We start from the raw sequence: 57195 nt of genomic DNA on the forward strand, positions 1-57195 counted from the left end.
ATCAGCGTCGAGAATGGTTGGAGCTCTTCCCGTTCCTACTGACACGCAGACCCGACACGTACGGCCGCCTCACCGAGCCGGTGAACGCCGACGCACCGTACGGTGACGGACACGCCGCGACGCCGGTGATCAAATGAACACCGCCGCAACGACGTTCACGATGCCGTCGGAGACCGCGCCGCAGGACAAGGTGTGGATGGCGTTCCCCTGCGAGGGATACTCACTCGGCCACGATCCGGAGGCCAAGCACGAGGCCCGCTCCACATGGGCTGCCGTCGCCCACGCTGTTGCCGAATTCGAGCCGGTGACCGTCGTCGTCGATCCGGCCGAACGCGCTGTCGCATCGACGTACCTCTCGCGTGATATCGACATCGTCGAAGCACCGTTGAACGACGCCTGGATGCGCGATATCGGTCCGACATTCGTTCATGCACAGGACGGTTCGGTGGCCGCCGTCGACTGGGTCTTCAACGGCTGGGGTGCACAGGACTGGGCGCAGTGGGACAAGGACAGCCGTATCGGCGAGTTCGTGGCGAATCAGGCTGCAGTACAGCGAATCACGTCGCCGATGGTCAACGAGGGCGGCGGCATCGCGGTCGACGGCGTTGGCACGGTGCTGGTGACCGAAACCGTGCAACTCGATCCGGGCCGCAACCCCGGACTTTCGAAAGCCGACGTCGAAGCGGAACTCGCACGAACCATCGGAGCGCGGCACGTCATCTGGCTGCCGCGCGGACTGACGCGCGATTCCATGCGTTTCGGTACTCGCGGGCATGTCGACATCGTCGCGGCCGTCCCGTCGCCGGGAACGGTGCTGGTGCATCGGCAACACGACAGGGCTCACCCCGACTACGAGGTCAGTTCACTGATCGTCGACGCTTTGCGTGCCACCCACGACGGCTCGGGTGAGGATTGGAACATCGTGGAGGTGCCTGCTCCGCGGACGCTGCGAGATGCCGACGGCTTCGTCGACTACAGCTACATCAATCATCTGGTGGTCAACGGCGGCGTGATCGCCTGCAGTTACGACGACCCGTCCGACGCCGACGCGGCAGCGATCCTGCGCGAGGCGTACCCGGGCCGGGACGTGGTGACCGTGGACGCGAGGCCACTGTTCGAGCGAGGCGGTGGGATCCACTGCATCACCCAGCACCAGCCTTCGGCGAGGAATCTCGGCTGACAGTCGGGTCCTACGAGCTGCGACGAACCTCGAGCTGCTCGCCGACGGTGACGGTGTGCGCTTCGGTCACGCAATCCAGGCGTCCGTCGAGACGCAGGGAGACGTTGTATTCACCCTGCTTGAGGTTGAACGTGGTGATGGTGATGCCGGTGGCGTTCTCGCCCACGATCACGCGCTGACTCAGCGACAGCATCCCGTTGTGAAGAACTTCGCACATCTGACCCGGCAGAACGTTCTCGACGTGAACGGTGATGGCCTTCGGTCCGCCGACAACCTCGATGGTGGGCTCCGGCGTGCTCGATCCGACGAGTCTGAGGTAACTCTTGTCTCTGCGCACGGCCTCGACTTCCCTGTTTGTGTACTCCACCCTGAGGTGAACGCCCGACGTGGTCTCAACGGTAGTTCGTGGCGCGGTTGAAGACGGATTGGTTTCACACGCCGTCATCGGCCTCGCCCCGAGCCTCTCTTTACATCGAGGGCCGAACCGTCCGCGTTACGAACCCGCCTCCGACCAGCCCACCCACAGCCGCGCACATCCAGGGAATCTCGATGTCACCGGTCAGAACATACCCCCCGGACCGCGGATCTGCGAGCGGACTGATCGAACCGATATCTTTACGTATCTTTGCACCCTGTAATCCGCGTACGCGCCGTCCGGCTAGTGAGGTCTGTCCGTTTCCTCGAAGCCGAGCAGTTCGGCCTTCTCGGCGGCGAGCTCGGCGTTGTGCTTCCGACGCTGGTGCCCTTTGACACCGAGCGCAGCGGCCGTTGCTCCCAGAGCCGCTCCGGCGGCCACGCCGATCCAGGTCGACACACCGACGTCACCGCCCTGAACGAGCAATCGCACCAGCACACCACCGAAGCCCAAGAGATACAGAACGCCGACGATCGCCATCCGCGGCCGCCGAAGCTTCTGCACCGTGTACATGTCGACCCCCCGAGCCCGGGCATACCCGATGACCACGAAGGCGACAGTGAGGAGCGCGACGATGATCCCGATCGCAATCCACGCCCCGGTGACTCCCGCCGCGTAGGGCAGGATCGCCGCGGCGATAAGTCCGATCCACAGCAGCGATTGGAATCCGACGGCCGAGGCTTCGTTCCAGGCGTCGCGTTGGAGTTCGTCGGTGTAGAACTCGTCATCGAGGTCGCCGACGAATCGAGCGGCTCTGACGAATGCGCTCATGATTCTTCCTCTCCTTCGTCTCCGAACAGTGTCTCCACTGTCGTATCGAGTGCGCGGGCCAATCGCAGCGCCAGGTAGACGCTCGGCGCATAGTCGCCGCCTTCGACGGAGACGATGCTCTGACGGCTCACGCCGCAGATGCTGCCGAGTTCGGCTTGGGTGATGCGTGCCTGTTTGCGATGTGCGCGAACGTTGTTCGTTCCGGACATACGTGAAAGTCAACTCTGCTTGTCATTTTTTGTCAAGCCTGCTTGTCATTTGAAGGCATTTACGTCTGCGTAACGCGGGAAACAGACTCGTCACCGCAGAAAATACCAACGCAATACGCGGCCTTTACTGTTCGCAATCGCGAATACAACTCCGTATACAAAACTTCCGAAAGGGCCGTAGATGCCTGCTGTCTCGAAGCGCATGTCCGTCAAGCGCGTCATGGTCGTTCCCGCAGCGCTGGCTGCATTGAGCCTGGTCGCCACCGCATGCGGAAGCAAGGCCAGCGACACCACCTCTGCCGACGGCGGCGGCGGTTCTGCCACCTCGTGTGTCGACACCTCCGGTGACACCATCAAGGTCGGCTCGCTCAACTCCCTGTCCGGCACCATGGCGATCAGCGAAGTGACTGTTCGCGATTCGATCGCACTGGCCGTCGAACAGATCAACGCGGCGGGCGGAGTCAACGGCAAGCAGATCGAGATCGTCGCCGAGGACGGCGCATCCGAGCCGACCGTGTTCGCCGAGAAGGCCGAGAAGCTGATCAGCAGCGACTGTGTCGCAGCGGTATTCGGCGGCTGGACCTCGTCGAGCCGCAAGGCCATGCTGCCCGTGTTCGAGGACAACGACGCTCTCCTCTACTACCCCGTGCAGTACGAGGGCCTCGAGGCGTCGAAGAACATCTTCTACACCGGAGCCACTACCAACCAGCAGATCATCCCGGCGCTGGACTACCTGAAGGAGAAGGGCGTCAAGTCCCTCTACCTGGTGGGCAGCGACTACGTGTTCCCGCAGACCGCCAACCGCGAGATCAAGGCCTACGCAGCCGCCAACGGTATCGAGATCAAGGGCGAGGACTACACCCCGCTCGGTTCGACGGATTTCTCCACCATCGTCAACAAGGTTCGCTCGGCCGACGCGGACGCGGTGTTCAACACTCTCAACGGTGATTCCAACGTCGCGTTCTTCCGCGAGTACACCAACGCCGGCCTCAAAGCTGCTGACATGCCGGTCATCTCGGTCTCCATCGCCGAGGAGGAGGTCGCCGGCATCGGTGCGGCCAACATCGAGGGCCAGCTGACCGCCTGGAACTACTACCAGACGGTCGACAGCCCCGAGAACACCAAGTTCGTCGCCGACTACAAGGCGAAGTACGGTGCCGACAAGCCGACCTCGGACCCCATGGAAGCCGCGTACACCTCGGTCTACCTGTGGAAGAACACCGTCGAGAAGGCCGATTCCTTTGCCGTGGCCGACATTCAGGCTGCGGCCGACGGCGTCAGCTTCGCCGCTCCCGAGGGCGAGGTCGTCATCGACGGGGACAACCACCACATCTCCAAGACCGCCCGCATCGGTGAGATCCGCCCCGACGGACTGATCTACACGGTGTGGGAATCCCCCGAAGCGATCGCACCCGACCCGTTCCTGGAGACCTACGACTGGGCCGCCGACCTCAACTGACCACCACCCATGTGAGTGGAACTTCGTAGCCTGCTACGAAGTTCCACTCACATGCTCCGAAGGAGCTCCCCTATGGACGTCGTGATCGGACAGTTGTTCACCGGCCTGTCGATCGGATCCATTCTTCTCCTCGCCGCCCTCGGGCTGTCACTGACATTCGGTCAGATGGGCGTCATCAACATGGCGCACGGCGAGTTCATCATGGCCGGTTCGTACACGGCCTACGTGGTGCAGCAGATCGTCTCCACCGGCGGCGCATCACTGTTCATCTCTCTGATCGTCGGCTTCCTCGTCGGCGGTGCGATGGGAGTGTTGTTGGAGGTCACGCTGATTCAGCGCATGTACCACCGACCACTCGACACCCTGCTCGTCACGTTCGGCGTCGGGCTCATCCTGCAGCAGCTCGCTCGCGACATCTTCGGAGCACCCGCGGTCAACGTCGTCTCCCCGGGATGGCTCAGCGGCGGCGTCGACATTTTCGGTGCCGTGGTTCCCAAGACCAGAATCTTCATCCTCGTGCTCGCGATCGTCGCCGTTCTCGCACTGTCGGTGGCACTGAAGAAGACCGCAATGGGTCGACGCATCCGTGCGGTGGTGCAGAACCGTGATCTCGCGGAGACCTCGGGTATCTCGAGCCGTAGGACGGATATCTCGACGTTCTTCCTCGGTTCTGGTCTCGCCGGTGTCGCGGGCGTCGCGCTCACCCTGATCGGTTCCACCAGTTCCACTGTGGGACAGAGCTATCTGATCGACGCCTTCCTGGTGGTAGTGGTCGGCGGACTCGGCCAGATCAAGGGTGCGGTCATCGCGGCCTTCGCCCTCGGGATTCTCAACTCGTTCATCGAGTACAGCACCACGGCCTCGATCGCCAAGGTCATCGTGTTCGTGCTCATCGTGATCTTCCTGCAGGCCCGCCCGCAAGGCTTGTTCGCCGTCAAGACAAGGAGCCTGGTATGAGCGAGTTCATCGCCAAGCGCGGTGCCCTACTGGGATTCGCGCTCGCCGCGATCCTGCTGTTCGCCGTCGCTCCGGCCGTTCTCAGCGACTTCCGGCTGAACCTGCTGGGCAAGTTCATCTGTTACGCGATCGTGGCCGTCGGTATCGGATTGGCCTGGGGCCGAGGCGGAATGCTCACTCTCGGTCAGGGCGTCTTCTTCGGCATCGGGGCCTACATCATGGCCATGCATCTGAAGATCTCGGACGCCGATCTCCGCGGCGACGACGTACCGGACTTCATGTCGATTGCAGGCATCCGTGAACTGCCGTCGTACTGGGTGCCGTTCACCTCACCGATCACCACGATCCTGGGCATCCTGTTCCTGCCGGCCCTGGTGGCACTGGTACTCGGTCTCGGCGTGTTCAAGCGTCGGGTCAAGGGCGCGTACTTCGCGATCCTCAGCCAGGCACTCGCCGCCGCGTTCGCGATCTTGCTCATCGGTCAGCAGACCACGGGCGGCTCCAACGGCCTCAACAGGTTCCGCACGTTCTTCGGGTTCAATCTCAACGACCCCGCGAACAAGCAGATGCTGTTCTTCATCGCCGCAGGCGTGCTGCTCGTGGTCGTCGCCATCACCCGCCAGCTCATGTACTCGCGCTACGGCGAACTACTGGTCGCGGTGCGGGATCAGGAGGAGCGCGTGCGGTTCCTCGGATACGACCCCGCCAACGTCAAGATCGTGGCCTATGTGGCCGCGGCGTTCTTCGCGGGTCTCGCAGGCGCACTGTTCGTTCCGATCGTCGGCATCATCTCCCCCAACGACGTCGGCATCGTCCCGTCCATCGCGTTCCTCATCGGTGTGGCGATCGGCGGTCGCACCACCCTGCTCGGCCCGGTCCTCGGCGCGCTCGGCGTCGCCTGGGCTCAGACCACACTGTCCGAGCAGTTCCCGTCCGGCTGGACGTACGCGCAGGGTCTGCTGTTCGTGGTGGTCGTCGGGTTCTTCCCCGCCGGTATCGCGGGACTGTTCGCGCTGCGCAAACGAAAGCAGGAATCCGAAACGGTTCCCGAACCGAGCGAAGAGCCAGAGAAGGAACTGACGCGATGATTCATGTCGAAGGTCCGCAACCCACGTTCGGCGGCAACGCCGGCATGTCGAGTCAGTATCTCGAAGTACGAGATCTGACAGTCAGTTTCGACGGTTTCAAAGCCAACACCAACGTCGATCTGACGCTGATGCAGGGCGATCTGCGCTTCCTCATCGGGCCCAACGGTGCAGGCAAGACCACCCTGATCGATGCCATCACCGGCCTCGTCCCGGCCACCGGCTCGGTCACCAAGTCCGGGGTCGAACTGCTCGGCAAGAAGGTGCATCAGATCGCCCGCCTCGGCATCGGCCGAACCTTCCAGACCGCCAGCATCTTCGAGAATCTGACGGTATTGCAGAACCTGGATATCGCCGCGGGTTCCGGTCGGTCCGTGCTGACGATGCTGCGTCGTCGAGGATCGGTACTCCCCCAGATCGAGGAGGCCCTCGAGACCACCGGCCTGACGGCCGAGCGCGACAAGCCAGCGGGAATTCTCGCGCACGGGCAGAAGCAGTGGCTTGAGATCGGAATGCTGTTGGTGCAGAACGCAGACGTGCTCCTGCTCGACGAGCCGGTCGCAGGCATGAGCCACGAGGAGCGCGAGGAAACCGGCCAACTGCTGCAGCGCATCGGTGGTGAGCGGACCGTCGTCGTCGTCGAGCACGACATGGACTTCATGCGTATGTTCGCCACCTCGGTCACAGTGTTGGCTGCCGGACGTGTTCTGGCCGAGGGCACGGTGGCCGAGGTACAGGCAGATCCGAAAGTCCAAGAGGTCTATCTCGGCACCGCAGCGGCGGGCGAGGAACTCGACCAGATCGCAGAGGAAGGAGCCGACCATGCTTGAACTGGTCGATGTGCGTACCGGCTACGGACGCAGCGAAGTGATTCACGGTGCGTCGCTGACGGTTCCGGCCGACGGTGTCGCCGCGGTCATGGGACACAACGGCGCGGGCAAGACCACTCTGCTGCGGGCTGCGGTGGGGTTGCTCAAGGTCAACTCCGGCAAGGTCATGTTCGACGGCGAGGACGTGAGCGCGTTGCGTCCCAGCGCCCGCGTCGCCCGCGGACTCGCGTATGTGCCGCAGGGTCAGCAGTCGTTCGGCCAGTTGACGACGGCCGAGAATCTGCAGGTCGTCGCCGACGGTCGCAAGCGTGGCAAGGCACTCGTCGACGAGGCACTCGATCTGTTTCCGGCGTTGAAGGAGTTGCTCGGTCGCAGAGCGGGATTGCTCTCGGGTGGTCAGCGCCAACAGCTCGCGATCGCACGAGCACTGATCACCGAACCGCGGATGTTGATTCTGGACGAGCCGACCGAGGGCATCCAGCCGTCGGTCGTCGCCGAGATCGAACGAACCGTCATCGAACTCACTCGACGCGGAGGATTGGGAGTGTTGCTGGTGGAGCAGCACATCGGCTTCGCCCTCGAGTCGGCGCAGAACTACTACATCCTCGAGGCCGGCCGCATCACGTCCACCGGCGTGGGCGGGAGCGAGTCCGAAGCGGACGTCCGCGCAGCCATGGCGATCTGACCGGACCCATCGTGCCGCGCAAGGACCTTCGCGAGAAGGTCTATTCGTCACTGCGCCGGGATCTGATCTCCGGCGCCATCAGCTCCACCGAACGGCTCGGCGAGGAGCGTCTCGCCGAGCTGTACGGTGTCTCACGCACACCGGTGCGCGAGGCGCTGGCGCGGCTGCAGGCCGACGGACTCGTCACCCGCGACGAAGCCGGCCTGCACGCCTATCGCCCCCGGATCGGCGATCTCCCCGATCTCTACGAGCTCCGCTCGACTCTCGAAGCCCGGGGCATCACCCGATCGATGTCGCACCCGGTCGATCGGTCGTCGTTGTCACACCTGTTGGACACCTGGATCGGTTTGCGGGCCGACCCACCCGACACCACCGACGATCTGGTCTCGCTCGACGAGAGCTTCCACGTCACCTTGTTGGCTGCCTCGGGCAACCCTGCTCTGACCGAGGCACTGTGCACCGTGAATGCCAAGGTGCGTCCGGTTCGGATACTCGGCGGACTCACCGCCGCAGCCGTCGTCTCGGCCATCGATCAACACATCGACATCGTCGAACGTGTTCTCGCCGGAACCTTGGACTCGGCACTGGAACTGCTACTGGCACATATCGATTCCTCACGCGACCTGGTGGTCGAGCGGGCCGAGCAAGCTGCAGCGCTGGCGGGCGCGGTCCGGATGTGACTCGGATCAATTCACCGAGAGAATCCGATCGATGTCGTCGAGCACGGTCTGTCCGCCCTTGGGTCCGACGCCGGTGATCCAGTACGACAGGTCCACCGCGTGTGGATTCGGCAGTACGGCCGCGTTGGCGGTGATCGACTCCGGTATCGCTGCGGGGTCCGACGGGTCCGAGGCGGTGACGACGATCAGATCCGCGGCCGCCTGAGCTGCCAGCTCGGGCGAGAGGTCGACCGAGATCTCGTCGGCCCATTCCGGCCTCGGCGGGGTGGTGAAGCCGGCGCACTCGAGCGTGCTCCCGGCGAACGACGTCGGCCCGTAGAGGGTCAGTTCGCCCGCGCGGGGGCGGATCAACTGTGCCGTTTTCCCAGCGGTGTCGTGTTTCTCGGCGATCTCGGCACACCGATCGTCGTACGCGGTGAGCAGTTGCTCCGCAGTGTCCTCCTTGCCGAGAGTGCGTCCGACGAACCGGACGTTGTCGCGCCACGGATCGGATTGGGAGGCCATGAACACCGTCGGCGCGATGGCGGCGAGTTGGTCGTGGTACTCGGCGTGCCGAGTCTCCGTGCCCAGGATGAGATCCGGTTGCAGAGCCGCGATGTCCTCGATGGTCGGTTCGGCAACGGTGCCGACGGTGGCGATGTTCGCGGCTTCGGTACCGAGGTACGACGGCACGCCGCTCGCCTCGCTGAGCACCGCGGTCCCGACGGGTACGACGCCGAGGGCGACGGTGGTGTCGAGTTCGACCGGCTCGAGCGTGACGATGCGCAGCGGGTTCTCGGGAACCTCGACCGTTCCCCGGACGGTCTCGACCGAGCGCGTCGCGCCGCCGTCGGCGTCGGAGGTGGCCTCGGTGGACGAACACGCCGTCGCAGCCACGCCGAGGGCGACGGCCAGAGCGAGGGTCATGATGCGGTTGTGAGACTTGGTCAAGGGTCCTCCGTGGCTGCATTGTCTGGAATCACAAAGAGGCTAGCCTATCCTTTGTCGACCCGGTGACGCCCGGCCGTCCAGTGGGTACGGTGTGGCTGTGACCACTCCACGCATTCCGTCCGGTACCGCCAGAACCCTCGGGCCCGTCAACTGGGTCATCTGCAAGGTGATCGCCAAAGGTGCGGGGGTGCCCAATCCTCATCTGTTCACCACCCTCGGGCGCACCGGCGGACTGTTCCGAGCCTGGCTGTTCTACAGCGGGCACCTGATGCCGGGCGGCAAGATCTCCCGCAAGGAAACCGAGATGGTGATCCTGCGCGTGGCGCACCTACGAGAATCCGCCTACGAGATGGACCATCACATCCGGCTCGGCAAGCGGGCCGGTATCGACCGCGATCTGCTCGAGCTGATCAAGACCGGACCCGACGCACCAGGCCTGTCGACGCGGTATCGGACCATCCTGACCGCGGTCGACGAACTCATCGCCACGAAGATCCTCTCCGACGCGACCTGGAACGAACTCGCCACCCAGTTCGACGAGCGCAGGCTCATCGAATTCGTCCTGCTGGTCACCCAATACGACGGGCTGGCAACCACTCTCGCGACCCTGCGCGTCGAACGCGACTACACCGAACGCTAGACGTGTCCGCCGACCGCCCGATCCCCACCTCGCGTACCGCACGGGGTGCCGCGCTGGGACGCGCAGCGGCCGGCCAGGCGGTCCGCACCGCGGGAGCCCGCATGTCGATGGTCGGACGGTCCGAGGCGGTGCGCGATCGGATCTCGGAGAAAGCCTCGATGCAGGCAGCCGATCAGCTGGTGACCGTGCTCGGCAGTATGAAGGGCGCAGCGATGAAGCTGGGCCAGATGTTCTCGGTACTCGATCCCGCCCTCGTCCCCGAGCATCATCGACAACGGTTCCAGGACAAGCTCGCCGCACTTCGCGACCGAGCCCCGGAAGTCGACTTCGACGCGATGCGCGCCGTCGTCGAAACGGATCTGGGCGACTCCGTCGCCGATCTCTTCGCCGAGTTCGACCGAGATCCGATAGCAGCCGCCTCGATCGGCCAGGTCTACCGCGCTCGCCTGCACGACGGCCGAGTCGTCGCCGTCAAGGTCCAGTACCCAGGAGTCGACGACGCGGTGCGCGCCGACATGAAGAACCTCGCACTGTTTCTGAGGTTCTGGCGCAACGCTCTTCCCGCGGTGGCCGCACCCGAGCTCGTCGAGGAATTGCGTCTGAATTTCGAACGCGAACTCGACTACCGGGAAGAGGCGCGCACCCAATCGATCCTGGCCGATCGATTCCGCGAGCACCCGTTTCTCGCTGTGCCCGACGCGATCGAGGGCATGTGTACCCGCCGAGTTCTCGTCACCGAGTTCTTCGACGGCATCGCGTTCGATCGAATTCGGTCACTACCCGCCGCCGAACGCGATCGCATCGGCGAGATCGTCTACCGCTTCTACATCGGTTCGCTGTATCGGTACGACGAATTCTGCGGTGACCCGCATCCGGGAAACATGTTGCTCGGCAACGACGGTCGCGTCGGGTTCATCGACTTCGGCCTCTTCAACCGCATGCGACGAGAGCACGTCGAGTTCGAGCTCGACTGTCTGAGGATGGCGTCGGAAGAACGCGGCGTGGACCTGCTCGCCGCGATGATCGCCCGGGGTATCGTCGACGCCACCGCCGGCGTCACCGCGGACGAATGTCTGGAGTACGTCTTCGCGGCGTCGGAATGGAATCTCGTCGATCGGGTCATGACGGTGACACCGTCGTTGGCGTCGAGTGGGCTGATGCTCGCGATCGACCCACGCGGTGGACAATTCACCGGAATGAAGCGGCAGAACCTTCCTGCCGAGCACCTGTTCTCCCGTCGAGCCGATTTCATGACGTTCGGCGTTCTGGGGCAGCTCGAGGCGACGGCCAACTGGCACGGAATCGCTCGCGAATGGATCTACGGCGACGCCCCGGTCACCGAACTCGGTGTTGCCGAGTTGCGGTGGCGGGGCGAGCAGAACCGCTGACGCTGCGCCGCTACTTCGTCACCCCGGCGCGCTTGTTTCCCGCCGACCGGCCGAGCCGACCGAGCGGGGCCAGGATGTCCTGATAGCGCGGACCCACGAGTCTCGGAATCAGATCGAAAGCGCGGGCGTCGGGGCCGATCAGAACGCGCGGCTTGTTCTTCTCCACTCCCGCGAGGATCACCTTGGCGGCCCTCGTCGGTGTGGTCAGCGCGATCTGTTGGAATCGACGCGAGGCTTCGTCGGGTGTGCCGAGGTCGTCCATTCCGCGGGCGTTGGCCACGATGTTGGTCTTGATGCCGCCCGGATGCACGCACGTCACTCCGACAGGGTGTCGAGCGATCTTCATTTCCTGACGCAATGCTTCGGTGAATCCCCGAACAGCGAATTTCGCGGAATTGTAGGCACTCTGACCTGGAATGCCCATCAGGCCGAACACGCTGGAGACGTTGACGAGGTGACCCTCACCCGACTCGATCAGGGCAGGCAGAAAAGCCTTGGTACCGTTGGCAACTCCCCAGAAGTCGATGTTCATGACCCACTCGAAATCGTCCCAGGTCATGTCGACCACATCGGCACCCAACGCGACGCCGGCATTGTTGGCGACGAAATTGACGCGTCCGAATTCGCTCAGCACTGCATCCGCGTGCGTGTGGACGGCGGACCGGTCCGACACGTCCAGCTCGTACGTCACCGTGCGGGCTCCGACCTTCTCGCACAGAACGAGGGTTTCGCCGAGTCCTTCGCCGTCGATATCGGACAGCGCAAGCTGCGCTCCACGCTCCGCCAGATCGAGCGCGAGGGCGCGACCGATCCCCGAACCGGCACCGGACACGACGGCGACCTTGTTCTCGAAATTCTTCATATACGCGCTTCTTCCACATTCTCGCTGTCGGTTCCTGCTCCGGTCGGGAGCAGGAATTCGTACTGTGCCGGATCGAATTTCTTTGTGCGAAGCCAGTACTGCCAGGTGAATCCGGGCCACACCGTCCGGTTGGCACCGTGCGAATCGAGGTACCAACTGGTGCAGCCGCCCGTGCTCCATACGCCCTTGTTCAGCTTCGCCTGGATCTCGGCGTTGAAGCGGTCCTGTGTCTGCTGCCGAACCGTCACCGCGTCGGCGGCACTGGACCGGACGAAGTCCATCACCGAGAGGGCGTACCGGATCTGTTGTTCGATCATGAACACCACGGAGTTGTGCCCGAGCCCGGTGTTGGGACCGAGCAGGAAGAATGCGTTGGGGTATCCCGCGGCCACGATTCCCAGATGAGTCTCGATTCCGTGTTCTTGCCAGTGCTGCACCAGCTTCCGGCCACCGATACCGGCCACGTTCAGACCGTCGAACCCGTCGGTGACATGAAAACCGGTGGCGTAGATGATGACGTCCACCTCGCGTTCGGTCCCGTCTGCGGCGACGATCGACCGTTCGCGTACCTCTGCGATCGAGTCGGTGATCACGTCCGTGTCGGGCCGAGCCAACGCCCGGTAATACGTGTTGGATCCGAGCAATCGCTTGCACCCGATGCGATAGTTCGGGGTCAATTTCTTGCGCAGCTCCGGATCCGATACCTCTCGCTCGATGAACCTGCGTGCAGCTGCCTCGACCGGACGCAGGAGATTGGAATGCCCGTTGAGGCCTATCGCGAGAGACTCCGCAGACCAGTAGATCGAATTTCGGAACACCCTGCGCGCCAGCGCCGATCGACGAAAGAGTCGTCGGAGACCGGTCGGGATGTCGAAATTCCGCCTCGGGAGTACCCACGCGGGAGATCGTTGATACAGGTGCAGTTCGCCGACGGTCTCTGCGATCTGCGGGACGAACTGCACTGCGCTCGCACCGGTTCCGATGACCGCCACTTTCTTGTCGGTCAGATCCACCTCGTGATCCCACCGCGCCGAGTGAAAGGCCGTGCCCGTGAACGACTCGATGCCCGGCAGCTCCGGAGTGTTGGGAACGTGCAGCGCTCCGATGCCGGAGACGATGAACTGAGCGACGTATTCGTCACCGTTCGTCGTCGTGATGTGCCATCGGTGCTCGTTCTCGTCCCAGTAGCCACCGTCGCACTCGACACCGAATCGAATGTTGTCGTCCAGGCGATACTTGACCGAGAGCTGTTGTAGATAGCTCAGGATCTCCGGTTGGGCAGACCACATCTGCGACCACTCGGGGTTGGGCTCGAACGAGTACGAATACATGTGCGAGGGGACGTCGCACGCGCAACCCGGATAGGTGTTGTCGCGCCAGGTGCCCCCGACGGACTGTGCCTTCTCCAGAACGAGGAAGTCGTCGCGACCGCGGATGCGGAGCGAGATCGCCATCCCCAACCCGGAGAAGCCACTGCCGATGACCAGAACCCCGGTGTGATGGACCGTCATCGCCGATCCTCCGAGGGCACGACGCCGGTCATTCTCCACAACACAGCGGTGATCGTCCCCTCGAGCAACCCGGCCGAATCGAGAAAGGCGACGGTCTTCGATGCGTCCCGACGCCTGATCGCCGCCCGTCGACGCCGCGAGGCGATCATGCCCCGGACCGGGGACATGCCGACGGATCGATACACCTGGGGCGAGACGCCGAGACGAAGGATCACGTTGGCGAGTACAGCAAGCAGCAATCGGTTGAACGCGCGAGAGAATCTGTTCGACTTCTCCAGCGCGGCAGCCACTTCCGATCGGGCGAATGCGAAGCGATCGGCGCTTTCGAGTCGATGGATCTTCACCGCCTGCCGAACATGGGGTTCGATTCCTGGTTCTGTCACCGCACCCTGCATCGATCGGGAGAAGGTCTCCTCGACCAGCAGGGTCGACGCATGGGACGCCGCACCGAGGGGCAGGAAACTCAGCAGTTTGACTGCCGTCGTCGTCCCCTTGGGAAGCCTGTACGGCGGGACTTCCGAGGCGCGAACGAGCCGTCCGAAGGTGATCGTGGTCCGCGAGCTACCTGCGACCTCTGCGAGTGCATTGCGGGACGCCGGGCTGTTGAGCCCCTCCTCCGCCGCCCGCCGGAGCTGATTGCCGGTCAGCGGCGCGGACAGATAGGACACGGTGCTCCACCTGCTCACTGCCTCGTGCAGGGCGAGCGTGCGCCGGTCCTGCTCGGTCAACTTGGCCCACGAACGAGTTCCGTGCAACGTAATCGATTCACGGGGAAGCGCAAATTCGTCCGGCTGCCAGGGAGATTCCCAATCGATGTCGACGTGCGGATCGTATTCGACCGCCGACGAACGCGGGCTCATGCCAGATCGTCCGGCATCGCCCGGGTCATCTTCCACAGACGACGGGTCACGACACCGTCGCACATACCGGCGTCGGCGAAGAAGCGGATCATGGGTTCGGAGAAGAACTGCATGTTGGTCTTGTAGGTGGGACTCGCCATGGCCGTGACGATTCCGCGGATCGGGTTGATGCCGATCGATCGGTACACCTTCGGGTTGATGAGGGCCAGGTACGTGAAGTTGGCGATCGACGCGAGGATCACGCGATGGATGGCACGGTTCACGCGATTCGTCGCGGCCATCGCGCGCACCATTTCCTCGCGCGCGTAGGTGATGTGGCGCGACTCCTCGATGACGTGGATTCGCATCATCTGCCGCAGGTGCGGCTGCATCTCGGGGTCGTACTGCGCCTCGCGCTGCGCCCGGTCGAGCACCTCCTCGATGAGCAACACTCCGCCGTAGGTGGCGGGTCCGAGCGGTAGAAACTGCCCGATCTTCCCGAGGAACACTGCGGGCTTGGGCATCAGGTACGGGGTGAGCCCGGTCTTTTCGATCAGCTTTCCGAACATGATGGAGTGTCGAGATTCCTCGCCGATCTCGGCTATCGAATACATCGAATGATCGGAGAAGGTGCCTCTGCCGAACACCCGGAGCAAGTTCGCGCTGAGCATGCCTTCGGCGTAGATGCCGAAGGACAGAATGCTGACGATCTCGTGGCGGCCCAGTTCGCGACGCTGTTCTTCGGTCAGTTTGTCCCACAACTTGGTTCGGTACAGCGAGATTCGGTGCTCGGGCATCCAACGCATACCGTCGACCATCGGAGCATCCCAATCGATGTCGGCCTCGCCGTCGTAGAACTTGTTCGCAGTCGACTTCAGCAGTCTTCGCGCCGTTTTGTCTCTCGGTCCGACTGTCTTCGCACGCGAGGTCGACTGGTCCTCGGTCATCAGCCGACCCGGCGACGATCCGGCATCCCCGCCACCGACTCGCTCATCGACAATTGCACGCTTCACAACCGATCCCCCTTGTGATCGACGGGCCCCCCGGCCCGTCCGACTACCCCGAACTCGCGGTAGCCAGTACCGGCGGTAGTAGGTACTGTGTCGAGTGTGGTTCAACTCACCCGACGTGTCAACCCCGAGGATGGGCGGCACTCGACCCCGTGCAAGAAGATCGATGCTCGCACCGAACGCTGGCGCGAACACCGCCTCGAGGTGCGACGGAAGTTCGTCGCGGCGGCACTGGTCGCGATCGACGTGCACGGCCCGAGCGTCAGCATGGGCGATATCGCGAAAGCGGCCGGTACCGCCAAACCCAAGCTCTATCGACACTTCGCCGACCGGTCCGATCTGTACTCGGCCATCGTCGAGCACGTCCAACAGATGCTGTGGGATCGGATAGTCGGCACGGTCAACCTGTTCGAGGATTCGGTGACCGACCTCATCGATCGCAGCGCCGCCGGATACGCGGCAGTCGTGTCGGAACATCCCAACCTGTTCCGATTTCTCGTCCACGGCCACTTCCTGGCCCGCACGAGTGGCCGGCAGACCACGGCCGAGTCCGCAACGGACCCAGCGCTGGCCTCTGCGCGTGCCGCATCCGACACGGTTGCTCAGATGCTCGCCGGTGCCATTCACGGACCAGCAGTGGACAATTCGACGGTCCAGATGGTTTCCTATTCTGCATTCGGCGCGGTGGCCACCGCCACGGACTGGTGGCTCGGCAGTTCGGACGACCACGAGCTCGTCATACCGATCGAAGCTTTCACCGCCCACCTGGCAGCCATCGTGCGGGGGATCGTCGAATCCTCGTGTGCGCTCGTCGGCGTCCGCATCGAATCCGATCAACCCATGCATGTCGCGTTCGTACGCGAGGAGGGAAGAGGAAACCCGTGAGTGATCTCTCCGGCAAGCCCGACTACCGCGGTCCTGCCACATTGACTTTCGACGATCCGGCGGCCGAATTCGACGTCCGGATCGATCTGCGCGGGCACTCCCAACCCATCGACGGCATCTTCCGTTGGTACGGACGCGTCCGGCCACACGAAGGACTCCAGGAATTCATGGAGGCCGCGGCCAGTAGCCGCAAGGGCCTGCTGAGAACCGACAGCGGTACCGCCCCCGTCACGGTGGGCGACGTGGACTTCTGGGGTCGATACCGGCTGCAGGGCAAAGGAAATCCGCCCTACCCGCTCGAACCCGAGGAAGACTGGGACGACACACCGGCCGCAAGCACACTATCGGCCGAGGACCGAGCGCTCGCGAGAGCGGCGGCACTGCTCGAACCCGAATTCCGCGCGAGCGCGGACACGACCGAGGGCTACGTGGAACTGCTCGGCGGTACGCCTGCGCCGTCACCGACCACCGCGAGCAAGGCGATGAACAATCGCCTGGTTGCCTCGATCTACGAAAAGCTCTGGCGGCCCGCCGGTATCGCCATGATGGGGGTCGGTGGCCTGTCCATGTCCGCCGAACGTGCCAAGGCCGCCTCGGACCTGCGACTCACCGGCGACATGAAGGTGCTGGACGTGGCATCGGGACCGGGAAACTTCACCAGGAACCTGTCGGAGCACCTGAGCGGAGACGGCATCGCCATCGGATTCGACATCTCGGAGCAGATGATTCGACGCGCCGTTCGAGACAACCGCGGGCCCCACGCCGCGTACATGCGCGGTGATGCGCAGTCACTACCGTTCGCCGACAACACCTTCGACGCCGTGTGCTGCTTCGCAGCCCTGTACCTGATCCCGAACCCGCTGACCGTGGTCGACGAATTGGTCCGTGTGCTCCGGCCGGGTGGTCGAATCGCGATCATGACGAGCTACGGCCGTGAGACCGCTCCGGTGCGGTCGGTGGTGGGTGCAGCGTCGGGGCGTATCGGGGTCCGCATGTTCGAGAAGAAACAGTTCACGTCGATCTTCGAGGCATGTGGGATGACCGAAATCGAACAGCAGGTGCGCGGGCTCGCCCAGTTCGTCAGCGCCACGAACGCTTCCTGACCCCGGGTCAGGTCTTGGGGCCGTAGTCGCTGACGATCCACTGACCGTCCTGCTCGGTGACCGTCACGAGCAGGAGGTTGGGCACCTTGCCGGGGTCCGGTTGCTGCACGTTCTGTGTGGTCTGCTGCGCGAACACCGCCACCTTGTACTCGCCTCCGGACTCGGAATCGATTGCGGCAGAGAGTACCTCGCCGTTGGCGACCACCTGGGACTCGTTCATGATGGCAGTGAGGGCCTCACGAACTCCGCTGTAGCGATCCTGCAGGGACTGCGATGCGCCCTGGTCGACGCCGTCGAAGAACGCGTCGAGGTTGCGGTAGTCGTAGGTCAGCGACCGCGCCGTGTAGTCGGTGGCGGTGTTCAACGCCATCTGTCGATCCTGATCGTGCGCACGCTCGTCGGCCAGATCGCCTGCTGCGGAATGCCACAGCACTCCGAACACCGCCGCGAGCGCGATGCCCGGTACCGCGGCAGCGACCACGGACCACCGAATGCGGCGCCGTCGGGGGGTCTCGGCGGACACCGGTGCTTCCTCGGTCCGGGATTCTTCTACTTCGACCATGAGGGGGTCACTCCAATCAGTTCGGAATTTCTACGGAAAGCCTCGCCGGCCCGCCGGGAGGGAAGACGGTCTGCATCACGTCGACGATCGAGCCTGCGTCGATCCGCATCGGCTTGATCGGTGCGGTGTACGGCTTGAGCAGTGTCGCTATCAGTGCGAGGTCGGGCGACAGCGGTGTGAGGTACTGATCGATCTTCGGCCCGATCTTGCCCAGCGGATCGTCCCAGACGTCCGCGCCGACGTACGAGTAGTCGTTGAAGCCCTCGAGCAGGTTTGCCACACCCGAACCCGTCGCGCCGACCCACGGTGCCGCGTCGGTCATCACCGGACCGTATCCGTAGGCGAGGCGCCCACCTTGTTGCGCATTGTCGTACAGGCGACGAATCTCTCCGCTCTTGTCCCGCAACGTCGCTGCGAGGAATCGGAATGCCTCCACGAGACGATCGATATCCGCACCACGGCCTTCGACGGCTGCCGACGCGGTATCGGTCAAACCCCTCAAGGCATTCGTATCGAGTTGCGAGGCGAGCGAATCACCCAGGCTGAGGGCCTCGCTGACGGTGACCGACGGGCGTACGTGATCGCTGCCGAGGACATCTCCGTCCGTGAGATACGGCCCTCCGACGCTTCGAGGCCGAAGGTCGAGGAACTGCTCGCCTGCTGCGGACAGGTTTGCCACCACGACCTCGGAGTCGGCCGGGATCCGGTTCGCGGCGTCGAGCGCGAGTGTGACGTCGAGGCCGCCCGGCACCACCGCGATGGACTCGACCCGGCCCACCTTGATGCCTCTCGAGGTGACCTGCGAGGTATCCATCAGCCCGCCGGAGGATTCCATGTGCACCACGACACGATCGATCGTTCTGGTCGGGTTCACGTCGAGCACGCCAACGACCAGGTACCCGATGCTCGCAACGGTCATGGCCGTCAGTGCCACGAGGGAGACGAGTGTGCCCCGCTTCATCGGACGATACCGATGCCGCGCAGGATCCCGATCATGTCGTCGGCCAATGCGCCGGCCCCCTGATCGGTCGACACCGACCGCACCGCAATGTTCGGAGTGGACTCGAAGTACGGGATGAGGCGCTCGCGCAAGAGGGTGTTCGCTTTCTCCATGTTCATGGGCACCGTGGTGTCTGCGTTCGAGATCGTGATCAATGCAGGCGCGATGATGTCGACGGCACCTCTGAGTTCCGGATACGGGCCGGCGAGAACGTCACCGACGTTCTGCGACATGTATCCCAGCATGAAGATCATGTGTACGACGCTGAACAGGACCTCGGACAACCCGTCCGATCGTCTCGGGCCCAGCTCGAGAACACGCTCGACGCCGTCACGTTGCGTCACAACGGTATTGGACACACTCTCCGCCGCCGCGAGTATCCGATCGATCTCGCCGGTGTTGTCGCCGATGTCGGTCAGCGCAGCCCGAGCGGCGGAATTGATCTTGTCGACCTGGGCCGGGTCCGGAGGAATGGCCGCATTGACGTTGTTCACCGCCTCCTGCAGTTCCACATAGTGACCGCCGGTCACGATGTTCGACAATCCTCGCAGCACGTCCTCGACGTTGTCTGCCGGTACCGTCCGCTCCATGGGAATAACGTCACCGTCGCGAAGATAAGGCCCGCTCGAACTCGAACCCGCACTCGCGTTCACGTCGGACGGCGGTTGCAGCGAGATGTAGATCTCGCCCAGGATCGACGACTGTCGAAGCTCGGCGACGGTATCGGTCGGCAGCTGAACATCGGCCGACAGATCGACGGTCGCGACAGCGGTCGAACCGACGAGGTCTACTCGGTCGAGAACGCCCGCATCGACACCCTCGACGATGACCTTGGCCTTCTCCGGCAGATTCAGGACACTCGCGAACTCGATTCGCAGAGTGTATTTGTCACCCGACACATAACTTCCCGGAATCGGCAGCTCCGCTGGGTCGACGCTGCACGCCGACAGCAGAGCGACACAGCACAGCCCGATCACCGCGCGCCTCATCGCCATCCCGCCGAACCGAGTACCAGCTGCACCAATCCCACGTCGATGACATCGCCTCGTTGCTGATCGGCCGAACACGTCGGGCGGTACTTGTTGAGCAGAGCGCAGACCTCGTTCGGCGAGTTGGTGTCGATCTCGAACTGTGGCGGGTGATAGATCAGGCGCCCGCTCTTGGAATCGTTGTCGTACATCGTCATCAGGTTCTGCCCTACGGTCGGCACCTGCTCGAGAATGTCCTTGATATCGCCCACTCGCCCGAGCAGGACGTCGACCACAGGGGCCGCCTGGTCGAGAAATGCGTAGACCTTGTCGTCGTACTTCGCGACGTTGCGCGCGAGTGGCGGCATGAATTCGGTGGTCAAAGCGACCGTGGTCCCGAACGACTGGGTGAACTCCGACAGCGTGATCATTCCCCGCTTCAGGTTGTCGAGTAGCTTCGCCACCTCGGGCCAGCTCACCACGAACGTGTCGATGAGGCCGTCGAGATTGTCGATCAGGCGTCGCACGGTGGTGTCTCGGTCGGCCGGATCGCCGACCAGCTGGGCCAACTGCTGGAGGCTCTCGTTCAGCTGGGCACCGGACCCACGGAGCGAACCGTCGACCGAACGAAGTGTGTCACCCAGGACTTCGTCGTGCTTGCCGTCGGCGTCGGCCGGGCCCAGCAGATCAGCAGTGAGGCCCGATACGGCATCGAGAGTATCGCTGATTCCCAACGGAGTTCTGGTGCGCTCCAACGGAATGCACTGCGCGCGATCGAATTCGGCGCCGCCGGTGTAGGGCTCGGTGAATTCCACGTGCCGGTCGGTGACGATCGAACTGGACAGTGTCACGGCACCGACTTCCGCAGGCAACACGAGGCTGTCGTCGACATCCATCGTGACCATCACGGAGGCGTCGGTGTTCTCGATGTGCGTCACCGTCCCGACGACCACACCCAACATCATGACCGAATTGCCCTCGTACAACCCGACCGTATCGGTGAACTCGGCGCACACCGACGAGCTGCTCGCCCCGGAATCGATGACGGCGGTCGCCGACGCGACGGAACCGACGAGAGTGATCACCACAGCCGCTGCCACAGCGACCTTCACGATTCTGCGCCTCATCAGCACGCCTTCCCCGGCAGCGGAATGCAGACACCGACACCGACGACCGTGTCCTGCGACTGATCGATCACCGGACCTTGACCGCCCCCGATCAGTGCGGCGAGACCGTCCGTACTCTGCTTCATGGTCGTGATCGCCCCGTCGAAATCACCGAGCTGCGCGAAGAGCTTCTGGGTGATCTCCTCGAGCTGGACGATCGACGGCTCTAGCCCCTTCTCGAAAGCGACCACAGGCCGATGGAAGAGCTTGAACATCCGTCCGAGCAGGTCGAAGGCATTGACCACTTCTGCGCGCTTGTCTCCGAATCCCTTTGTCAAGGTGCCGAGTTCGTGAACCAGCTCCACGAGCATCACTCGATCGGCTGCCAATGCGCCGACGTACTCGTCCGACACCACGAGCCCACGTTCGAGCTGTTCGGAGCGGGTCGCGATGACGTCGGTGAGCGAGGACAGATTGTCCACGATGGCACGGGTCGACTGCGGCTGCGTGCTCACTGCCCGGTCCAGTTCGGCCACGGTCTGTCGCAACGTCGGTCCGTCGATATCGCGGACCAACGGAGTTGCCTGCTGGATCGCGTCGGACAGCTCGTACGGAAGCGCGACCCGCTCCGACGGAATCGGTGCCGAGTCGAGCGCGCCGTCGCCATGAGAGCTGAGCATCACGTAATGACCACCGATCGGCGTGAGCAACTTGACCGTCAGCGTCGATGCGTCCCCCACGAAAACGTCCGATCGAACACTGAATTCGACATCGACGTGATCGCCCGCGAGCTCGACCGAGCGCACGGAGCCGACGGGAATTCCGGCGATCCTGATTTCGTCACCCGGCTTCACCCCTGCGGCCGAGCCGAACTCGGCGGTGTAGGTGCGATCGCCGAACGGAACCGTGTACAGAACGGCCGCGACGAGGAGGAGTACCAAGGAGAAGGCGACACCGACTGCACCCCAGAAGAAATGTGTCTTGTTCTCCGACTGCTCGTCACGAACGCCCCTGCGCAGCACGCGTTTCATCGACACACCACCAAATTCTGTCCGCCGAGCACGATCTGCCCGATCCCCGGGATATCTTGTTGGCCCTGACTACACGTGTAGGTCTTGGCACCCGGCGCGGGAATACTCGCGTTGAGGCCGGTCAACAATGCGGGGGCAAGGGCGAGCATCTCGGTCACCTGTTCCGTCTGCGGAAGCATTCGCCGCAGCGCTCCGTCGACCGGCGCATAACTGTTGTCGTACGCGCTTTCCAGTCCCTCCATCAAACCGACCAACGGAGTGAGCCCGTAGTTCGCCTGATCCAACGAGGCCAAGACCCCGTCCATCTGTGTACTGAGCTTGGACACCAGACCGTGTAGTTGTTCGAGCAGGTCGGCTACGGAGGAGGACTGGCCGCCGATCGAATCCGAGATCTGGCCGAGATTGTCGATGAGCAGGCCGATGATCGACTCCCGTTGAACCGCGAACTGGGTGATGCGGTCCACGTCGCGGAGCACCGGACCCAGGCCGGACCCGTCGCCCTGCACCATGCGCAGAATGTTCTCGGTGAACTGATTGAGCTGTGCGGTGTCGAGCGTGTCGAAGATCGGTTTGAATCCGTTGAACAGCGTGGAAATATCGAACGACGGGATCGTGCGATCCACCGGGATCGTCTCACCCGACGCCAGGGGAGCACCGGTAGCCGCATCCTTCTGGATCAACTCGACGTAACGCTGGCCGAGAAGGTTCTGGTAGCGGACAGCTGCCTGAGTGTTCGCGAAAATCGGTCGCCTGTCCTCGATTTCGAATCCGACGCGCGCAATGCCTCCGTCGAGGTCGACCGAGGAGACCTTGCCGATCTGTACCCCGGACATGCGCACATCGTCGCCCACGTACAGACCCGACACGTCGTCGAACTCCGCGCCGTAGGACGACAGCGGACCACCGACCGGGGTACGGAGTGCAGCCACGATGATCACGGCGCACACCGCGGTCACCGTGAAGAAGACGAGCAATTTGAGCACAGGTCCGGTTACCTTCTTCACCCGTTCGCCTCCTCGTGCGCGGCAACGGCTCCGGCCAGATTGGGCATGGTCCGAACTATCAGGTCGAGCTGGAGTTGCGGCTTGCCGTCGACGATGGGGAATGCGTCGGAAATGCCGTCGATCACCTGCGGGACCCTGTTGTAGCTGGGCGCGAACGTGCCGATCGATGCCGTGATCGGCACCAGCAGATCGAGCACGGTCGACAGAAGCGGAGTCAGGTTCGGATTGTTCTTCTTCAGCAGGTCGCCCACCGGAACCATCAGCTGATCGCTCAGACCGTCGTTGGCCGCGATGGTCCTGGCCCTGTCGGCGGGCGCTTCGACGTACGCACTCTTGTCCACCACTCCCACCACCAGATCGAGAAGAGGTGGAATCAAGTTGGCGATACCGTCACCGAGTTCCGCCCCTCGGTGCAGCTTCCAGGCGAGCGGATCGATCTGATTGTTCGCCATCATTTGCGCAGTATCGAAGTACGGCTTCAGGTTTCGACTCACCTCGACGGACGTGTTCGCGATGAGATCGAGAAGGTTCTGCACTTGTTCGGAGTCGAGTACCTCGGTCAGTTCGGCGACTCGCCGGAACACTCCGGTCACCGTTGCACCGCGCAGTTCGCTCGACACTACCAGGGTCGAATTCGAGGCGAGTGGATTGCCGGTACCGTCGGAGACCAATTCGATTGCAGTGGAACCGAATACGTTGGACGACGAGAACTGGGCCTGCATGGTGTCGGTCAGCTCGCCCGCCTGGCTCGGGTCGATCTCCAGTTCCAGCCTCTGATGGCCGAAGCCGACGGTCTCGATGTGGTCGACCGTGCCGATCGACAGGCCCCGGAACTTCACCTCCGAGCCGGGGGTGAGACCGTCGCCGACCGACGCCGCGTCCAGCGTGAGCTCGAAGGGCGACTCGAAGGTACCCCGCGCGTACGCGGTGAGGCCGCAGGCGAGAACGGCAGCGGCGACAGCAACCGCCAGTCCGCGCATGCGAAGGGTTGCAGGACCGGCCGATCGACCGGTCAGATCATCGAACACTGCCATCTCTACCCCGAAATCCTTATCCCCGAGTCGAATCCCCACAGAACCAAGGTCATGATCATGTCCAGCACCACCACCGCGACGAGGCTGGCTCTGATGGCGCGGCCCGACGCTCGCCCCACACCTTCCGGACCGCCCGAGGCGTAGTACCCCTGGTAGCCGTGGATCAGAATGATCGTCACGACGAACACAGCAGCCTTGAGCAGGGAGAACAGCACGTCGATCGGTTGCAGAAAGGCACTGAAGTAGTGGTCGTAGGTGCCGGAGGACTGTCCACCGACGACCCGGACCACGAACGCGCACGACAGGTAGCTCAGGATCAGCGTCAGCAGATAGAGCGGCACGATCGTGACGATTCCCGCGATCACCCGGGTGGTCACCACGAACGGCATCGACTGGATTCCCTGAGCTTCGAGGGCGTCGATCTCCTCGGAGATCCGCATTGCGCCGATCTCGGCCGTCATCCGACATCCTGCTTGCGTCGCGAACCCGATGGCCGCGATCATCGGGGCGAGCTCACGAGTGCTGGCGTACGCGGAGATGAAGCCCGTCAGCGGCTCCATCCCCACCATGCCCAGTGAGTTGAACCCTTCGATTCCCACGGATGCACCCACCGCGACACCCAGGACGACGAGAACCGACACCGTTCCGCCACCGACGATCAGTCGTCCACTGCCCCAGGTGATGTCACTGAGGATCAGCAGCATCTGACGTCGGTAGGCACGAACCGTGTGAGGTATCGCCACGAGCACCTTGACGCAGAACGTCAGCTGATGGCCCAGCATCTCGAGTACCTCGAACGGCTTACGTCCGAGGTATCTGGCACCGCGGGTCAGATGAGCGGTGCCGTGCACTGTGTATCGAGAAGGAGTGGCCACGTCAGCCCAATCTCTGCGGCATGAACATGGCGACCAGCTGGGTGATCACCACGTTGACCGCGAACGCCGACACCACACCGAGCACCACGGACGCATTGACCGCGTTGGCCACCCCGCGAGGACCGTGCGAGGCGGACAAACCGCGGTGGCACGCAACAACGATGACGATGACCCCGAATATCTCGGTCTTCACCAGGGCGACGACGAGGTCTGCCACCGAGGCGAAGCTCGCGAACGAGCTGATGTAACTGCCGGGCGTGCCACTCTGGAAACCGATGTTGATCGCGTAGCCGGCGGCCAGACCCATGAAGATGATCAGAATGCACAGAAACGGTGCCACCAGGAGGATGGCTGCAAGCCGTGGCGCGACGAGCCTGCGCACCGGGTCGATTCCCATCGTCGACAAAGCATCGATCTCGTCGCGAATGGTGCGCGCCCCCAGATCGGCTGCGACCGCCGACCCAGCGGCACCGCCCAACAACAGAGCCGCGACGATCGGTGCCCCTTGGCGGATCACCCCGAGACCACCTGCAGCACCTGCGATGGACGTCGCGCCGATCTGATCGGTGAGACTGCCGACCTGCACGGAGACGATGACGCCGAACGGAATCGACACCAGTACCGCTGGGACGACCGTGACGGTGACGACGAACCAGGCCTGGTCGACGGTGTCACGCCACGGATGCCGCAACGTGGCGATGTCACGTACGAGGTGAACGAAGGCCAGTACGCCCAGCTCCAACGTCTGGCCGAACGTCCTGAATCCACCGGAAACCGCGTCGCTGACGCGCGCGAGCGTCGATACGGGCGACGACAATTCCCCACCCCCCAAACTCGTGTTCATGGCGACTCCCCCGCGCCGAAAACGAAAAGTACCAGCCGACAGTCGACCAAGTGACGTTTTCCTCACTTACCGACCTATGAGAAATCACAGACTTCGGCCGGGCTGCCTGAGGTTCCGTTGCGACCGAGCGCTCGGGTGCGCGCAGCGTCGCACGGCCGTCGCGCGCCTCCAGTACGGACCGATCGCCCCGCTTTACTGATACTTTGGATTCTCATCGACGCTGGGAGAAAAGATTGACAAGCGCTCCGGATCGCACCCGCATCGAATTCCCCGACATCTCTTCTCGCACGTGGGAACACCCGTCGGATCGAGCTGCGCTGGTCACCCTGCGCACCCTCAAAGGTTTCGACACCGTTCTGCGCACGCTGTCCGGGCTGCTACGCGAACGGCAGCATCGCCTGATGTACCTCGCCACAGCGGTACGCGTCGACGAGCGCCAGTTCAAGGACCTGAACGACCTGCGCACCGACTGCGTGAACATTCTCGGTGCCGAGGAGACACCCGAGTTGTTCGTCGTGCAGTCACCGATGGTCAACGCGTTCACCATCGGAATGGACCGCCCGTTCATCGTGCTGACCACGGGCATGCTCGACATCATGACCTACGAGGAGCAGCGTTTCGTCGTCGGTCACGAGCTGGGCCACGCACTGTCCGGGCACGCGGTGTATCGCACCGTGCTCGTGCATCTGATGCGGCTCGCCGGCACGGTCGGCTGGGTTCCGGTGGGCGGCTGGGCCCTACGCGCGGTCATCGCAGGATTGATGGAATGGCAGCGAAAGTCCGAACTATCCGGTGACAGAGCAGGTTTGCTGTGCGGACAGGACGTGCACACCGCGATCCGCGTGCAATTGAAGCTGGCCGGCGGCGCACGCATCAGCGAAATCGACGTCGATGCCTTCCTCGCTCAGGCCGCCGAGTACGAGGCCAGCGGAGATCTGCGCGACGGCGTACTCAAGCTGCTCAATCTCGAACTCCTCTCGCACCCGTTCTCGGTGCTCCGCGCCGCAGAGTTGAAGAAGTGGGTCGACGACGGCGAGTACGCGGCCGTACTTCGCGGCGACTACCCACGCAGGTCCACCGACCACGAGGCCAAGGTCTCGGAGGAGTTCCGTAACGCAGCGCGCACGTACAAGAACAACTTCGACACCTCCGAGGACCCGCTGATCAAGACGGTGCGAGACATCGGAAGTGGCTTCACCGGAGCCGTCGACGCCGTCGGCAACGGAATCGGCGACGTGGCGTCGGACATCAAGGGACGCTTCGATCACTGGCGAAAGTCGTAGCGCCGGAGCAGGACCCAAGAACGACGAGGGCGGCGACCACCGAAGTGGTCGCCGCCCTCGTCGTCGTTCGGCTGGGATCAGAAGTTGATCATGTGCCCCGCGAGGCCGTGGATGGCCTCCTGCAGTGCCTCCGACAGCGTCGGGTGCGTGTGCACGTTGCGTGCCAGTTCGTTGACCGTGAGGTCCCATTTCTGGGCGAGGGTCAGCTCGGGCAGCAGCTCGGAGACGTCCGGTCCGATGAGGTGTCCGCCGAGCAGTTCACCGTGCTCGGTGTCGGCGATGAGCTTGACGAAGCCGGTGGCGTCGCCCAGTCCGTGTGCCTTGCCGTTGGCGGCGAACGGGAAGTTCGCGACCTTGATGTCCGAACCGCGGGCCTGGGCCTCCTCGCGGGCCTGGTCCTCGGTGAGACCGAAGCTGGCGACCTGCGGCTGGCAGAACGTCGCACGCGGCATCATGCGGTAGTCGTCGATCGGCAATGTCTCTGCGCCGCCGATGGTTTCGGCAGCCACGACGGCCTGGGCCTCGGCCACGTGAGCGAGCTGCAGCTTGGCGGTGACGTCGCCGATGGCGTAGATGTGCGGCACGTTGGTCTGCATCGTGTTCGTGATGCCGATGGCACCGCGATCGGTGAGCTCGACGCCGGTCTTCTCCAGGCCGAATCCTTCGACGCGAGGCGCGAAGCCGACGGACTGCATCACCTTGTCGACGGTGAAGGTCTCGCTCTCACCGGACTTGTTGTGCTTGATCGCGACGGTGACCTTGGAGCCGTCGTCGTCGATGCTCTGCACGCCTGCGCCGGTGATGACCTTGACGCCGAGCTTCTTGTACTGCTTCTCGATTTCCTTCGAGACGTCCTTGTCCTCGTTGGGGAGCGCGCGATCGAGGAACTCGACGATGGTGACGTCGACTCCGTAGTTCTTGAGGACGTAGCCGAACTCCATGCCGATCGCGCCGGCACCGACGATGAGGATCGAACCCGGCAGATCCTTCGTCATGATCTGCTCTTCGTACGTGACGACGTTCTCGCTCAGTTCCGTGCCGGGAAGCAGCTTGGTGGTGCTGCCCGTCGCGATGATCGCGTTGTCGAACGTGATCGTCTCGGTACCACCCTTTGTCAGCTCGACCTCGATGGTGTTGGCATCGGTGAACGTGCCCTTGCCGTCGTACTCGGGGATCTTGTTCTTCTTCATCAGGAAGTGGATGCCCTTGACGCGGCCGTCGGCAACCTTGCGGCTCCGATCGAAGGCTGCGCCGAAGTCGAAGGAGGCTTCACCCGAGATGCCGAACAGCTTGGCCTCTTTGGTGAAGAGGTGCGCCAGCTCGGCGTTACGGAGAAGGGCCTTCGAGGGGATGCAGCCGACATTCAGGCACACACCGCCCCAGTACTTCTTCTCGATGATGGCAGTGCTGAGTCCGAGTTGTGCCGCGCGGATAGCAGCGACGTACCCACCGGGACCGGCTCCGAGGACAACGACGTCATAGTGTGAGGTCACGAGTCCCCAGCGTAGTCGTGCCGTCCGACGCTGTCTCGACCTGGTCTTCGTTACCAGCCGGTAGCCACGCGAGCGCCGACCACCCCGACGGCCCGAGTGCTGCTAGAACTGTGGAATGGCAATCTCGGACGACCCGTACCTCTGGCTCGAAGACGTCACCGGCGACGCTGCGCTCGCGTGGGTGCGCGAGAAGAACGAGGTGACGGTCGAGGCGCTGAGCGGGACGGCGTTCGAGGCCACCGAGGCGAGCATCCGAGAAATTCTCGACACCGACGCGCGCATTCCGTACGCCCGTCGGCGCGGACGATTTCTGTACAACTTCTGGCGCGACGCCGAACACGTCCGCGGCCTGTGGCGTCGAACCACGATGGACGAGTACCGAACCGAGAATCCGGCGTGGGACGTGCTGCTCGATCTCGATGCGCTGGCCGCGAGCGAGGACGAGAACTGGGTGTGGGGTGGCGCTCAGGTGCTGCGCCCCGATCAACGGCTGGCTCTGGTGACGCTCTCTCGCGGCGGCGCCGATGCAACGGTGGTCCGCGAGTTCGATCTGGACTCCCGCACCTTCCGCGCCCCGGAGAACGGCGGATTCGCCCTACCCGAGGCAAAGACGGACATCGGGTGGATCGACGCTGACACCGTCTTCGTCGGAACGGATTTCGGACCGGGCTCGCTCACCGAGTCGGGCTATCCGCGCATCACGAAGCGGTGGCATCGCGGTACCTCGGTCGACGAGGCCGAGACCGTGTACGAGGGTGCGGCACAGGACATCTCGATCTCCGCCTGGCACGATCGCACCCCCGGCTTCGAACGCGACTTCGTCCAGCGCGCCACCGACTTCTACAACTCCGAGACCTACGTGCTCGACGGGTCCACGTTGACCCGGATCCCGACGCCCACCGACGCGTCGACCTCGGTGCACGAGAACTGGTTGCTGGTTCGCACGATGACGCCGTGGACGGTGGGCGACGAAACCTATCCGGCCGGCGCACTGCTCGCTGCGGATTTCGACGAGTTCGTCTCCGGCACGATCGCTCTCACCGTTCTCTTCGCTCCCGATGCGCACACCTCCCTGCACCAGTACGCCTGGACCGAGAATCACCTGCTGCTGGTGACCTTGCAGGACGTACGGACGCAGTTGCACGTCCTCACCCCCGGCGAGAAGGAGTGGGCAACCGGCACGATCGACGGGTTGTCGGATCTGACCTCCACCGAGATCATCGGAACCGACGCCGAGGAGAACGGTGACGAGTTCTTCCTCTCCTCGTCCGGCTATCTCACTCCGGCGACATTACTGGTGGGCACCGTGGGCGGTGAACTCGAAGTTCTCAAGCAGGCTCCGGCGTTCTTCGACGCCGACGGCCTGACGGTGGAACAGTTCTTCGCACGGTCCGACGACGGTACCGACATCCCCTACTTCGTCGTCCGACGCGCCGATTCCGGTCCCGGACCGACACTGCTCTACGGTTACGGCGGCTTCGAGATCTCGATGACGCCCGGCTACAGCGGTGCGACCGGACGGGCGTGGCTCGAACGTGGCGGCACCTACGTCGTCGCGAACATCCGCGGCGGCGGAGAGTACGGGCCGTCCTGGCACACCCAGGTCCTGCGCGCCGGACGCCATCTGGTGCACGAGGACTTCGCCGCCGTCGCGCGCGACCTCGTCACCCGCGGCATCACCACCACCGAGCAGTTGGCCGCGCAAGGCGGGAGCAACGGCGGTCTGTTGATGGGCATCATGGTGACGAAGTACCCGGAACTGTTCGGCGCGTTGGTATGTCAGGTCCCGCTGCTGGACATGAAGCGGTACCACCTGTTGCTCGCGGGGGCGTCCTGGGTGGCCGAGTACGGCAACCCCGACGACGCGGACGAGTGGGAGTTCATCTCGCAGTACTCCCCCTACCAGAACGTCGTCGCCGCATCCGAACGTCGGTATCCGCCGATTCTGATCGCCACGTCGACCCGCGACGATCGCGTCCATCCCGGACATGCGCGCAAGATGGCGGCTCGATTGGCCGAACTCGGCCACGACGTCAGCTACTACGAGAACATCGAAGGTGGGCACGGCGGGGCGTCGGACAACGCGCAGTTGGCGTTCAAGACCGCGTTGACCTACGAGTTTCTGTGGCGACACCTCGCTCGTAGCTGACGGTCAGGCAGCGAGAGCGTCCTCGAACATCGGCCAGGAATCGTGCAGATCGTTCTGCCAGTAACCCCACGAGTGGGTGCCGCGGTCACGCAACTCGAAGTGGGCCGGGATGTCGAGCTGCTCGAGGGCCGTCTTCAACCTGCGAGTGCAGTCTCCGGTCGCCACCTCGATGGCACCGCCCACGACCATCTGGTTGAGCAACACGAAGCCGGTTCCGTTGGGGTTCGTACCGTCGAGGGTGTCCGATGCTCCCGCCAGCCCGCTGCCGTTCGAGATGTACAGCGCTGTGCCACGCAACTTTTCGGCATTGATCACCGCATCGTTGCGTACCCAGTCCTGATGATCGTCCGGCCCCCACATGTTCGTGACGTTCGCGCCGAGCGCCATGGACACGACCGTCTTGACGTAAGCCCGGCCCAACGCGTCGGTGGTCGACGCGCATCCGCTGTAGGAACCGACGGCACGGTAGAGCCCCTGGTGGTGAGCGGCCAGGTTCAGGACCGAGGTCGCGGCCATCGAGATACCGGCAATTGCGTTGCGGCCGTTGGTATCGAGCAGATCGTCGACGAGCGGTGGGAGTTCGGCGGTCAGGAAGGTTTCCCACTTGTTGCGCCCGAGCCTCGGATCGTCCTGCTGCCAGTCGGTGTAGTAGGAGTAGGCCCCTCCGACCGGGGTCACCACATTGACGTTCTTGTCGGCGAAGAACGACACGACATCGGTCTGGGTGTACCAGTCCATTCCGTCGAGTCCGCCGCCCGCGCCGTTGAGCAGGTACAGCGTGGGGCTCGGAGCCGTCCGATCGGGAGATCGCAGAATCTTCAGTGGGATCGTCCGGTCCATCGCGGCCGAGTGAACGAATGCCGTCATGGCGACGTCGTCGGTCACCTCGGTGCGCACCACGTACGACTCCGTCGGACCGGACGTCTCCTCGGCCGGGGTCGCGGAGGCGAGCGGGTGCGCCACCGCCGCGGCGCAGGCCACCACGCATACGACGACCACTCTGCGTAGCGCCCTCGATCGGAGAAACTGCTCCCCACCACCGATTCGACGAACAGAATCCCCCAGGCCGCTCATAGTCGTGCTCGCTATCGTCGTTCACACAATTGTTGGTTCAAAGACTTTGTACACCAAAACGAACCAGAAGCATGTGCAAACGTACGAAAACCTGTGGATTACCCAGTTCGGATCCGAACCCGTCAGCGATGCATCCACTCCGCCACGAGGTCGGCGACCGCCGTGGGGCTACGGATCCACCCGTTGTGTCCGAGTGGCTCGTCGACGTGCACCGAGGTGACTTCGGCACGGGCAAGCTTACGTACGAGGTTGTCCATCGAGCCACGGGGTGCGAGGTCGTCGCCTTCGATGGTGACTGCGAGCACCGGAAGCGTCAGACGGCCCATCCGTTCCTCGTAGTCCATGTCCGCTCCCGCCGGTTCGATTGTCCCGGTCCGCGCGAACCGGGACCAGTCGTCGATCAGAACCCTCGACTGACGGCCGAACCCGCCGATACCGATCCGATCTCCCGGCCAGAACCCGGCGATGCTGCTGGTGATCGCCATCGCTGCGGCACCCACGTACAGCGGGACGCCGCGGGTGGTGCCGAATCCGCGGTGGTAGGGCGAACCCGACGCCACCAGGATCAGTCCGCCGAGCCTGCCCCTGATGCGGGCGGCGTACATCGCACCGAGCTGGCCGCCCATGCTGTGGCCGAGCAGGAACGGCGTCGCTTCCGGGAACTGCTCGCGAACCACCTCGAATATCGCCGGGAAGTCGACCGAAACCAGTTCCTGGTAGCCGTAGCGACTCGCCGAACTCGGCTTCGGCACGCTGTCCCCCTGACCCCGGAGATCGCCGATCGCAGCATGGAAACCGCGCGCGACGAGAGCCTCGGCGAACAGCCGGTAGTAGCCACCGGGAATGCCGAGGCCGGGAAGAACGACGATCACGGGTGCATCGTCACGGCCCTCACCGGGGAACAGTGACACCGGCACGGTCGAACCGTCGGGCATCTGAATCGGAACCGTCTGCATCGGCTCACCCTATGACGGGTGCAACCATGCATCCCCCCAGGGCTCGTGTTCACCGGATCGCCGGCCAATCATCGATTGGTGCAGATCTTTTCGGTCGAACGAATGACATCTCCAACGAATGCACGTCGAACGACGAGAGCCGGGCCCGACGATGCGGACCCGGCTCGAAGCCGTGAATCAGGAAGTCATGAGTCAGGAGGGCAGGCCGGGGATTTCGACGGCCGAGCCGCTACCTTCCGAGCTACCGAGAGCGAGCAACTGCAGCAGGATTGCGAGCAACTCCATGAAAACTCCTTCGAGAGAGGGGGATTCGATGCCGAGACAGCATCGCGAACCGTCACGAGTTCATCGGACGTAGAGATCCGTGCAGCCGTTGGGCCGCAGGCCCAACGGCGCGGCGGTCGGTCAGTCCGAGGAGGAGCTGATTCCCGAGAAGAGCTGGAGGAAAATTGCGAGGAGGTCACCGAGTTCAGCGGACATGCGAAATACTCCTTCTTCGAGGGGGTGTGCAGATCGCCTGTGACGGATGTCACGCGATGATCTCTGCAAGAAGATTTGTACCGCAGTCGGTCTCGGTTTGTACACGGAAACAACAGTAAAAGTCGAAAATCTTGGTGCGGTGTCACAAAACGGTGACGGTACCGACCGTGGCCGCCCCCGACGAACGGTCACGGCCACGGTCGACACGGACGAACTACGCCGCGCTACCCGACGTCAGCACGCCGACGATCTGATCGACGATCGCGTCGACGATGCCGTCGTAGACGCCGGTGGCGATGTCGGAGATGAACTGCGCTGCTGAACCCATGAGAACTCCTGTTACTCGTGTGCAAGGACAGCCGTAGGCAATACGACCTCGTTCGTTCCTACCGCACCGACGATGACGGTGCATAGCCCGGTACCAACTCGAGACATCGAAGATCCACTACCGCAACGACTTACCGGATATTGCACCATATTACGCGGCAAAACTACTCGCCGATCACGTCTTTCGCGCGCCCCACGAGCAGAGGGTCTGTTTCACCGACTATTTCGGAATCCTTGTTCGCGTAGTCGAATTTGTTGAGCACGAAGCGCATGGCGTTGATCCGAGCCCGCTTCTTGTCGTTGCTCTTGACGACCGTCCACGGCGCGACATCGGTGTCGGTGGCACGGAAGTTCTCCTCCTTCGCCGCGGTGTAGGCATCCCACTTGTCCAGCGAGGCAAGGTCCATGGGCGAGAGCTTCCATTGCCGCACCGGGTCGACCTGCCGGATGGCGAAGCGGGTGCGCTGCTCGTGCTGCGACACCGAGAACCAGAACTTGGTCAAGCTGATGCCCTCGTCGACGAGCATCTGCTCGAACAGCGGTGCCTGCCGAACGAACTGAGCATGCTGCTCGTCGGTGCAGAACCCCATGACCCGCTCGACGCCCGCCCGGTTGTACCAGGACCTGTCGAACATGACGATCTCCCCGGCCGCGGGCAGATGTGCGATGTAGCGCTGAAAGTACCACTCGGTCGACTCACGAGCCGACGGCTTCTCCAGCGCGACCACGCTGGCACCGCGCGGGTTGAGGTGTTCCATGAATCGCTTGATCGTGCCGCCCTTACCGGCGGCATCTCGGCCCTCGAAGATGATGACGTGCCGTCGCCCGGTCTCCTTGGTCCACATCTGCAGCTTGAGGAGTTCGATCTGCAGAAGACGCTTCTCCAGTTCGTACTCGGCACGCGTCATACGCTCGTCGTACGGGTAGTTCTCGCGCCAGGTGTCGACGACGTGGCCGTCGGGGACGGTCAGCAGTACCGGATCGTCGTCATCGGAGTCGTCGACGGTGAAGCCCGACGTGTCGGCAAGATCCACGGCTGTCGTGATGTCGAGCAGGTCGCTCAGGTTGGTACGCGCAGCCGTCCCGTTGCGGAGATCGTTGTCGGTCATGGGCCGAAAGTTAGTGCTCATCGGTGACCGATCCATGTCGGTTCGGTGAACACCCGATGCATCCGGTTTCACCGCAGGCGCTACCCGGTCCGCAAGGGGGACGAACCGGGTAGTGCCTGCTCGTGAACTCGCCGATCTCGTGCGACCGTATCGGCCGTCACAGCGGTAGGTCCAGGGGTCTGCCCGGAAAAGTCGACGATCTTGTTCGAGCGCCGATTTCGGACCGTTCGTTTGTCGGGGTCTATATGGGTGAAATCCCCGATGCGCCGAAAGGTGTTGCTGATGCAGACTTTTCAGCATGACATTCGAGAGCGGTTCCCCCAGAGAGTTCACCAGGTCGAGTTCGCAGAAGATGATGGGAGGTGTATGCGGCGGAGTTGCCGAATATTTCGGCTGGGACGTCAACATCGTCCGACTCGCGACCGTTGCCGGCGCAGTCCTGACCGGCGGCACCGTCGTGCTGATCTACCTCGCGGCGTTGATGTTGATGCCGCTCCGATGAAGCCCGAACGCGACGAAGCCCCGGACCTCGACAACAGGTCCGGGGCCCCGCGGCCGACTACTCGGCGACGCTGGAGAGTCCTTCGGCGCTTCCGGTGAAGAGCTCGGTGATCGCGTCGGAGATGCCTGCAGCGATGCCGTCGGTGATGATTCCGCCGAGGCCGCCGCCTTCGGTGCCGCCGCCGAGCAGACCGGTGATGAGATCGAGAAGCATGGAGTGAGCACCTTTCGGAGAAACGACGAGGCCTGGTTGAAGATTGGACCGGGCGGCAGAAATATAACGCGCCCGTTCTGTCCGATCCGCCGTTTGCCCGAAAAAGTCCCGCTCCCCGTTTGTTGCCGGAAAAAACTTCCGCGCGGTTGCGCGCGAACTACTCCTGTCCGGTGATCAACCAGCCGCACGGTTCGGCGAGCTCGTCGGCCTCGGCGGGTCCCATCGAACCGGGCGAGTAGCTCTTCACCTCGGGCGGGTTGCTCAGCAACGGGGCGGCGACGTCCCAGACGTGCGCCAGACCGTCCGGCCTGGTGAACAACGACCGGTCTCCACTGAGCACATCGAGGATCAAGCGCGCGTACGGGCTCAGCGGCTCGGCGTCGGGCACCGACTTCAGCGGCAGCGCCAGATGCCCCACCGACAGATCGAAATCCGGGCCCGGTTCCTTGACCGTCATGGCGATGTCGATGCTGCCGTCACCCGAGAGGTCGAACGAGAGCACAGTGCCGTCCTCGGGCAGTCCGGTGAGCGGACTGTCGGCCGGTTTACCGAACACCAACGACACGCGCTGCTGGCTCACGCCCAACATCTTTCCGGTGCGGAGCAGAAACGGGACTCCGCGCCACCGGTCGGTGTCGACCCACAACTTCGCCGCGACGAACGTGTCGACCTTCGAATCGTCGGCGACGCCCTCGACATCGCGGTAGCCGTCGTACTGACCGAGAACCACCTCGCCGGTGTCCAGCGGCCGGAACTGCCCGATCACGGTCTCACGCGCCGATTGCAGATCCTCGGCCTTCAGCGATGCGGGCGGCTCCATCGCGACCTCCGCGGCAACCTGGAACAGATGGGTGACGAGCATGTCCAACACGGCACCGGTGGCGTCGTAGAACTCGGCGCGGTCGTCGATGTCGAGCGTCTCGGGGACGTCGATCTGTACCTGCGCGACGTGTTCGGAGTTCCAGATTCCGCTGATCATGCCGTTCGCGAACCGCAGCACATGGAGGTTCTGCGTCGCCTCCTTGCCGAGGAAGTGATCGATGCGATAGACCTGGTTTTCCTCGACCACCTCGTGCACGGCCTTGTCGAGTTCCTCGAAGTTGCTCTGCGAGGTACCGAAGGGCTTTTCGTAGACCACCCGGGAGCCGTCGGCCAGATCGTGTGCTCCCAAGGCCTTCGTGTAGTCGACGAAGGTGCTCGGCGGCAGAGCGATGTAGTGCACCAGCTGGGCGTCGTCGCCGACGTCCTTCTTCGCGTCGACGACGACCTCGGGCAACTTACCGGGATCGTCGACGGTGAAGCCGTTGCCCGCGAAGCGGATTCGCTCGGAGAACGTCGTCCAATCATCCTCGGCCACATTCTCGGCGAACTCGTCGAGGACGCTGCGTACGTGATCGCGGAACTCGTCGTCGGAGGTGTCCTTGCGGCCGTTGCCGATCAGGACCCATTTCTCCGGGAGCAGGCCTTCGAGATGGAGTTGGTAGAACGACGGCAGGACCATTCGCTTCGCGAGGTCTCCGGTTGCGCCGAAAAGGACGAATACAGTGGGTTGCGAGGACGCCATGACCTCCACTATGCACCGCACAGTTTGGGCGCGCACAGTGCCGACGAGTGAGAGTGCATGATGACCAGATCACGGTTTCACGGTGAGATCTACGGGGTAGGCACAACGTCCGGCGTGCGCATCGTCGTCGGGCATTGGACGCGATCGCCGCTGGGCGAATTCACCGACGTCATGATCCAATTCGCGGACGGCAGACGCCTGCTCGTCGCGCCCGACGAGGACGTTCGGGAATTCGTCACCGCCACATACACCTTCGACGCCACCGAACTCGTACCGGTGACATTCACCGCTCAGCAGGATGGTTGGCGGTCGGTGACAGCGGGTGACCTGTCCGTGAGAATCCGCGTTGCCGGACCCACCGTGCTCGGCCGCGCGCTGAGCCTCGTCCCCGACGTGGTGTCGACAGCACCGTGGTTCTGCGCGATCAGCGATCCCATCGCCCGAGTGATACTGCGCGGAGTCCGCACCCGCGGCAGCGCGGGCGGGGGCCGACGTGAGTACTACGGTGCCAGGCACCAACACCGCGTCACCGACGTGCAGGCCTCGTGGCAGGGCGAGGACCTCGGATCACTGACCCCGGTCACTCCCCCGGTGACCTTCGGATTCGGCAGCACCCCGGCGGCACCGTCGGTCACATCCATCACCACGACGATCGACAGTTAGACCACCACGGCGCCGGACGCCCGCAGATCGTCGAGGGCAGCGGCCGACGACTCCGGCGCAACTCCCGCGACGAGGTCGGTGAGAACACGGACGTCGAGCTTCTCGGCCACAGCGTCTTTCGCCGACGCCAGAACGCAGTAGTCGGTCGCAAGCCCGACGACGTCGATGTCGGTGACCTCGTTGGCGGTGAGTATCTCGGCGAGGGACGTCCCGTCGTCGGTGACACCCTCGAATGCCGAGTACGACGGTTTGCCCTGCCCCTTGTAGACGTGGACGTCCACCGAACCGGTCGCGTAATCGGGGTGATACTCGGCTCCGACGGTGCCCGCGACGCAGTGCACCGGCCACGTGGTGACGAAGTCCGGGGCGGCGTCGGTGGCGAAGTGTCCGCCGTTGTCGCCCTCGGCGTCGTGCCAATCTCGCGAGGAGACCACGAGGTCGTACTCGTCCCCGTGGCGCGCGAGGTACGCGCTGATCCTGCGCGCGACTTCCGCGCCGCCGGTCACCGCAAGCGCGCCGCCTTCGGTGAAGTCGTTCTGCACATCCACTACCAACAGAGCACGAGTCATGGATCCCAGTATCCTCGACGGGTGCGCGTGTCGTCTCTGGTGACCTACCCCGTCAAAGGATGTGCCGGTGCCGTGCTCGATGCGGCCCAGGTGAGTGCCACCGGCCTCGAACACGATCGATCGTTCATGATCGTCGATGCGGACGGCGCATTCCGCAGTCAACGCACCGACCCCGTGCTCGCGGTCGTCCGCTGTTCGGTGGGCGACGGAACGTTGACGCTCGAGCACGACACGTCCGGATCGGTGACCGTGTCGGTGGACCGCGATTCCGAGGCGCGAGACATCACGATGTTCCGCAGCCCGATGCGCGGGATCGATCAGGGCGACGACGTCGCCGACTGGCTCACCGACGTCATCGGAGAACCCTCACGCCTCGTCGCCGCACCGCGCGACCTCGACCGCGTCACCGACGGAATCCGGCCAGGATCAGCACAATTCGCCGACAGCTCTGCGGTGCACATCATCTCGACCGCCACCTTGGCCGGGCTCAATTCACGCCTCGACGTCCCGCTGCCGATGGATCGCTTCCGGCCCAACATCGTCGTCGACGGCTGGGACTCCCCGCACCGGGAAGACGAGGTGCGGGACGTGACCATCGGCGGGGCGCGATTGGCCTACACCAAACTCGCCATCCGCTGCGCCGTCACCACGGTCGAGCAGTCCACCGGTGTGCGCACCGGTCCGGAACCGCTGCGCACGCTCGGCGACTACCGCCGCGGTCGGCAGAAGGGCGTCGCTTTCGGGTCGAAGTTCTCGGTGGTGCAGGACGGCACGGTGACCGTCGGGGACGAGCTACACGTCGCGAGTTGGGGCGAGTCGGAGCTGTAGCTCGGCTGTGGTGTGCTGAGTGTCCCCTTTTCGGTTCCGTGGGCGGGTTTCCGCTCACGCGAAGGAATTGTGGACAACCACGTCACTCGCTCCGGTGGCAATCAGCGCCGCCAACTGGATCCGCGCCTGCCCCGCCCGCAGTTCGCGGGAGAACACCGCACCCGCATCGAGGAGATCGTGGCCACCCCCACCGCCGCCGTACGTCGGCGAGGTCTCGCCGAACGGAACCCGCGTCGTGACCACCACGTGCACCCCGGCGGCCACTGCCTCCTTCACCGCATGGACGACGCGGGCGTTGGTGTTGCCCGAACCCGTCGCCTCGAGCACGATGCCCGACGCCCCGGCCTCGCGGCACGTGTCGATCTGCAGTCCGTCGGTCCCGGGATAGAGGGCGACGATGTCGACGCGAATTCCGGCAATGGGCTTCCACTGCAGGGGTTTCGGCCGAGGCAGCGCCGCCGACCGAAAGGCATCGAGTTCGGTGGTGTGCTTCTTGATCGCGCCGCGCGCCGGCAGCAAGCGACCGCCGAACGCGATCAGAACACCGGGCTCGGACTGCGCGGCCGCCACCGCCGCGGCGATGTTGCTCGGGCCGTCCGGATTTGGATGATCGGCCGTGCGCTGTGCACCGGTGAACACCACCGGACGTTCGTCGTCGTGGAACAGATCGACGTAGAGCGCCGACTCCTCCATGGTGTCGGTGCCGTGCAACACCACCACTCCGGCGCATCCGTCCTCGGCCAGCGCGTCCGCGACCGCAGTGCGAATGGTGTCGAGATCGGCGAAGTCCAACGCCGAGCTGTCCTTCGACATCACCTCGTGCACCCGAACACCGTCGACATCGACCCCGATGCCGGCGGCCGGACGAGAGACACCGTGCTCGTCGCGACTGCTGGCAATCGTGCCGCCTGTGGTCAACAAGGCGACATGCTCGGCGCTCTCCGGTCGTTCCTGCAGGCTCCACTCCTCAGTCACTGCGCGCCGCCACCTCTCGAATTCGCTTGCGGCACAGAAACCATCCTCCGACGAGCATCGGCGCGATGAGCAGGATCGACGCCACCGTCCAGGTACCGACCGGTTTGTCGAAGGCCATCAGCACGAGTACACACGCCAGGAAGCCTAGCGTTGCGTATCCGGTGTACGGGGCACCGAAGAGCTTGAACGCAGGTCGGGTGACCGCACCGGTTCTCGACAGTGACCAGAACTTCAACTGACACGCCACGATGACGGCCCAGGCGCTGATGATGCCCAGAGCGGCAAGGTTCAGCACGATCTCGAAGGCCTGCGACGGAACCACGGCGTTGAGCACGACGCCGAGCAGCGTCACCACCGACGTCAGTGCGATGCCGCCGTACGGCACACCCGACTTGTTCATCCGCGCGGCGAACGAGGGGGCCGAGCCGGCGACCGCCATCGAATGCAGGATGCGTCCGGTCGAGTACAGCCCGGCATTGAGGGAGGACAACGCTGCGGTGAGGACGACGAGGTTCATGATCGCGTCCGCGCCTTCGACGTCTATCGCTCCGAAGAACGTCACGAACGGACTCTCACCGGCTCGATAGGCGGTGTACGGCAACAGCAGTGACAGCAGCAGCACCGAGCCGACGTAGAACACGACGATACGGATGATGACGGTGTTGATCGCCTTCGGTATCACCTTCTCGGGATTCTGCGTCTCACCGGCCGCCGTGCCGACCAGCTCGATCGAGGCGTAGGCGAACACCACTCCCTGGATCACCACGATGGCGGGCAGCAGTCCGTTGGGAATCAGCCCGCCGTTGTCGGTGAGCACGCTCAGACCCGGCTCTTGTCCGTCGATGGGAGTGCCGAAGATGACGTAATAGGTGCCGATGGCCAAGAAAGTCACCAGTGCGACGACTTTGATGAGCGCGAACCAGAACTCCAGCTCTCCGAACACCTTGACCGACACCAGGTTCAGCCCGAGCACGAGCACCAGGCCTGCGAGCGCGAAGACCCATTGATCGACGTTGCCGAGTGGAGCCCAGTATTTCTTGAAGAAGTTCATGTAGAGCGCCACGGCCGTCACGTCGACCACCGCTGTCATCGCCCAGTTCATCCAGTACAGCCAGCCGGCCGCGAAAGCGACTTTCTCGCCGAAGAATTCGCGCGAATACGAGACGAAGGATCCCGACGACGGGCGGTGCATCACCAGCTCACCCAGTGCGCGCAGAATCAGGAATGCGAAGAATCCGCACAGCGCGTACACCAGAACCAGGGCAGGTCCGGCGTCGCGCAGTCGCCCGCCCGCGCCCATGAACAGTCCGGTGCCGATCGCGCCGCCGATGGCGATCATCTGGATCTGGCGAGGGGCCAGCTCTTTTCGGTAGCCCAGGTCTTCTTCACTGAAGGCCTTGGCGGTGTCGACACTCCGGTTCTCTGTACTCATCGCGTTACCTCGTCGACGTCTCGGGAGCAACGGAATGCTCGGTGGGAGCCACCCGCAGATTCGCGAGGTGCTCGGGGCTCAGGAGTCGGTCCAGCTCGTCCCGGGCCAACAGACCCTTCTCGAGTACGAGGTCGACCACGTTTCGACCACTGACCAACGCCTCCTGGGCAATAGCAGTCGATTCCACGTATCCGAGATACGGGCTCAGCGCGGTGATCAGGCCGATGGAGTTCTCCACGCGCTCACGCAGCAGGTCGACGTTGGCGGTGATGCCGTCGACACACCGATGCGCGACGGTTCGGCATGCGGCGCTCAGGTGCGCCATACCGTCGGACAGGGACTTGACGATGATCGGCTCGAATGCGTTGAGCTGCAACTGTCCCGCCTCTGCCGCCATCGTGATGGTGACGTCGTGACCGATCACCTCGTAGGCAACCTGATTGAGAACCTCGGGAATGACGGGGTTGACCTTGCCGGGCATGATCGACGAACCCGCCTGCATCGGAGGCAGATTGATCTCGTTGAAGCCCGCCCGCGGCCCGGAGGACAACAGCCGGAGGTCGTTGCAGATCTTCGACAGCTTCACCGCGACGCGCTTGAGAACGCCGGACAGGTGCACGAACTGACCGACGTCCTGCGTTGCCTCGATCAGATCCGTCGCGGTCACCAGAGGCAGGCCGGTGATGGTCCGCAGATGTGCGACGGCCGATTCGGTGTATCCGGCGGGAGCGTTCAGTCCGGTGCCGATGGCGGTGGCTCCGAGGTTGATCTCGTGCACCAGCAGTGCCGCTTCCTCGAGTCGCGAGCAGTCCTCGTCGATCATGACCGCGTAGGTACCGAACTCCTGGCCGAGGGTCATCGGCACTGCATCCTGCAGCTGCGTGCGGCCCATCTTGACGACGGTGGCGAACTCGGTTGCCTTGCGGCCGAACGAGTCTCGCAACACCTTCATCGAGGCGATCAGCTCGTGGACGGCGAAGACGGTCGCGATGTTGACCGACGTCGGGTACACGTCGTTGGTGGACTGCGACGCGTTCACGTGCTCGTTGGGGTGCAGCATGCTGTAGTCGCCGTGCGGGTGCCCGAGAATTTCCAGGGCGCGGTTGGCGATGACCTCGTTGGCGTTCATGTTGGTCGAGGTGCCCGCGCCACCCTGGATGACGTCGACGACGAACTCCTCGTGCCACTGACCGTCGAGAATTTCCTGACACGCCGTACGGATCGCTTCCCCGCGGGTGGCGTCGAGAATTCCGAGATCCTGATTGGCCGACGCGGCGGCCCACTTCACTGCCGCGAGACCGCGAACGAGGTGCGCATTGGTGGAGATCGGACGCCCGGTGATCGGGAAGTTCTCGAGGGCGCGCAGGGTGTGGATTCCCCAATACACGCTGTTCGGGATTTCGCGTTCCCCGAGAAGATCCTTCTCGATGCGGGTATCGGCCACGGTGCGCTCCTAGGTGAGGGTGTCCAGCTGTCCGGCTGTCTGACAGGTAGAGTGTGGCGCAGAACACCTCATCGGTCAACCCCACGCTAGGATCACGTCATGAACCTGTCGGACAGCTGGGCAGTCAGTGCGCCCACGAATGCCCGGATGAGCGCGGCCGAGGCGGTGTTCGCAGACCTGCGCGCGGCCATCGCGTCGGGCGAGCTCCCCGTCGGGCAGAAGTTGCCGTCCGAGGCGGCCCTTGCCGCTCGGCACAGCGTCAGCCGCTCCGTCATCCGCGAGGCACTGCGCTCCTGCCATGCCCTCGGCCTCACCGAGACCAAGACCGGTCTCGGCACGTTCGTGATTCGCGACCGCGTCGGCAACGACCTCGACATCGGCAACTACGCCGCCCGCGAACTCATGGAGGCCCGCCCGCACGTGGAGATTCCCGCCGCCGGCTGGGCCGCGGAGCGACGCACCGACGAAGAGTTGGCGGTACTCGCCGGCCTGGCGGACGAAATGCGTTCGGAGGACGACCACGAGGCCTGGGTTCTGTTGGACGCGCAGTTCCACACCGCGATCGCGCGGGCGAGCAAGAATCGCGTGTTCGAGGCGATCATCGTCGACATCCGGGATGCCCTGACGCGGCAATCGGAGACCCTCAACCTCGTCGCACATCGGCAGCAACAGTCCAACGTCGAACACGACGCCATCGTCGACGGCATCCGATCGGGCGAGTACGACGCCGCAGCCCGCGCGATGACCGCGCATCTCGATGCCGTCCGGGGTGCCGTGGAGTCGCTCGCCGATCGGGCCGATCGGTAGTACTACTAGGCTGCTTGCCGTGACGAAGGTATTGAACTCTCTCCCGGTCGGCGAACGAATCGGCATTGCATTCTCCGGCGGTCTCGACACCTCGGTGGCTGTCGCTTGGATGCGCGAGCACGGGGCGATCCCCTACGCGTACACAGCCGACATCGGCCAGTACGACGAGCCGGACCTGTCCGATGTGCCCGAGCGCGGCCTGGCCTACGGGGCCGAGCAGGCGCGGCTCATCGACTGCCGCGAGCCGCTCGTCGAGGAGGGTTTGGCGGCACTGACCTGCGGCGCGTTCCACATTCGCTCGTCACTGCAGACGTACTTCAACACCACCCCGCTCGGCCGCGCAGTCACCGGCACCATGCTGGTGCGCGCGATGGCCGAGGACGGCGTCTCGATCTGGGGCGACGGATCGACGTACAAGGGCAACGACATCGAGCGGTTCTACCGCTACGGCCTGCTCGCCAACCCGCAGCTGCGGATCTACAAGCCCTGGCTCGACGAGGCGTTCGTCGCCGAGCTCGGCGGTCGGCACGAGATGTCGCAGTGGCTCACCCAGCGCACGCTCCCCTACCGTGACTCGGCAGAGAAGGCCTACTCCACCGACGCCAACATCTGGGGCGCCACCCACGAGGCGAAGAAGCTCGAATACCTCGACACGTCACTCGAGATCGTCAGCCCCATCATGGGCGTTCGGTTCTGGGACCCCGAGGTGGACATCGCGCCCGAGGAGGTCACCGTCGAGTTCGAGCGGGGTCGACCGGTCCGGATCAACGGGAAGAGCTTCGACAGCCCCGTCGACCTGGTCATGGAAGCCAACGCCATCGGTGGGCGCCACGGCCTCGGCATGAGCGATCAGATCGAGAACCGCATCATCGAAGCCAAGAGCCGCGGCATCTACGAGGCTCCAGGAATGGCACTGCTGCACATCACCTACGAGCGCCTCGTCAACGCCATCCACAACGAGGACACCGTCGCCTCGTACCACAACGAAGGCCGTCGACTCGGCCGTCTGCTGTACGAGGGACGCTGGTTCGATCCGCAGGCACTGATGCTGCGCGAGGGCCTGCAGCGGTGGGTCGGCAACGTCGTCAGCGGCAGCGTGACACTGCGACTGCGCCGCGGCCAGGACTTCACGATCGTCGACACCCAGGGCAGCAACTTCAGCTACCACCCCGAGAAGCTGTCCATGGAACGCAGCCAGGGCCAGGCGTTCTTCCCCGGCGACCGCATCGGTCAACTCACGATGCGCAACCTCGACATCGCCGATTCACGCAGCAAGCTCGAGCAGTACGCCGCGCAGAACCAACTCACGGCCTGGGGCGAGCTCATCGGCGAACTGCCCGCAGGCGGAGCCGACGCCATCGCCGCCAGCGGCCCCGACGGTTCCGTGGACTCCTCGGCACTCGACCACGCCGCCATCGAGTCCGGCACCGACTGATTTTTGCCGCCGAACTCGAAGTTATGGACGGATTTCCGCCGATTTCCGTCCACAACTTCGAGTTCGGCTACTCCTCGGGCTCCGTCAAACCCTCGTGCTCGTCGCGCTCCGCCCATTCGAGTAGCTCGTCGATCGCGAACACCGCATCGTCGATGCCCGCGTGCAGGTCCCCCAACTCGGCGAATCTGGCCGGCACCGTGAACATCGTGAACTCGCGCGGATCGACGTCGGCAACCTCGTCCCACGAAATCGGCGTCGACACCGTCGCCTGCTGATTCCCGCGCACCGAATACGCGCTGGCGATGGTGTGATCGCGGGCGTTCTGGTTGTAGTCGACGAACAGTTTCGACGGGTCGCGGTCCTTGCGCCACCACGTCGTCGTCACGTCCTCGGGTGCGCGGCGCTCGACCTCACGCGCGAAAGCCAGTGCAGCCCTTCGCAAGTCCTTGAACCCGTGAGCCGGGTCGATGCGCACGTAGATGTGCAGACCATGGCCGCCGGAGGTCTTGGGCCAGCCGACGGCCCCGAGATCACTCAGCACCTCCTGAACCACCCCGGCCACGCGTCGGACCCGGTCGAAGGAACAGTCGGGCATCGGATCGAGGTCGATGCGCCACTCGTCGGGCATCTCGACGTCGGCGCGGCGGCTGTTCCACGGATGGAACTCCACGGTCGACATCTGCACCGCCCAGGCCACGTGCGCCAGTTCGGTCACGCATAGCTCGTCCGCGGTGCGGTTGTAGCGGGGAAACGTCACCTGCACGGTCTCGAGCCACGGCGGCGCGCCGTTCGGCACCCGCTTCTGGTGCACCTTGTCACCGGCCAGTCCCTTGGGAAAGCGATGCATCATGCACGGGCGCTCCCGAAGCGCCCGCACGATGCCGTCGCCCACGCTCAGGTAGTAGTTCACCAAATCCAGCTTGGTGGCTCCGCTTTCGGGGAAGTACACACGCTCGGGGTTGGAGATGCGGACGATGCGGTCACCGACCGGTAACTCGATCGACGGAGAGCTACTGGCCATGAGGTCGAGGGTAAGCGATCAAGAACGAAGCGTGATGCCGTATCGGTCGCGTTTGCGATAGATGGTCGCTCGACTCATCCCGAGTTCCTCGACCGCGTCGTTCATGGTGATGCCGGGGCGAGAGAGCACGCGGATCATCTCGTCGCGCTCGAACGTCTCGATGCGGGTGAGCCGATGGGTGGTGCGCGAAAGCACCTCCGGCGGTAGATGGTGGACTCCGATGACGTCGGCGCGGACGGCTGCCTTGTGCATCACCGTGGCCAGCTCACCGACGTTGCCCGGCCACGGATGTTCGCGCAGCGCTCGCTCGGCAGCGGGGGTGAGCGTGACCTGGCGGCCGCGTACTCGACCGGCCAGATGGAGGGCGAGCGGGGCGATGTCGTCGGGCCTGTTTCGCAGCGGCGGTACCTCGACCACGGTGCGCAGCAGTCCCGCGAGTGCCGGGGGCACGTCGTCGTAGTTCGACGCCGTGACGGTGACGGGTACGCCGTGGCCGGCGCGGCGGATCAGTTCGGCGAGGGCGTCGGCTGCACGCGCGGGAAGCCTGTCGACATCGCGGATGATCACTGCCGTATCGGGTTTCGGCAGCTCGGGCGTCCAGAGGTCGAGCCAGGCGTCGACGTCGCGGGCTGCCGGTGCTCCGGCGCTGAGGATGCGGCCGCGCGGGCGTGCCGCGCGCAGTGCGCGAGCGAGCACGGTGGCCCGGCCCGATCCCGGCTCACCGACCATGAGAACCGAACCATGTTCGGCCAGAGCAGCTTCCGCAGACCCCAGTGCACTACGCCAGCCAGTTGAAAGGTCGTCGAGTATGCCCGATCCCGGCCCGCTGTGAGCGGTCTCGACCCGGAACACCTCACCACGCGGAGCAGGCCGTGGATGCTGACCCTGTGCCCGCGCGAGCATCATCGCCGAGGTGTTGCCTGCCGCCGACTGCGCAAGGGCCAGAAGCAGATCCGACGACGACTCCGACCAGGTGGTCAGATTGACGCAGCCCTCCACCCTGCCGGTGAGGGGATCGAGGACCGGCGCAGCCGCGCACGTGTAGCCGGCGAGCGAGAGCGAGTAGTGTTCGTCCGCCCTCACCACTGCGGGCACCTGATCCGCCAGCGCCAGCGCCAGGCCGTTGGTACCGGCCTGGTCCTCCGCATACGAGAAGCCGGGCGCCAGATGCACACGGTCGAGCGCGGCCAGCAGATCGCGATCGGCGCTGACTCGGTCCAACACGAGACCGTCGGCGTCGGTGAGCATCATCGACACCGGTTCGTTCGCCAACGTGTCGCGCAACCCGTTGAGCACCTCGCGGCCGCATCGGTAGAACAGGGACTCGTCGTCGTAGGTTCCCGAGAAGACCGGAGCAACCTCGTCGAGCGACACCCCGTACCGCTGGCTCCGGTGCCAGGACGCGAGGAGCCGATGCGAGACGGCAGCGAGCGGCTCCGAGTGGAGTCGGGCTCGCGAGAGACCCCCGGAATCTGCCATGTGATCCAGGTTACATTCGCATGTCGCCATCTGTGCCGGGGCAGCGTCTCGAATTGAGACTCCGAGGCCGCGACGCCGGCTCGATTCGGACCTACCGTCGTTCCCATAACGACGTGACGCACGTCACGTATCGCACCATCCGGGAGGCACACCGCATGTACACCAAGAATGGCGAGAAGTTCTTCATCGTCGACGCTCACATCGCTCTGTGGGACGCGCGGGAGCAGAACCAGCGCAACATCCACGGCAAGCAGTTCATCGACTGCTTCTACGACTACCACCGCAACCTCTCCCCCGAGAGCGAACTGTGGACGTACGACGAGTACCTCTACCAGGGTGGCGAGCGCCTGATGCACGACCTGTTCGAGGTCGGCTACGTCGATCACGCCATCTTCCAGCCCGCCCACCTCGGCGAGTTCTACAACAACGGGTTCGGACAGACCGAGGAGGCGTCGGCGTTGGCCGCCGCGCACCCGGACAAGCTGACCTACAACCACCACTTCGATCCGCGCAACGGCGAACGTGGCCTCGACCAGCTGCGAGCCGACGCCGAGCGCTTCGGACTCAAGGGCGTCAAGCTCTACACCGCCGAGTGGCACGGCGATTCCCGCGGCTACAAGCTCGACGACGACTGGACGCGGCGCTACCTCGAGGTCTGCCGCGAAGTCGGCATCAAGAACATCCACGTGCACAAGGGGCCGACGATTCGTCCGCTCGATCGAGATGCGTTCGACGTAGCGGACGTCGACCACGTGGCCACCGACTTCACCGATCTGAACTTCGTCGTCGAACACTGCGGACTGCCCCGGCTCGAGGACTTCTGCTGGATCGCGACCCAGGAACCCAACGTGTACGCCGGTCTCGCGGTGGCCATTCCGTTCATGCACACACGTCCGAAGTACTTCGGCCAGATCATGGGTGAGCTGCTGTACTGGCTGGGCGAGGACCGCATCTTCTTCTCCTCCGACTACGCACTGTGGACGCCCAAGTGGCTGGTCGAAGGATTCGTCGACTTCCAGATCCACGAGTCCCTCGACGAATACGCTCCCATCACGCTCGAGCAGAAGAAGAAGGTGCTCGGACTCAACGCCGCCAAGCTCTACGACATCGAGGTCCCTGCAGAGCTGCAGCTGCCCGACGCCGACGAGACCGAGACCGGACCGCGTCAGCCCGAGCGCGCCGACCTCGCGGCGGTGTGAGATGACGACTGCCACGACCACCAGGAAGGACGAGGCCTACGCCGCCCTCGGTGTCGTCCTGGATCCCGAATTGGACGAGCCCATCACCGATCTCGGCTTCGTCCGATCCCTGGAGGTCGACGAGAGCACCGTCCACGTTCATCTGCGGTTGCCCACGTCGTTCTGCTCGCCGAACTTCGCGTACCTCATGTCGGGGGATGCGAAGGACGTGCTGACGGCACTGCCGTGGACCGAGCATGTTCTCGTCGAACTGGACGATCACCACGACTCGGACAAGATCAACGCCGGCCTCGCCGCCGACGCAGGATATCGAGGCACCTTCGGCCACGAAGCCGAGGAGGACCTCGAGGAATTACGAGCGACGTTCCGCCGCAAGGCGTATGTGGCGGCGATGGAACGTTCTCTCCAGGGGTGGCTGCGAGCGAATCCCGGTGCGACCGAGAACGACTTGGCCGCAGTGGTTCTCGGAGATCTTGCGGACGATCGCACGTCGACCGCTCTGCTTCGCCGCCGCGAGGCACTCGGGCTGAGAATCGACCCGGCCGCTCCGGCTCTGGTCGACCACACCGGTCGCCCACACACCGGTGATCTGACGATGGTGATGCGGCGCGCCCGCGCCACCCGCGTCTCGATCGACGGCAACGCGCACTTCTGTCGCGGGTTGCTGCAGACTCGCTACCCCGGCGCGGAAGAACAGCAAGTCCCTCGAGAGGAGGGCGCGTTCATCCCCCTCACCTCCCTCACCGTCCAGCACACCACAACACAGGAGCAGTCACGATGAGCACGATGCGCGCCGTCCAGGTGGTCGGGTATCACAAGAATCTGGAGATGACCGAGGTACCGATCCCCGAGGTTCGAGGCCCTCTCGACGTGATCGTGAAGATCGGCGGGGCAGGCGTGTGCCGCACCGATCTGCACATCCTCGAAGGCCAGTGGGCCGAGAAGTCCGGTGTCACACTGCCGTACACGATCGGGCACGAGAACGCCGGATGGGTGCACGCGGTCGGTTCGGCCGTCACCAACGTCCGCGAGGGCGACAAGGTGATCCTGCATCCGTTGGTCACGTGCGGACTGTGCCGGGCATGCCGGTCCGGTGACGACGTGCATTGCGAGAGCAGTGATTTCCCCGGGATCGACACCAACGGCGGGTACGCGGACTATCTGCGTACCAACGCCAGGACAGTGGTGAAGATCGACGAATCGCTCGAACCGTCCGCGGTGGCAGCGCTGGCCGATGCAGGCCTGACGGCGTACCACGCCGCCGCCAAAGCGGCCCGGCGGCTGACTCCACGCGACAAATGCGTCGTCATCGGTGCAGGCGGCCTCGGCCACATCGGTATCCAGGTGCTGGAGGCGCTGTCGCCCGCAGAGCTCATCGTCATCGACCGCAACGCCGATGCCGTCAAGCTCGCCCTGACTCTCGGTGCCGATCACGCGGTGGTCGCCGACGGCAGCCAGATCGACCAGGTCATGGAACTCACGGGCGGATTCGGCGCCGAGGTCGTTCTCGACTTCGTCGGCGAAAATGGCTCCACCGCAGAGGGATTGGCGATGACCAGACGGGCCGGTGACTATCATGTGATCGGCTACGGCGAGAACGTCGACGTGCCGACCATCGACCTGGTGTCGGCGGAGAAGAACATCGTCGGCAACCTCGTCGGGTCCTACAACGACCTGTGCGATCTGATGTCTCTCGCCGCGCGCGGTTCCGTGAACCTGCATACGCAGACCTACGCACTGGACGACTTCCAGAGTGCCATCGACGACCTCGACAACGGACGGGTTCGCGGCCGCGCGATTCTCGTACCCTGAAATCGGGTAGTAACCACCGACACAACCCCAACAACGAGGAGCAACGTTGATCTTCATCACCGCCAAGTTCAAGGTCAAGCCCGAGCACGCCGACAACTGGCCCGAGATTTCGCGCGACTTCACCGAGGCCTGCCAGGCCGAGGAGGGGTGCCTCTGGTACTTCTGGTCACGCACCCTCGACGACCCGACCGAGTACGTCCTGGTGGAGGCCTTCAAGGACCCCGACGCCGGTGCGACACACGTGAACTCGGATCACTTCAAGCAGGCGCAGAAGGATCTCCCGCCGTACCTGCAGGAGACGCCGAAGATCATCAGCCAAGAGGTCGACGGCACCGACTGGAACGAACTGGGCGAACTCGCCGTCGACTAGATCGTTCTAGCTCCGTTCTCGATCCCGGACCACCTGGCCCAGCGTCACGACCGCGTCGGCGAACTGTCCCGGCAGTTCCTGCGGCGGGTTGTGGCCGCAGTCGATCTGCCGAACGTCGATCAGATCGGTGAAGTGCGCCGCGTGGTCCGGGCTGCCGTACAGCGAGGCAACGGTGTCCTCGGTCGGATCGATCACGATCGTGGGCACCGTGATCCTCGGTTGCTCGGTCAGCGATTCCTGCGTCGCTGCATAGGCCGGGTCCCCGGCCTCGATGCCGTAGCGGTGGCGGTAGGAATGCACGGACACGTCCACGAAGTCGGGGTTGTCGAACGAGGGTGCGGTGGCCGCGAACTCGGAATCACCGAACCGCCAGGTCGGCGACCAATCCGTCCACAGTGTCTGTGCGATCTCTGCGCGGTGGGCCGCGAGCCCGGCCCGGCCCCGCTCGGAGTGCAGGTAGTACTGATACCAGTACCGCTTCTCGAGATGCGGCAACACCGGCGTCGACACTGCCGCGGCGATGTCCTGGACCAGGTAGCCGGACACGCTCACCAGGCCCGACACCAACTCCGGCCACATCGCGGCGACGACGCACGCCGCTCGCCCACCCCAGTCGTAGCCGGCGACGATGGGCTCGTTCAGTTCCAGCGCGAGAATCAACTCACGCAGGTCGTGGCCGATCGCGGCCTGCTCTCCGGATCGCAACGTGTCGGCGTCGACGAACCGGGTCGGTCCGAAGCCCCGCAGATACGGCACCACCACGTCGTATCCGGATTCGGCGAGCAGCCTGGCGACGTCGTCGTAACCGCGTGGGTCGTACGGAAACCCGTGTAGCAGCACCACCGAGGGACCGGACGGATCGCCGACGCGGTCGAACTCCACATCCAACACTCCTGCGCGAATCATCATGGGTCCATGCTCGCATTGCGGTGGCGGTATGCGCCGAGGGTCAACTGCTCAGCATGTCCTGCATGCCGGGCGCGAGAACGTCGGACAGGTCGGTCCATGGGACGGTGATCGTGATGAGGCCGATGCCATAGGCCCCCACCTGGTAGTCACCGAAGTGAATGTTCATCCCCTCCGGTGATGCGGTCCAGTTGCCGAAGTCGGCCACCGTCGGCTCGATGCCCGAGCGCTCGAAGTTCTCGCCTGCCCGGGTGGTCGGAAGAATCTTCGCCGCTTGCTCGGACAACCTGGACAGACCGGCATCGAGATCGGTGAACGCGTCACCGAGGGTGATCGGCTGTGCGGTGTCGACGTCGATCGTCACGGTCGAGATCAGCGAATCACCATGGGCGCCGGCAGGCACCGCGATCCAGTCGGTGATCTGTTCGGAACTGATCACGCGCCTACCGACGTAGGTGGAGCTCGGCGTGTAGCCGTCGCCGAGGGCGAAGTCCTGTCCGTCGTGGCCGTCGATCAAGTCCTGCAAGGCCGCCCGCATCGACTCGTTGAACTCCGCCGTCACAGCGGGATCCCCACCACTGAGCTGCGGAATGGCGACATCGTAGGTTGCATGTTCCGTGGATCCGGTGACCCGAGTGCTGCCGACGACGTACGACTCGGCGGCATTCGACGTGGTGGGCGGAGTTGTACTCGTCGGCTCGGCGGGCTCGGTCGTGGCCGGTGTGTCGGAGGTCGTCGGCGCGGACGCGGGCGTGGCGGTTCCCGAAGTGGAACAACCCGCGAGGGCCGCTGTCACGGCAAGTGCGGCAGCCATCGAGCGAATGCGAGTCATGACCGACCCTAACCACTGCGCGTCGACTCACTCAACAGGAAACAACTGCGGAGCACCGACTCCGCAGCTAGCGTCGAACCGTTCGGTTCGTCTCGACCGGCCACGTTTCGGAGGGAGTTCGATGAGAACCAGGAGCATCATCACCAATCTGCGCGTGCCGAACGTGGACGCGGCCAAGTCGTTCTACACCGAGTTTCTCGGTCTGCGTTCGGAGGAGTTCGACATGGGCTGGGTTGCGCGGCTGACGTCGCCCGACCGCCCGGTCAGCGTTCAACTCGTAACCGAAGATGCCAGCGCACCGGAGGATTCGGTGATGTCGGTGCACACCGACGATGTCGACGGCGCGTACACCGAAGCCCAGAAGTTGGGCTACGAGATCGTGTATCCGTTGACGACCGAACCGTGGGGTGTTCGCCGGTTCTTCGTTCGCGCTCCCGACGGCAACGTCATCAACATCGCGTATCACCGGGACTGACTGCATCGAATCGGGTGCAGCAGACCGCGCCAGGCGCGGCCCAGTGCACCCGATTCGAACGCGAAAAAACCCGACCCCGCAGAGCGGAGTCGGGCTTTTCAGCGAGGGGCTGGACTCAGAAGTCCATGCCGCCCATGCCACCGGTCGGATCGCCTGCGGGCGCTCCGGCCTTCTCGGGCTTGTCGGCGACGACGGCCTCGGTGGTGAGGAACAGAGCCGCGATGGACGCTGCGTTCTGCAGTGCCGAGCGGGTGACCTTGACCGGGTCGTTGATGCCTGCAGCGAGCAGGTCCTCGTACTCGTTGGTCGCGGCGTTGAGGCCGTGACCGGCGGGCAGGTTGGAGACCTTGTCCGCAACGACGCCGGGCTCGAGGCCTGCGTTGAATGCGATCTGCTTGAGCGGAGCGGACAGCGCGACGCGAACGATGTTCACGCCGGTTGCCTCGTCACCGTCGAGCTTGAGGTTGTCGAGTGCGGGCGCTGCCTGGAGCAGTGCCACGCCGCCACCGGCGACGATGCCTTCTTCGACGGCTGCCTTGGCGTTACGCACGGCATCTTCGATGCGGTGCTTGCGCTCCTTGAGCTCGACCTCGGTCGCCGCTCCGGCCTTGATGACTGCAACGCCACCGGCCAGCTTGGCCAGGCGCTCCTGCAGCTTCTCGCGGTCGTAGTCGGAATCGGAGTTCTCGATCTCGGCGCGGATCTGGTTGACGCGACCGGCGATGGCGTCGGAATCTCCCGAGCCCTCGACGATGGTGGTCTCGTCCTTGGTGATGACGACCTTGCGTGCCTGACCGAGCAGCTCGAGTCCGGCGGTCTCCAGGGAGAGGCCGACCTCTTCGCTGATGACCTCGCCGCCCGTGAGGATGGCGATGTCGGCGAGCTGAGCCTTGCGGCGGTCACCGAATCCGGGAGCCTTGACGGCCACGGACTTGAAGGTGCCACGGATCTTGTTCACCACGAGGGTGGAGAGAGCTTCGCCCTCGACGTCCTCGGCGATGATGACGAGCGGCTTGCCGGACTGGATGACCTTCTCCAGCAGCGGCAGCAGGTCCTTGACAGTGCTGATCTTGGAGCTGACGAGCAGGATGTACGCGTCTTCGAGGACGGCTTCCTGACGCTCTGCATCGGTGGCGAAGTACGCCGAGATGTAGCCCTTGTCGAAGCGCATGCCCTCGGTGAGCTCGAGCTGCAGGCCGAAGGTGTTGGACTCCTCGACCGTGATGACGCCTTCCTTGCCGACCTTGTCCATGGCCTCGGCGATGAGCTCGCCGATGGACGGGTCGCCTGCGGAGATGCCAGCGGTAGCAGCGATCTGCTCCTTGGTGTCGATCTCCTTGGCGGACGCGAGCAGCGACTCGGTGACGGCTGCAACAGCCTTCTCGATGCCGCGCTTGAGGCCGAGCGGGTTCGCGCCGGCTGCGACGTTGCGCAGGCCTTCACGGACGAGTGCCTGAGCGAGAACGGTAGCGGTGGTGGTGCCGTCGCCTGCGACGTCGTCGGTCTTCTTGGCGACCTCCTTGACGAGCTCGGCACCGATCTTCTCGTAGGGATCTTCGAGCTCGATCTCCTTGGCGATGGAAACACCATCGTTGGTGATCGTGGGAGCTCCCCACTTCTTCTCGAGTACGACGTTGCGACCCTTGGGGCCCAACGTCACCTTTACTGCGTCGGCGAGGGCATTGAGGCCTCGCTCGAGGCCACGGCGTGCCTCTTCGTCGAACGCGATGATCTTGGCCATTGCGAAGTGATCCTCCGGATTGGGGGTGACACATTGCTGGCCGAGCTCGGTGCCCGCGACGGACGACCAGGGGTGTCGTTGATTCCCCGGCCTCACCGTGTCCCGACCTGGCACTCACGTGTCGAGAGTGCCAACTGCATTTCTAGCACTCGACCATGGCGAGTGCAAGGTCGTCCGCCGGGAGCGAACCACCGCCACCCCCGTGCCCGACGCCACCGCGCGGCGACAGTCGCGAGCAGATGCTCACCTTCGCGCGGGCCCTTCACACACTGTTCACATCAGGAGCCATTGTTAACATTCGGCATCTTCCGCACGAACGCCGAACGCTAATATCGTTCTGGGACAGTAGTTTTCACGTCATTTCAATTCGGACATACCCCCACAAAAGCGACAGTAAGGATCGAAACATGTCCGATACGGTCGACACCTCGTACGACAATTCGGCGATGGATCACGAGGAGGAGGGCTACCACAAGGGCCTCAAACCTCGTCAGTTGCAGATGATCGCGATCGGCGGCGCGATCGGCACCGGCCTGTTCCTCGGCGCGGGCGGACGCCTCGCCAGTGCCGGCCCCGGCCTGTTTCTCGCCTACGCCCTGTGCGGCATCTTCGTCTTCTTCATCCTGCGTGCACTCGGCGAGCTGGTCCTGCATCGCCCGTCGTCGGGCAGCTTCGTGTCCTACGCGCGCGAGTTCTTCGGCGAGAAGGCTGCGTTCGTCGCGGGCTGGATGTACTTCCTCAACTGGGCGATGACGGCCATCGTCGACGTCACGGCCATCGCGACGTACATGCACTACTGGGGCAGCTTCGAGGTGATCCCGCAGTGGGTCATCGCACTGATCGCCCTCGTCATCGTCATGTCCATCAATCTCGTCTCGGTCCGCTGGTTCGGTGAGATGGAATTCTGGGCGGCGATGATCAAGGTCGTCGCGCTGGTGACCTTCCTCATCGTGGGCATCGTGTTCCTCGCCGGCCGCATTCCGGTGGGCACCGAGGTGCCGGGTATCAACCTCATCACCGACAACGGCGGCTTGTTCCCGTCCGGAGCATGGCCACTGGTGATCGTGATCTCGGGTGTCGTGTTCGCCTATGCCGCAGTGGAATTGGTGGGGACGGCTGCGGGTGAGACCGAGAACCCGGAGAAGATCATGCCGCGGGCGATCAACTCGGTCATCGCTCGTATCGCACTGTATCTACGTCGGCTCGCTGGTGTTGCTGGCCGTGCTGATGCCGTACACCGCGTACCAGGCCGGGACGTCGCCGTTCGTGACGTTCTTCTCGAGCATCGGTCTGGGCGGCGCGGGCACCATCATGAACATCGTGGTGCTCACCGCCGCGTTGTCGAGCCTGAACGCCGGGCTGTACTCGACGGGCCGCATTCTGCGCTCGATGGCGATGAACGGCAGCGCGCCGGAGTTCACCAAGAAGATGACCAAGGGCGGCGTACCGTTCGGCGGCATCCTGCTCACCTGCTTCATCACGCTGTTCGGCGTCGCCCTCAACGCGATCGCCCCGGGCGAGGCCTTCGAGATCGTGCTGAATATGTCCGCGCTCGGCATCATCGCCAGCTGGGCGACCATCGTGCTGTGCCAGATACAGCTGTTCCGCTGGTCCAAGAAGGGCATCCTCGAACGGCCCAAGTTCCGGTTGTTCGGTGCGCCGTACACCAGCTACGCAACCCTGGTGTTCCTGTTCGGCGTGCTGGTGCTGATGGCGTTCGACGCCCCGATCGGCAGCTGGACCATCGCCACCCTGGTGGTCATCATTCCCGCACTGATCGGCGGCTGGTTCCTGGTGCGCACCAAGGTGCTCGCCGTCGCCGAGGAACGCCTCGGCTACACCGGTCAGTACCCGGTGGTGGCGAACCGTCCGGTCGATCCGGAGGAGTGAACCCGTGAGCGAAGGCCCCACACCGACTCGGTGTGGGGCCTTCGTCGTGTCGCGGTCAGGAAAACTTGAGCCAGCGCGATCGGCTGAACGGCGATCGGCGCGGCGGCGGCTCCGGAACTCCCGCTTTCACTGCTGCCGCCACCGCATCGCTGAGCTCGGCGCAGGTTCGGAAGCGATCCGCCGGGTCCTTCGCCAGCGCGCGTGCGACCACGGCGTCGAGGCCTCGGGGCAACGAGCGTCGACGCCGTGTCACCGACGGCGGCTCGGCCGTGAGGTGTGCAGCGGTGATGGCCAACGGCGTGGC

At 64.2% G+C, this 57195-nt stretch carries 57 protein-coding genes and 1 pseudogene (2 of these 58 cut by a window edge); 25 read left to right on the forward strand and 33 right to left on the reverse strand.

Annotation, left to right across the window (positions count from 1 at the left end; translation table 11 throughout):
- Positions 1-137 carry the final stretch of a nitrilase-related carbon-nitrogen hydrolase gene (locus CH249_RS17875; RefSeq protein ID WP_094681932.1) on the forward strand. Its footprint begins 850 nt before the window's first position, so the window shows 137 of its 987 coding nt (coding positions 851-987); its start codon lies beyond the left edge, outside the window; it ends in the stop codon at positions 135-137.
- On the forward strand, positions 134-1180 hold the full coding sequence (locus CH249_RS17880; RefSeq protein ID WP_179273078.1) for an agmatine/peptidylarginine deiminase: 1047 nt from the start codon (positions 134-136) through the stop codon (positions 1178-1180). Before CH249_RS17875 ends, CH249_RS17880 begins: the two co-directional genes overlap by 4 nt.
- Positions 1181-1190: 10 nt before the next feature.
- Here the strand turns inward: CH249_RS17880 and CH249_RS17885 are convergent, their stop codons facing one another.
- The 3 genes from CH249_RS17885 to CH249_RS17895 all read right to left on the reverse strand — a co-directional run bounded on the left by CH249_RS17885 (position 1191) and on the right by CH249_RS17895 (position 2575).
- Entirely contained in the window at positions 1191-1517 is a 327-nt protein-coding gene (locus CH249_RS17885) for a hypothetical protein (RefSeq protein WP_045200962.1), read from the reverse strand.
- A gap of 321 nt (positions 1518-1838) precedes the next feature.
- Positions 1839-2366: a hypothetical protein gene (locus tag CH249_RS17890; protein ID WP_045198837.1), complete on the reverse strand. Its 528-nt coding sequence runs from the start codon at positions 2364-2366 to the stop codon at positions 1839-1841.
- Positions 2363-2575, reverse strand: coding sequence for a helix-turn-helix transcriptional regulator (locus CH249_RS17895; protein WP_032393826.1), 213 nt, complete (start codon positions 2573-2575; stop codon positions 2363-2365). Before CH249_RS17895 ends, CH249_RS17890 begins: the two co-directional genes overlap by 4 nt.
- 181 nt (positions 2576-2756) lie before the next feature.
- Here CH249_RS17895 and urtA point away from each other — a divergent pair, with 181 nt between their 5' ends.
- The 6 genes from urtA to CH249_RS17925 all read left to right on the forward strand — a co-directional run bounded on the left by urtA (position 2757) and on the right by CH249_RS17925 (position 8271).
- Positions 2757-4034, forward strand: a complete 1278-nt coding sequence (urtA, locus tag CH249_RS17900) for an urea ABC transporter substrate-binding protein (protein WP_094646831.1) — start codon at positions 2757-2759, stop codon at positions 4032-4034.
- 72 nt (positions 4035-4106) lie between these two features.
- On the forward strand, positions 4107-4991 hold the full coding sequence (gene urtB / locus CH249_RS17905; protein WP_032393824.1) for an urea ABC transporter permease subunit UrtB: 885 nt from the start codon (positions 4107-4109) through the stop codon (positions 4989-4991).
- On the forward strand, positions 4988-6079 hold the full coding sequence (gene urtC / locus CH249_RS17910; protein ID WP_094681933.1) for an urea ABC transporter permease subunit UrtC: 1092 nt from the start codon (positions 4988-4990) through the stop codon (positions 6077-6079). The genes urtB and urtC overlap by 4 nt, the downstream gene beginning before the upstream one ends.
- Complete coding sequence (gene urtD / locus CH249_RS17915; RefSeq protein ID WP_032393822.1) at positions 6076-6906, forward strand: urea ABC transporter ATP-binding protein UrtD; 831 nt, start codon at positions 6076-6078, stop codon at positions 6904-6906. The genes urtC and urtD overlap by 4 nt, the downstream gene beginning before the upstream one ends.
- Positions 6899-7591, forward strand: coding sequence for an urea ABC transporter ATP-binding subunit UrtE (gene urtE, locus CH249_RS17920; RefSeq protein ID WP_032393821.1), 693 nt, complete (start codon positions 6899-6901; stop codon positions 7589-7591). The genes urtD and urtE overlap by 8 nt, the downstream gene beginning before the upstream one ends.
- Positions 7592-7602: 11 nt before the next feature.
- Positions 7603-8271: a GntR family transcriptional regulator gene (locus tag CH249_RS17925; protein ID WP_094681934.1), complete on the forward strand. Its 669-nt coding sequence runs from the start codon at positions 7603-7605 to the stop codon at positions 8269-8271.
- Between the two features lie 6 nt (positions 8272-8277).
- Here the strand turns inward: CH249_RS17925 and CH249_RS17930 are convergent, their stop codons facing one another.
- Entirely contained in the window at positions 8278-9177 is a 900-nt protein-coding gene (locus CH249_RS17930) for an iron-siderophore ABC transporter substrate-binding protein (protein ID WP_179273081.1), read from the reverse strand.
- Positions 9178-9292: 115 nt separating this feature from the next.
- On the opposite strand from CH249_RS17930, the gene CH249_RS17935 reads away from it, so the two are divergent.
- Both CH249_RS17935 and CH249_RS17940 read left to right on the forward strand, forming a co-directional pair.
- Positions 9293-9841, forward strand: coding sequence for a carboxymuconolactone decarboxylase family protein (locus CH249_RS17935; protein ID WP_094629771.1), 549 nt, complete (start codon positions 9293-9295; stop codon positions 9839-9841).
- A 2-nt stretch (positions 9842-9843) separates the two neighbouring features.
- On the forward strand, positions 9844-11229 hold the full coding sequence (locus tag CH249_RS17940; protein WP_094681936.1) for an AarF/ABC1/UbiB kinase family protein: 1386 nt from the start codon (positions 9844-9846) through the stop codon (positions 11227-11229).
- Positions 11230-11239: 10 nt separating this feature from the next.
- Here the strand turns inward: CH249_RS17940 and CH249_RS17945 are convergent, their stop codons facing one another.
- The 4 genes from CH249_RS17945 to CH249_RS17960 are packed head-to-tail and all read right to left on the reverse strand — an operon-like array spanning position 11240 to position 15388.
- Complete coding sequence (locus CH249_RS17945) at positions 11240-12091, reverse strand: SDR family oxidoreductase (protein WP_045198820.1); 852 nt, start codon at positions 12089-12091, stop codon at positions 11240-11242.
- Positions 12088-13602 carry an NAD(P)/FAD-dependent oxidoreductase gene (locus CH249_RS17950; RefSeq protein ID WP_094681994.1) on the reverse strand — a complete coding sequence of 505 codons (1515 nt, stop codon included), beginning with the start codon at positions 13600-13602 and terminating at the stop codon, positions 12088-12090. The genes CH249_RS17945 and CH249_RS17950 overlap by 4 nt, the downstream gene beginning before the upstream one ends.
- On the reverse strand, positions 13599-14462 hold the full coding sequence (locus tag CH249_RS17955) for a diiron oxygenase (RefSeq protein WP_094681937.1): 864 nt from the start codon (positions 14460-14462) through the stop codon (positions 13599-13601). Before CH249_RS17955 ends, CH249_RS17950 begins: the two co-directional genes overlap by 4 nt.
- Positions 14459-15388 carry a diiron oxygenase gene (locus CH249_RS17960; RefSeq protein WP_094646886.1) on the reverse strand — a complete coding sequence of 310 codons (930 nt, stop codon included), beginning with the start codon at positions 15386-15388 and terminating at the stop codon, positions 14459-14461. The genes CH249_RS17955 and CH249_RS17960 overlap by 4 nt, the downstream gene beginning before the upstream one ends.
- Positions 15389-15550: 162 nt before the next feature.
- Between CH249_RS17960 and CH249_RS17965 the strand changes: the two genes are divergently transcribed.
- Together CH249_RS17965 and CH249_RS17970 are read left to right on the forward strand one after the other, a co-directional pair.
- Positions 15551-16336 carry a TetR/AcrR family transcriptional regulator gene (locus CH249_RS17965; RefSeq protein ID WP_256988364.1) on the forward strand — a complete coding sequence of 262 codons (786 nt, stop codon included), beginning with the start codon at positions 15551-15553 and terminating at the stop codon, positions 16334-16336.
- Positions 16333-17439, forward strand: coding sequence for a DUF4873 domain-containing protein (locus tag CH249_RS17970; protein ID WP_179273079.1), 1107 nt, complete (start codon positions 16333-16335; stop codon positions 17437-17439). The genes CH249_RS17965 and CH249_RS17970 overlap by 4 nt, the downstream gene beginning before the upstream one ends.
- Positions 17440-17446: 7 nt before the next feature.
- Here the strand turns inward: CH249_RS17970 and CH249_RS17975 are convergent, their stop codons facing one another.
- The 9 genes from CH249_RS17975 to CH249_RS18015 form a co-directional block, all read right to left on the reverse strand.
- Positions 17447-17962, reverse strand: coding sequence for a hypothetical protein (locus CH249_RS17975; protein WP_141214787.1), 516 nt, complete (start codon positions 17960-17962; stop codon positions 17447-17449).
- A 55-nt stretch (positions 17963-18017) separates the two neighbouring features.
- Positions 18018-18962 carry an MlaD family protein gene (locus tag CH249_RS17980; RefSeq protein ID WP_094646825.1) on the reverse strand — a complete coding sequence of 315 codons (945 nt, stop codon included), beginning with the start codon at positions 18960-18962 and terminating at the stop codon, positions 18018-18020.
- Positions 18959-19996: an MlaD family protein gene (locus tag CH249_RS17985; protein WP_094681939.1), complete on the reverse strand. Its 1038-nt coding sequence runs from the start codon at positions 19994-19996 to the stop codon at positions 18959-18961. Before CH249_RS17985 ends, CH249_RS17980 begins: the two co-directional genes overlap by 4 nt.
- Positions 19987-21096 (reverse strand): MCE family protein, encoded by a 1110-nt coding sequence (locus CH249_RS17990; RefSeq protein WP_141214788.1) that lies wholly within the window; start codon positions 21094-21096, stop codon positions 19987-19989. The genes CH249_RS17985 and CH249_RS17990 overlap by 10 nt, the downstream gene beginning before the upstream one ends.
- On the reverse strand, positions 21096-22106 hold the full coding sequence (locus CH249_RS17995) for an MlaD family protein (protein ID WP_045200954.1): 1011 nt from the start codon (positions 22104-22106) through the stop codon (positions 21096-21098). The genes CH249_RS17990 and CH249_RS17995 overlap by 1 nt, the downstream gene beginning before the upstream one ends.
- Positions 22103-23110, reverse strand: coding sequence for an MlaD family protein (locus CH249_RS18000; RefSeq protein WP_032393813.1), 1008 nt, complete (start codon positions 23108-23110; stop codon positions 22103-22105). Before CH249_RS18000 ends, CH249_RS17995 begins: the two co-directional genes overlap by 4 nt.
- Positions 23107-24144, reverse strand: a complete 1038-nt coding sequence (locus CH249_RS18005) for an MlaD family protein (RefSeq protein WP_045198807.1) — start codon at positions 24142-24144, stop codon at positions 23107-23109. The genes CH249_RS18000 and CH249_RS18005 overlap by 4 nt, the downstream gene beginning before the upstream one ends.
- Before the next feature lie 2 nt (positions 24145-24146).
- Positions 24147-24926, reverse strand: coding sequence for an ABC transporter permease (locus CH249_RS18010; protein WP_094629802.1), 780 nt, complete (start codon positions 24924-24926; stop codon positions 24147-24149).
- A gap of 94 nt (positions 24927-25020) precedes the next feature.
- Positions 25021-25863 carry an ABC transporter permease gene (locus CH249_RS18015; protein WP_094681940.1) on the reverse strand — a complete coding sequence of 281 codons (843 nt, stop codon included), beginning with the start codon at positions 25861-25863 and terminating at the stop codon, positions 25021-25023.
- Between the two features lie 233 nt (positions 25864-26096).
- Between CH249_RS18015 and CH249_RS18020 the strand changes: the two genes are divergently transcribed.
- Positions 26097-27146, forward strand: coding sequence for a M48 family metallopeptidase (locus CH249_RS18020; RefSeq protein ID WP_094646822.1), 1050 nt, complete (start codon positions 26097-26099; stop codon positions 27144-27146).
- A gap of 77 nt (positions 27147-27223) precedes the next feature.
- Here the strand turns inward: CH249_RS18020 and lpdA are convergent, their stop codons facing one another.
- Positions 27224-28639, reverse strand: a complete 1416-nt coding sequence (gene lpdA / locus CH249_RS18025; RefSeq protein ID WP_032393809.1) for a dihydrolipoyl dehydrogenase — start codon at positions 28637-28639, stop codon at positions 27224-27226.
- 115 nt (positions 28640-28754) lie between these two features.
- Between lpdA and CH249_RS18030 the strand changes: the two genes are divergently transcribed.
- A complete protein-coding gene (locus CH249_RS18030) occupies positions 28755-30788 on the forward strand; it encodes a prolyl oligopeptidase family protein (protein ID WP_032393808.1) in 2034 nt (677 codons plus the stop codon).
- A 3-nt stretch (positions 30789-30791) separates the two neighbouring features.
- On the opposite strand, the gene CH249_RS18035 is transcribed toward CH249_RS18030, so the two are convergent.
- The 3 genes from CH249_RS18035 to ppk2 form a co-directional block, all read right to left on the reverse strand.
- Positions 30792-31862 carry an alpha/beta hydrolase family protein gene (locus CH249_RS18035; protein WP_256981149.1) on the reverse strand — a complete coding sequence of 357 codons (1071 nt, stop codon included), beginning with the start codon at positions 31860-31862 and terminating at the stop codon, positions 30792-30794.
- A 122-nt stretch (positions 31863-31984) separates the two neighbouring features.
- On the reverse strand, positions 31985-32818 hold the full coding sequence (locus CH249_RS18040; RefSeq protein ID WP_032393806.1) for an alpha/beta fold hydrolase: 834 nt from the start codon (positions 32816-32818) through the stop codon (positions 31985-31987).
- A 971-nt stretch (positions 32819-33789) separates the two neighbouring features.
- Positions 33790-34734, reverse strand: coding sequence for a polyphosphate kinase 2 (gene ppk2 / locus CH249_RS18045; RefSeq protein WP_032393805.1), 945 nt, complete (start codon positions 34732-34734; stop codon positions 33790-33792).
- A 298-nt stretch (positions 34735-35032) separates the two neighbouring features.
- Between ppk2 and CH249_RS18050 the strand changes: the two genes are divergently transcribed.
- Entirely contained in the window at positions 35033-35236 is a 204-nt protein-coding gene (locus CH249_RS18050) for a PspC domain-containing protein (RefSeq protein WP_032393804.1), read from the forward strand.
- Positions 35237-35293: 57 nt separating this feature from the next.
- Here the strand turns inward: CH249_RS18050 and CH249_RS28015 are convergent, their stop codons facing one another.
- Both CH249_RS28015 and CH249_RS18055 read right to left on the reverse strand, forming a co-directional pair.
- Entirely contained in the window at positions 35294-35449 is a 156-nt protein-coding gene (locus CH249_RS28015) for a hypothetical protein (protein WP_155290781.1), read from the reverse strand.
- A gap of 157 nt (positions 35450-35606) precedes the next feature.
- On the reverse strand, positions 35607-37013 hold the full coding sequence (locus CH249_RS18055) for a glucose-6-phosphate dehydrogenase (NADP(+)) (RefSeq protein ID WP_094646884.1): 1407 nt from the start codon (positions 37011-37013) through the stop codon (positions 35607-35609).
- Between the two features lie 60 nt (positions 37014-37073).
- Here CH249_RS18055 and CH249_RS18060 point away from each other — a divergent pair, with 60 nt between their 5' ends.
- Positions 37074-37676, forward strand: coding sequence for a hypothetical protein (locus CH249_RS18060; protein WP_032394139.1), 603 nt, complete (start codon positions 37074-37076; stop codon positions 37674-37676).
- On the opposite strand, the gene CH249_RS18065 is transcribed toward CH249_RS18060, so the two are convergent.
- Positions 37673-38245, reverse strand: coding sequence for an isochorismatase family protein (locus tag CH249_RS18065; protein WP_045198798.1), 573 nt, complete (start codon positions 38243-38245; stop codon positions 37673-37675). The two genes, CH249_RS18060 and CH249_RS18065, sit on opposite strands and share 4 nt — an antisense overlap.
- A gap of 21 nt (positions 38246-38266) precedes the next feature.
- Here CH249_RS18065 and CH249_RS18070 point away from each other — a divergent pair, with 21 nt between their 5' ends.
- Positions 38267-39073: an MOSC domain-containing protein gene (locus tag CH249_RS18070; protein ID WP_094646819.1), complete on the forward strand. Its 807-nt coding sequence runs from the start codon at positions 38267-38269 to the stop codon at positions 39071-39073.
- Positions 39074-39127: 54 nt separating this feature from the next.
- On the opposite strand, the gene CH249_RS18075 is transcribed toward CH249_RS18070, so the two are convergent.
- Genes CH249_RS18075 through aspA form a run of 3 tightly spaced genes read right to left on the reverse strand, consistent with a single transcriptional unit; the run spans position 39128 to position 42924 of the window.
- A complete protein-coding gene (locus CH249_RS18075) occupies positions 39128-40048 on the reverse strand; it encodes an asparaginase (protein ID WP_256988365.1) in 921 nt (306 codons plus the stop codon).
- Positions 40041-41480: an amino acid permease gene (locus CH249_RS18080; RefSeq protein ID WP_094681941.1), complete on the reverse strand. Its 1440-nt coding sequence runs from the start codon at positions 41478-41480 to the stop codon at positions 40041-40043. The genes CH249_RS18075 and CH249_RS18080 overlap by 8 nt, the downstream gene beginning before the upstream one ends.
- 4 nt (positions 41481-41484) lie before the next feature.
- Positions 41485-42924 carry an aspartate ammonia-lyase gene (gene aspA, locus CH249_RS18085; RefSeq protein WP_032393800.1) on the reverse strand — a complete coding sequence of 480 codons (1440 nt, stop codon included), beginning with the start codon at positions 42922-42924 and terminating at the stop codon, positions 41485-41487.
- A 99-nt stretch (positions 42925-43023) separates the two neighbouring features.
- On the opposite strand from aspA, the gene CH249_RS18090 reads away from it, so the two are divergent.
- Both CH249_RS18090 and argG read left to right on the forward strand, forming a co-directional pair.
- The gene (locus CH249_RS18090; protein ID WP_045198792.1) at positions 43024-43731 is read left to right on the forward strand and encodes a FadR/GntR family transcriptional regulator; all 708 of its coding nucleotides are present in this window, start codon (positions 43024-43026) and stop codon (positions 43729-43731) included.
- Positions 43732-43750: 19 nt separating this feature from the next.
- On the forward strand, positions 43751-45166 hold the full coding sequence (gene argG / locus CH249_RS18095) for an argininosuccinate synthase (protein ID WP_045198790.1): 1416 nt from the start codon (positions 43751-43753) through the stop codon (positions 45164-45166).
- A 67-nt stretch (positions 45167-45233) separates the two neighbouring features.
- Here the strand turns inward: argG and ligD are convergent, their stop codons facing one another.
- Both ligD and CH249_RS18105 read right to left on the reverse strand, forming a co-directional pair.
- Complete coding sequence (gene ligD, locus CH249_RS18100; protein WP_094681942.1) at positions 45234-46187, reverse strand: non-homologous end-joining DNA ligase; 954 nt, start codon at positions 46185-46187, stop codon at positions 45234-45236.
- An 18-nt stretch (positions 46188-46205) separates the two neighbouring features.
- Positions 46206-47666 carry a GAF domain-containing protein gene (locus CH249_RS18105; RefSeq protein ID WP_094681997.1) on the reverse strand — a complete coding sequence of 487 codons (1461 nt, stop codon included), beginning with the start codon at positions 47664-47666 and terminating at the stop codon, positions 46206-46208.
- Between the two features lie 155 nt (positions 47667-47821).
- On the opposite strand from CH249_RS18105, the gene CH249_RS18110 reads away from it, so the two are divergent.
- From CH249_RS18110 to CH249_RS18125, 4 genes are read left to right on the forward strand one after another with little or no spacing between them, the layout of a single operon-like run.
- Entirely contained in the window at positions 47822-48865 is a 1044-nt protein-coding gene (locus CH249_RS18110; protein ID WP_032394136.1) for an amidohydrolase family protein, read from the forward strand.
- A gap of 1 nt (position 48866) precedes the next feature.
- Complete coding sequence (locus CH249_RS18115) at positions 48867-49646, forward strand: iron-sulfur cluster assembly protein (RefSeq protein WP_045198786.1); 780 nt, start codon at positions 48867-48869, stop codon at positions 49644-49646.
- 5 nt (positions 49647-49651) lie between these two features.
- Entirely contained in the window at positions 49652-50677 is a 1026-nt protein-coding gene (locus CH249_RS18120; protein ID WP_094646882.1) for an NAD(P)-dependent alcohol dehydrogenase, read from the forward strand.
- Between the two features lie 46 nt (positions 50678-50723).
- Complete coding sequence (locus CH249_RS18125; RefSeq protein WP_027498443.1) at positions 50724-51047, forward strand: putative quinol monooxygenase; 324 nt, start codon at positions 50724-50726, stop codon at positions 51045-51047.
- A 6-nt stretch (positions 51048-51053) separates the two neighbouring features.
- On the opposite strand, the gene CH249_RS18130 is transcribed toward CH249_RS18125, so the two are convergent.
- Entirely contained in the window at positions 51054-51956 is a 903-nt protein-coding gene (locus CH249_RS18130; RefSeq protein WP_094646817.1) for an alpha/beta fold hydrolase, read from the reverse strand.
- A gap of 40 nt (positions 51957-51996) precedes the next feature.
- Positions 51997-52785, reverse strand: a complete 789-nt coding sequence (locus CH249_RS18135; RefSeq protein ID WP_094681943.1) for an RsiV family protein — start codon at positions 52783-52785, stop codon at positions 51997-51999.
- A gap of 121 nt (positions 52786-52906) precedes the next feature.
- On the opposite strand from CH249_RS18135, the gene CH249_RS18140 reads away from it, so the two are divergent.
- Positions 52907-53260 (forward strand): VOC family protein, encoded by a 354-nt coding sequence (locus CH249_RS18140; RefSeq protein ID WP_032393793.1) that lies wholly within the window; start codon positions 52907-52909, stop codon positions 53258-53260.
- Between the two features lie 115 nt (positions 53261-53375).
- On the opposite strand, the gene groL is transcribed toward CH249_RS18140, so the two are convergent.
- Positions 53376-55001 (reverse strand): chaperonin GroEL, encoded by a 1626-nt coding sequence (groL, locus tag CH249_RS18145; RefSeq protein WP_008713461.1) that lies wholly within the window; start codon positions 54999-55001, stop codon positions 53376-53378.
- A 407-nt stretch (positions 55002-55408) separates the two neighbouring features.
- On the opposite strand from groL, the pseudogene CH249_RS18150 reads away from it, so the two are divergent.
- Positions 55409-56891, forward strand: a pseudogene (locus CH249_RS18150) (amino acid permease).
- A gap of 55 nt (positions 56892-56946) precedes the next feature.
- Here CH249_RS18150 and CH249_RS18155 read toward each other — a convergent pair.
- On the reverse strand, positions 56947-57195 hold the final stretch of the coding sequence (locus CH249_RS18155; protein WP_045198773.1) for a serine/threonine-protein kinase. Its footprint extends 666 nt past the window's final position; 249 of the gene's 915 nt are visible here — the last part of the coding sequence; the start codon falls outside the window, past its right edge; its stop codon occupies positions 56947-56949.

Origin of the sequence: Rhodococcus sp. 05-2255-3B1 (assembly GCF_002258545.1) — a bacterium.
In the GTDB taxonomy this organism is placed as follows: domain Bacteria; phylum Actinomycetota; class Actinomycetes; order Mycobacteriales; family Mycobacteriaceae; genus Rhodococcoides.

Excerpts from the sequence above, each read along its gene's own strand:
- CH249_RS18010 (WP_094629802.1), bottom strand. The coding sequence starts at position 24,926 with ATGCTGGGCCATCAGCTGACGTTCTGCGTCAAGGTGCTCGTGGCGATA.
- CH249_RS18120 (WP_094646882.1), top strand. The coding sequence starts at position 49,652 with ATGCGCGCCGTCCAGGTGGTCGGGTATCACAAGAATCTGGAGATGACC.
- CH249_RS17930 (WP_179273081.1), bottom strand. The coding sequence starts at position 9,177 with ATGACCCTCGCTCTGGCCGTCGCCCTCGGCGTGGCTGCGACGGCGTGT.
- CH249_RS17980 (WP_094646825.1), bottom strand. The coding sequence starts at position 18,962 with ATGAAGCGGGGCACACTCGTCTCCCTCGTGGCACTGACGGCCATGACC.
- CH249_RS18135 (WP_094681943.1), bottom strand. The coding sequence starts at position 52,785 with ATGACTCGCATTCGCTCGATGGCTGCCGCACTTGCCGTGACAGCGGCC.
- groL (WP_008713461.1), bottom strand. The coding sequence starts at position 55,001 with ATGGCCAAGATCATCGCGTTCGACGAAGAGGCACGCCGTGGCCTCGAG.
- urtB (WP_032393824.1), top strand. The coding sequence starts at position 4,107 with ATGGACGTCGTGATCGGACAGTTGTTCACCGGCCTGTCGATCGGATCC.
- urtA (WP_094646831.1), top strand. The coding sequence starts at position 2,757 with ATGCCTGCTGTCTCGAAGCGCATGTCCGTCAAGCGCGTCATGGTCGTT.
- CH249_RS17880 (WP_179273078.1), top strand. The coding sequence starts at position 134 with ATGAACACCGCCGCAACGACGTTCACGATGCCGTCGGAGACCGCGCCG.
- CH249_RS17990 (WP_141214788.1), bottom strand. The coding sequence starts at position 21,096 with ATGAGGCGCAGAATCGTGAAGGTCGCTGTGGCAGCGGCTGTGGTGATC.
- CH249_RS18130 (WP_094646817.1), bottom strand. The coding sequence starts at position 51,956 with ATGATGATTCGCGCAGGAGTGTTGGATGTGGAGTTCGACCGCGTCGGC.
- CH249_RS18015 (WP_094681940.1), bottom strand. The coding sequence starts at position 25,863 with ATGAACACGAGTTTGGGGGGTGGGGAATTGTCGTCGCCCGTATCGACG.
- CH249_RS17985 (WP_094681939.1), bottom strand. The coding sequence starts at position 19,996 with ATGGCGATGAGGCGCGCGGTGATCGGGCTGTGCTGTGTCGCTCTGCTG.
- CH249_RS18005 (WP_045198807.1), bottom strand. The coding sequence starts at position 24,144 with ATGGCAGTGTTCGATGATCTGACCGGTCGATCGGCCGGTCCTGCAACC.
- ligD (WP_094681942.1), bottom strand. The coding sequence starts at position 46,187 with ATGGCCAGTAGCTCTCCGTCGATCGAGTTACCGGTCGGTGACCGCATC.
- CH249_RS18050 (WP_032393804.1), top strand. The coding sequence starts at position 35,033 with ATGACATTCGAGAGCGGTTCCCCCAGAGAGTTCACCAGGTCGAGTTCG.
- CH249_RS17950 (WP_094681994.1), bottom strand. The coding sequence starts at position 13,602 with ATGACGGTCCATCACACCGGGGTTCTGGTCATCGGCAGTGGCTTCTCC.
- CH249_RS17960 (WP_094646886.1), bottom strand. The coding sequence starts at position 15,388 with ATGACCGAGGACCAGTCGACCTCGCGTGCGAAGACAGTCGGACCGAGA.
- CH249_RS28015 (WP_155290781.1), bottom strand. The coding sequence starts at position 35,449 with ATGCTTCTCGATCTCATCACCGGTCTGCTCGGCGGCGGCACCGAAGGC.
- CH249_RS18065 (WP_045198798.1), bottom strand. The coding sequence starts at position 38,245 with ATGACTCGTGCTCTGTTGGTAGTGGATGTGCAGAACGACTTCACCGAA.
- CH249_RS18080 (WP_094681941.1), bottom strand. The coding sequence starts at position 41,480 with ATGAGTACAGAGAACCGGAGTGTCGACACCGCCAAGGCCTTCAGTGAA.
- CH249_RS18115 (WP_045198786.1), top strand. The coding sequence starts at position 48,867 with ATGACGACTGCCACGACCACCAGGAAGGACGAGGCCTACGCCGCCCTC.
- ppk2 (WP_032393805.1), bottom strand. The coding sequence starts at position 34,734 with ATGACCGACAACGATCTCCGCAACGGGACGGCTGCGCGTACCAACCTG.
- CH249_RS18055 (WP_094646884.1), bottom strand. The coding sequence starts at position 37,013 with ATGGCGTCCTCGCAACCCACTGTATTCGTCCTTTTCGGCGCAACCGGA.
- CH249_RS17995 (WP_045200954.1), bottom strand. The coding sequence starts at position 22,106 with ATGAAACGCGTGCTGCGCAGGGGCGTTCGTGACGAGCAGTCGGAGAAC.
- CH249_RS17955 (WP_094681937.1), bottom strand. The coding sequence starts at position 14,462 with ATGAGCCCGCGTTCGTCGGCGGTCGAATACGATCCGCACGTCGACATC.
- CH249_RS17890 (WP_045198837.1), bottom strand. The coding sequence starts at position 2,366 with ATGAGCGCATTCGTCAGAGCCGCTCGATTCGTCGGCGACCTCGATGAC.
- CH249_RS18035 (WP_256981149.1), bottom strand. The coding sequence starts at position 31,862 with ATGAGCGGCCTGGGGGATTCTGTTCGTCGAATCGGTGGTGGGGAGCAG.
- CH249_RS18090 (WP_045198792.1), top strand. The coding sequence starts at position 43,024 with ATGAACCTGTCGGACAGCTGGGCAGTCAGTGCGCCCACGAATGCCCGG.
- CH249_RS18060 (WP_032394139.1), top strand. The coding sequence starts at position 37,074 with ATGACCAGATCACGGTTTCACGGTGAGATCTACGGGGTAGGCACAACG.
- CH249_RS18110 (WP_032394136.1), top strand. The coding sequence starts at position 47,822 with ATGTACACCAAGAATGGCGAGAAGTTCTTCATCGTCGACGCTCACATC.
- urtE (WP_032393821.1), top strand. The coding sequence starts at position 6,899 with ATGCTTGAACTGGTCGATGTGCGTACCGGCTACGGACGCAGCGAAGTG.
- urtC (WP_094681933.1), top strand. The coding sequence starts at position 4,988 with ATGAGCGAGTTCATCGCCAAGCGCGGTGCCCTACTGGGATTCGCGCTC.
- CH249_RS17895 (WP_032393826.1), bottom strand. The coding sequence starts at position 2,575 with ATGTCCGGAACGAACAACGTTCGCGCACATCGCAAACAGGCACGCATC.
- CH249_RS17945 (WP_045198820.1), bottom strand. The coding sequence starts at position 12,091 with ATGAAGAATTTCGAGAACAAGGTCGCCGTCGTGTCCGGTGCCGGTTCG.
- urtD (WP_032393822.1), top strand. The coding sequence starts at position 6,076 with ATGATTCATGTCGAAGGTCCGCAACCCACGTTCGGCGGCAACGCCGGC.
- CH249_RS18040 (WP_032393806.1), bottom strand. The coding sequence starts at position 32,818 with ATGCAGACGGTTCCGATTCAGATGCCCGACGGTTCGACCGTGCCGGTG.
- CH249_RS18140 (WP_032393793.1), top strand. The coding sequence starts at position 52,907 with ATGAGAACCAGGAGCATCATCACCAATCTGCGCGTGCCGAACGTGGAC.
- CH249_RS18105 (WP_094681997.1), bottom strand. The coding sequence starts at position 47,666 with ATGGCAGATTCCGGGGGTCTCTCGCGAGCCCGACTCCACTCGGAGCCG.
- CH249_RS18030 (WP_032393808.1), top strand. The coding sequence starts at position 28,755 with ATGGCAATCTCGGACGACCCGTACCTCTGGCTCGAAGACGTCACCGGC.